This window comes from Flavobacterium sp. (assembly GCF_044377315.1).
Taxonomy (GTDB): domain Bacteria; phylum Bacteroidota; class Bacteroidia; order Flavobacteriales; family Flavobacteriaceae; genus Flavobacterium.
The window spans coordinates 57,672-115,342 of sequence record NZ_JBILJG010000003.1; the positions used below are offsets into that span (position 1 = coordinate 57,672).

Here is a 57,671-nt window from a genome sequence, read left to right on the forward strand (position 1 = left end):
TTTTCAAACTATGGAAAACAAAATGTTGATTTGTTCGCACCAGGAAGTGATATTTATACAGCTATACCTGAAAACCAATATGAAACAGGATCAGGAACATCTTTCTCAGCACCAATGGTTTCAGGTACGGCTGCATTAATTTGGTCATATTATCCAAATTTATCGGTTCAAGAAGTAAAGCAAATTATATTAAATTCAGGTAGCGAATATGATATTGAGGTATTAGTCCCAAATGGTGAAGGTAAAAAAGTTCCTTTTAAAGAATTATCTAAATCAGGCAGAGTTTTAAATGTGTATAATGCTATGAAAATGGCGAAAGAAATGAGTAAGAAAAAAAAGTAAGCATATATAAAGATAAGCCTTAAAATAATATAACTCTATGAAATCTTTTTACAAAACAATACCATTTTTACTTTTAATAGTTAGTTGCAGTATGTATAAAAGCAACGTTACTAATTTGCAAAAACAAGACAATAAAGCATGGTATAAAAAAGATTATATACAAGATGGTATTCCTGGCATATCTCTAAACAAATGGGAGTTAGACAATAAGGGTAAGAAAAACAATAACAATCTAATTGTTGCTGTGATAGATACCCAATTAGATACAAATCATGAAGATTTACAGGGTCAATTATGGACAAATCCAAAGGAGATTCCAAATAACAATGTAGATGATGATAAAAACGGTTATATAGATGACATTAATGGCTGGAATTATCTAACAACAAAAAGTAACAATTATACTGTTTGGTATAATTTTGAAAGTGTTAGAATCATAAGAAAATATAGAGGAAAATTTGAGGGTAAAAAAATAGAAGAAATAAATAAAGAAGATCATAATAATTTCAAAGAATACCTAAGAGCTGTTGATAGATATGAAGCCGATCGAAATTATCATAAAAATTGGTTAGAAGTTTTAAATTATAGCGCTAATTTATTTCCAAAAGTAAAAGACACATTAAAATACTTTTTCCCAAAAGAAGATTACACTTATCAACAATTAGACAGTTTATATACAAAATATAAAACTAATGATAAAACCTTTAGACAAAGAAGACTCGACAATGATAAAGACCTAGGGGCATTGATTGATTTTATGAAATTACAAATAGACTATGATCAAGGTAGTCTAGAAAAGATTATCGAAAACAGAGAACAAGTAGACTCCCTTTATAACAAAAGTTACAATATCAATTTTGACCACAGAAACTTCATAGGAGACGACCCAAATAAGTTAGAAAACAATTATGGAAGTAATAAGCTAAATCTAACCATAAAAGGGATTAGAAAATATAACACACATAATACTGAAGTATCAGGAATTATTGCCGCTAATCCAGATAACTCCACAGGTATAAGGGGGTTTTCCAAAAACATAAAAATAATGCCTTTGGTAACCTCCTGTTCTGGAGATGAAGAAGACAAAGACATTGCACTAGCCATAAGATATGCCGTAGATAATGGAGCAAAAGTAATCAACATGTCTTTTTACAAAGAATTTTCTTTGCACTTAGATTGGGTTCTTGAAGCCATAAAATACGCTGAAAAAAATAATGTGTTAGTTGTGGGTATTGCAGGAAATGATAGCCTCGACATTGACAGTAACCCAAAATATCCTAATGATAGTGATTATCAAAACCCAAGAGAAGTTAGTGATAATTTTATTAATGTGGGTTCAATAACCAATAAAGTTGACAGCACTATGGTTTCAAGTTTTTCAAATTACGGAAAACAAAATGTGGATTTATTTGCACCAGGAAGTGATGTTTACACCACTATTCCTGATAATCGATATCAGACAGATTCTGGTACTTCACTAGCGGCTCCTATGGTTTCTGGTACAGCCGCATTAATTTGGCTGTATTACCCAAATTTATCGGTTCAAGAAGTAAAGCAAATTATTTTGAATTCTGGCAGCGAATATGATATTGAAGTGTTGGTGCCAAATGGTGATGGAAAAAAAGTTCCTTTTAAAGAATTATCAAAATCAGGGAGAGTTTTAAATGTTTATAATGCTATGAAAATGGCGAAAGAAATGAATACGAAAAAATGAGAAAAATAATTATAGCATTTTTGCTAGTTTTAAGTCAATTAGCCTTAGCTCAAAAACCACCATTAGCTCCATCAATACCATCTATAGACGAATATCATGGCGTTAAGATAACTGATGAATATCGTAATTTAGAAAACCTAAATGATTCGACCAATATAAATTGGTTAAAAAAACAAGCTGAATACACCAGTCAAACTCTAAAGAGCAAATTCAATACTAGTTTTCATGACAGACTTATTGAAATGGATAAAAGAAATAAGTTTTACCACCATACTATTAGGGTAACTAAACATGACCGTTACTTTTACCTAAAAATGAAAACGGGAGATGACTATGAGAAACTTTATTATCGTGATGGCTTTATAGGCGAAGAAATACTAATATTTGATCCGATAACGTATAAAAATAGCACTACTACAAAGTATGTAATTAGCTATTATAAACCTTCTAATGATGGCGATAAAGTAGCTATAGCATTGACCGAAGGAGGAAAAGAAATTGCAGACATCTTAATATATGATATAGAACAAAAAAAATGTCTCCCAGAAATTATAACCCATACATGGCCTAGTGACCTTGGAGGAATCCAATGGTTAAAAGATGATTCTGGTTTTATTTATATTCACATCCCTGTAATAGATCATACATCCGATGACTTTATAAAAAATACCCAATCAGTTCTATACAAACTAGGAACAAATCCCGATACAATGGTAGATGTATTTTCAAGAAAAAACGATCCCGAAATAAAAATCAATCGTGAAGATTTTCCAATTGTTGCTTTTTCTTCGGAATATGATGACTATATTTTTTCTTATCTGGGAGGAGTCTCAAGATATAATAATTACTATTACTCTGAAATAGATCAAAGCTACACCGAAAAAATAAAATGGAAATTACTAATACCCAAAGAAGAGAGAGTAAGTCTTTTTCAAGTTAGTAATGATGAACTAATATACCTGTCAGAAGAAAACAATCTAACAAAACTTTGTAAAACACCCATAAAAGCTCCAGATTTCAAATCACCTCAAATCTTATGTGACGATTTAAAAAATGAAGTAATTGTTTCTTTTACCATAACAAAAGACGGGGTCTATTTTACAACCCAAAAAAATGGAGTTGAAAGTCAATTGTATTTATATAGTAACGGAAGCTACCGAAAAATAACACTTCCAGTAGTTGCTGGAAACATTACAATGAATACTTCCGATTTAAAAAAATCAGATATTTGGATTACATGCTCGGGTTGGACTCTGTCTAATAAAAGATATAAATATGATATAGATACAAACAATTTTAGCCTCGAAGAATTTGCAGAATCAGCACAATACCCTGAAATAGAAAATGTTGTAATAGAAGAAATTGAAATCAAAACACATGACGGCAAAGACCTTCCACTAACCCTAATGTATAAAAAGGGACTAAAGAAAAATAAAAAGAATAAGGTAATAATGGATGGCTATGGAAGTTATGGGATATCCAACGACCCTTATTTTTCCAGATCTTCTTTGTTATGGGTTTTAGACGGAGGAATGATTGTAAGAACTCATGTTAGAGGAGGAGGCGAAAAAGGGGATGCTTGGCACAAGGATGGTTTTAAGGAAACAAAACCCAATACTTGGAAAGATATGATAACAAGCGCAGAATATCTTATCAAAGAAAAATATACCGCACCTAACTACATCGGGATAAGAGGGGTAAGTGCAGGAGGTATATTAATAGGAAGAGCAATTACAGAACGCCCAGACCTATTCAAGGCTGCTTTAATCGAAGTCGGAATGTTAAATGCAATGAGAAGTGAAAACACACCTAATGGACCAAATAATGTAAAAGAGTTTGGAACAGTAGAAAAAGAAAATGAGTTTAAAGCACTACTTGAGATGGATGCCTACCACCATATAAAAAAAGGAGTCCACTATCCCGCAACAATGATAACCGCAGGACTAAACGATCCAAGAGTAATTGCATGGGAGCCAGCGAAGTTTGCGGCAAAGTTACAAGCCTACAATGGGAGTAATAATCCAATTTTTTTGAATGTAGATATGAATGGTGGTCATGGAGGAGATACTACTTATGAAAACATATACAAAAACGCTACTGAAAAGTTTTCTTTTTTTTACTGGCAATTAGGCAATCATAAAACCCAGTCTAAAAAAAAATAAGGTAGTTTAAATAATGCAACATACTGTAAAACCATTTAAAAACTATGTTTTAAGAACACCCTCATTTCCAATATCAAATTATAAGGATTTAGTAAGTAACTATTCATTTGATAAGTTACTGCAATTTTATAATAACAATTTCATCAAAGAAGCACTTACTATTGCATCACCTGATTTAATGGAAGCGATTGAGAGATATAAAAAAGACCCGTCATTATTCTCTACTGAAAAGCTAGAAGCATTAGAAATAACACTACTTAAATATTTAGCCAGAATAACTTCAAGATGTACTCCATTTGGTCTTTTTGCAGGATGTTCTGTTGGAAAAATTGACAATCAAACCAACATTGTCATCAGTGCAAAAGAAAAGCACAAAAGATCCACAAAGTTCGATATGTCATTTTGGTCAGAGTTTATCCAAAAAATAAACAAAAGAGAGGATGTTATACCCTATTTAGTTTATTCCCCAAACAATTCTTTATATGTTATTGCAGATTTTTACAGGTATATAGAATACGAAATGGTTGATAATAATAGAGAATATAAAATTAACTCTATCCGAAAATCAAGTTATTTAGATAAACTATTGTTAAAAGCCCAAAAAGGTCTTACAATAACAGAATTAATAGATGTTCTTACACAAGACCATTCTGAAAAAGATGAAGCAAAAGAGTTTATTTTAGAACTAATTGAATCTCAAATTCTAATAAGTAATCTTGAAACTACCATTACGGGCAGTGATGAACTGGCTACTTTTTTAAAAATTAGTAAAACAATTCCAACTTTAAAAAATGAATACAGTTCTTTATTAAAAATTAAAGAAAAATTGCAACTAATTGACGAACATCTCATTCCAAATAAAACCAACTACAAAGAAATTAGAAAAGTAGTTGATAAACTAAAAGTTAATTATCAGGAAAAGCATCTCTTTCAAACAGATATGAATTGCAGTGATCTTGCTAATGTAATGGACAAGAAAATCATTAGTAAAACTCAACAAGCAATCAATTTTCTCAATGGAATAACTGAGTATGAAACTTCTGTTTCAATAACTAACTTTAGTAAAACATTTCAGAAAAGATATGAAGATAGAGAAATTCCATTAACGCTGGCTTTAGATACAGAACTAGGAATAGGCTATTTGAGTGACGACATGAAAGATTCTCATCCTATTCTCGATCAATTTTCTTTTAATGGGAAAACGAGCAGTTTGACTCAAGAAAAATGGACTAAAAAAGAGTACATTCTTCAGAAGAAATTGCTTGAATCAATTCATAATGATTCTCATATACTACTAGATGAAAGTGATTTTCCTGATTTCAAATCAAACTGGGTTAATACTCCTGCTACCTTTTCTGTTATGATTGAATTACTAAAAAATGACGATAATGAGCAAATAGTAATAGATTCTGCTGGAGGAATGAGCGCTGCTAAATTATTGGGTAGGTTTTGCAATTCAAACAAGTCTATTTATGATTTAACAACTGAAATCATAAATAGAGAAAATGAATTCTATGATGATAAAATTTTAGCCGAAGTCGTTCATATTCCCCAAGCTAGAACAGGCAATATTCTAAGAAGACCTATTTTAAGAAAATATGAAATACCTTATCTAACTAAATCAAATGTTCCAAGTAAAAATCAAATTGCTATTACAGACTTACTGATTAGTATAAAAGACAACGGTATTGTTTTACGTTCTAAAAGATTGAATAAAGAAGTAATTCCATGTTTATCAAATGCCCACAATTATGGTAAAAACACATTACCGATTTATCATTTTCTTTGTGATTTACAATCACAAAATAAAAAACCAATTTATAGTTTCAATTGGGGAACGTTAGAAACGCATTACAACTTTTTCCCAAGAGTATATTATAAAGATGTGATTATTTCTAAAGCTAAATGGAGTATTAGTAGTGAAGAAATTAAAGTATTTTACTCATTAAAAGAACATGAGCTATCTCATGCTTTTTCAATATGGAAAACACAAAAAAGAATTCCAAGATATGTAAACTGGGTGCAATCTGACAACTTATTATTGTTAGATTTAGAAGTTGAAATTGGTATTAAATTATTTCTTAAGTCTGTAAAAAATAGCAACCAAATAATTTTAGAAGAGTTTCTTTTTTCTAATGATACCGTTGTTAAAAATACGCTTGGAGAAAATTTCACCAATCAAATAATACTATCATTTTTCAACGAAAAGGCATAAATAATGATTAAGAGAAGTTTTTGTTTGGGCAGTGAATGGTTGTATTACAAAATATACACAGGAGTTAAAACAGCCGATGTTATTTTAACCGAAAAATTATATCCTATTATTAGTTTACTTCAAGAAAATAAAACGATAACAAAATGGTTTTTTATAAGATACAATGATCCCGATGACCACATTAGAATAAGATTTAATTGTGACTCAATCGAAAAAGTAGAAATTGTAATTCGTGCATTATATCCAATTTTTGATGAACTAATTCAGCAAGATTTAGTTTGGAAACTACAAACTGACACCTATCAAAGAGAAATAGAACGATATGGAACTAGCACCATTGAAGCATCTGAATCCATGTTTCACTTTGATAGTGAAATGATAATTCAATATAGTACTATAAAACCCTATCTTGAAGATGAAAAAACGCAATTGCTTTTTAGTTTTTTGGCAATTGATAGTTTATTGAATTCTTTTTCTCTACATGTGTCTGAAAAGTTAGAAATGATGAATAATTTGCAAGAATCTTTTAAGAATGAATTTGAAGCTAGTAAGCAATTAAGAAAAGAGTTTGATAAAAACTATAGAGAATTAGGTAAAGATATAGAACTTTTTCTATCTCATGAGAGACAAAAGGAATATGAGGAAATCTATTCTATTGCACTAGGAAAAAAAAGTAAAATAGAAGATATAAAATCTATAATAATTAATAATTTACAAATCTCAAAATACTCTTTTTTAAGCAGCCATATCCACATGATGCTCAACCGTCAATACACATCTAGGCAGAGAACTTATGAATGCTTAATTTATGATCATTTGTTTAGATATTATAAAAAATTAACATATTTTCAAGAAGTAACATAATCTAACATTAGTGATAAACTTTAATAAATTTCTAAAATAACTAAAAATACTACTTTGCAAAACTTCTCGTTAAGAATAGTTAGTAATCTTTAATTCTTAGCATTATGGTAACAATTTCAGAAGTAGGTCATGCAAAAAACATTGCAAAGGCAGTATCCCATAAAGTTAAAATTAGCAATGGCAGTTATAATATTAGGAACTTCGTTTATATTGCTAGCGACTTCATTTATACTTTTAGCGTCTGTGATTTATATTTTAGTTACTGCAAAAGTAAATCTCCAATAAGCTTTTATGTTTTTTGTAACTTCAAATACTACTCGATATTCACTAGTAAGACATTTGCGATAACATAGAAGTTTTATAAAACAAAAAAGGATATTTGAAAAATCAAACATCCTTTTTTTATCTAGTCTTTAGAAATATTATCCTAAAGCAGCTCTTCTAAAACCAGTAACTACAAGACTTTTATCTAAAGATTGTACGTATTGAGCAACACTCAATTTACCATCTTTAATATAATCTTGGTTTACTAATGTATTGTCTTTGAAGAAACGTTGTAATTTTCCTTTAGCGATACTATCAAGCATTGCTTCTGGTTTTCCTTCTTGACGTAATAAATCTTTAGCTATTTCAATTTCTTTAGCAACAGTTTCAGAATCAACACCTTCTTCGTTTAATGCGATTGGAGACATTGCTGCCGCTTGCATTGCTACGTTTCTGGCTACCTCATCACCACCTGCTACATTAGCAGAAAGCGAAACTAAAGTTGCGATTTTGTTACCAGCGTGGATGTAAGAACCAACAAAAGTTCCTTCTAATCTTTCAAAAGAACCGATTTCGATTTTTTCTCCAATTACACCTGTTTGCTCAATTAATTTTTCAGCAACAGTAATTCCTTTGAAATCAGCTGCTAAGAAAGATTCCTTATCTTTAAAGTTCAAAGCAAGATTAGCTAAATCTGTAGCTAATTTTACAAACCCTTCATTTTTACCTACGAAGTCAGTTTCACAGTTAAGAGAAACTACAACACCTTCGGTTTTTGCATCATTCACAACAGCGATAACAGCACCTTCAGTAGATTCTCTATCAGATCTGTTAGCGGCTACTTTTTGCCCTTTTTTACGAAGGTTTTCGATTGCTAAATCAAAATCTCCATCAGCTTCAACAAGTGCTTTTTTGCAGTCCATCATTCCTGCACCTGTAGCTGTTCTTAATTTATTTACGTCTGCAGCAGTAATTGTTGCCATATTGTTTTATATTAAATGTTTTAATTTTTTGTAAAAAAAGAAATTCCAATTTACAAATCCCAAATTCCAATTTTACTAAATCATCAAATTATTGACAACTTTTTGGAATTTGGAATTTATAGTTTGGAATTTACTATGTTTTTATTCTTCAGTTTTAGTTTCTTCAGTAACTTCAGCTTCAGTAGTTTTTGCCTCAGCAACCACTTCTGCAACTTCCGTTTCTTCGCTAACTTCAGCAACTTCTTCTGGAGCTGCATCAGAGTTTCTGTTTGCAAGACCATCAATAACAGCAGCTGTTACTAAAGATAAAATTTTATCAATTGATTTAGAAGCATCATCATTTGCAGGAATTACATAATCAACCTCACGTGGGTCAGAGTTTGTATCAACCATTGCAAAAACTGGAATGTTTAATTTTTGAGCTTCTTTAATAGCAATGTGTTCTGCTTTAATATCTACTACGAATAAAGCAGCAGGAAGACGTGACATATCAGCGATAGAACCTAAGTTTTTCTCTAATTTAGCACGAAGACGATCTACTTGTAAACGTTCTTTTTTAGATAAAGTCATGAAAGTACCATCTTTCTTCATTTTATCAATAGAAGACATTTTTTTAACCGCTTTTCTGATAGTAACAAAGTTAGTTAACATTCCACCAGGCCATCTTTCAGTGATGTATGGCATGTTAGCTGCTTTTGCTTTTTCAGCAACGATATCTTTAGCTTGTTTTTTGGTAGCAACGAATAATATTTTTCTACCAGATGCAGCAATTTTTTTCATAGCTTCGTTAGCTTCTTCAATTTTTGCTGCAGTTTTATATAGATTGATAATGTGAATACCATTACGTTCCATATAAATATAAGGAGCCATGTTTGGATCCCATTTTCTAGTCATGTGTCCGAAATGAACACCTGCTTCTAGTAATTCTTTTACTTCTACTTTGTTTGACATTTTTTTCTTAGTTTACGTTCTGTTGAATTAGCAATGCTTTTTAGACTTTAAGATGTTAACTTTAAGACTTTAGACGCATTTAGATGCTAAACTAATTTTCGCCGCGGCGAACAACAATAACATTGTTTTTAAATATGATTTTATAGTAATCCTTCGCAACAAGCTCAGGAAAAGAAATATTAACGTTTAGAGAATTGGAATCTCTTACGAGCTTTTTTCTGACCGAATTTTTTACGTTCAACCATTCTTGGGTCTCTTGTTAACAAACCTTCTGGTTTAAGTATAGCTCTGTTTCCTTCGCCTACTTCACACATTACTCTTGCTAATGCCATACGTACCGCTTCAGCTTGACCAGTTGAACCACCACCATAAACATTTACTTTTACATCATAGTTGGTTACATTTTCAGTCATTGTCATTGGCTGTAACACTTTATATTGTAAAGTTGCTGTTGGGAAATATGTTGCGAATGGTTTTTTATTTACAACGATTACTCCAGTACCTTCAGACACATATACACGTGCAACTGCGGTTTTTCTTCTACCTATTTTGTGAATAACTCCCATTACTTAAGATCATTAAGGTTAACTGTTCTAGGTTTTTGAGCTCCTTGTTTGTGCTCAGAACCTACAACAACATTTAAATTTCTGAAAAGTTCAGCTCCTAATTTGTTTTTAGGCAACATTCCTTTTACTGCTTTTTCTACTAAAGCTGCTGGGTTTTTTGATTGCAAAACTTTAGCAGTTAAAGTTCTTTGTCCTCCTGGATACCCTGTATGACGCATGTAAATTTTGTCATCCATTTTAGTACCTGTAAGGTTGATTTTTTCTGAATTGATAACAATTACGTTATCTCCACAATCTACGTGTGGTGTGTAACTTGGCTTGTACTTACCTCTCAAAATCATAGCGACTTTGGAAGCCAAACGGCCCAAGTTGTGTCCGTCAGCGTCTACCACAATCCATTCTTTGGATACGGTTGCTTTGCTTGCTGATACTGTTTTGTAGCTTAATGCGTTCACAATAAATTATTTTTAATTAAACATTCCATCCCATAATAGGGGTTGCAAAAGTACAAATTATATTTATAAATCCAAATAGCTGGAAAAGATTATTTTACAAGTCTTTTTTTATCGATTTTTTTGAGTGAAAATTGAATCGTAAAAGCAACTAACAATTTAAAAAAAAGACCATCAAAAATGACAGCCTTTCTATTGAAGAATAAAATTTTAGGGTTTATTGAAAGTCACTATCTTGAACACCTTCATTGATTTTTATATCAGTTGTGGCAAATTCAAGTTCTTGACCTTGCATATCCATTTTTATGGTGTAAGGAAATTTTAAACCTTTAATATCTATATAATTATCGTAAAAAATAACTTGCGTGTTTTTTTGTCCATTTACTTCGCTTTCCATTTTGGCGCAAACTCTATAACCTGATTTTACATCATAATATAAGGTAGTTCTTTCTACTTGAACTGCGTAAGCATCATTTCCGTTAATAGATTCGACTGCTACAAGTTTTGCATTTGGGTTTTTCATTAAATTTAATTCAAAAAACGGATGCGCTTGACTTTGCATTTCTTTTAAGTCTTGTCCTTCGATTGGTTTTTTCTGACCTTGAACCGTCATGTAACCTTCTTTTTCGCTTATAACTTGTTTCATAAAGGTCATTCCCATTCCTTTCAGTTCGGTTGAAAATTTATTAGATGAAGTTGCTTTAGTAATCATTTCTAGTTCGGTTCCTTGAATACTTCCTTTGGCTAATGTGAAAACCGTTTTTACTTTGGCAATTGCTTTTTCGCCACCAACAGCTTTTATATAATTTTCAAAAATCATTTTAGGCGTTACACCTTCTGGAATTGGTTTTGACACAACCGGTTTTTCGACTGGATTTCCGTATTTATCAAAAAAGAACATCGGAATTTTCAAACTTTCAAGACCAATAAGCGTTTCAGATGCTTTACCAGTAATTACAACGCGTAAATTATCGGCTTGAATATATTTGTTTGCTACTCGCAATACATCTTCAGCCGAAACAGCATTGATGTTTTTTATATAATTTTCATAGAAATCGGCTGGCAAACCTTCTTTTTGAATATTCAATGCATATTGAGCGATAGTTTGCGGTTTTTCTATTTGCATTACAAATTTTCCAACGTAACCTGCTTTTACATTTTTCAAATTTTCGGCATCGACCAATTCAGTTCTAATTCGTTTGATTTCTTTCAAAAATTCAACTACTGCGCTATCCGTTACAGCATTTCTTACTTGAGAATTCGCTTTGAATTTGACCGCGCTATATTTATTTGCACCAATACCTGAACGCGCACCATAAGTCCAGCCATGTGCTTCACGCAGATTCATATTAAGGTAACTATTAAAATCGCCACCTAAAACCTGATTCATTACAATAACTGGAAAATAATCGGCGTCTGATAATTTCAAATTGGTAGTATTTACAACCGAAATTTCAGATTGCACCGCATTTGGCATATCCACAAAATTGATTTGAGTGAATTGTACATTCTTAGGATCAGAATAGGTTAATTTTGGTGCGGTTGCTTTTGGCCATGAACTGAATAAATTTTCAACTAAAGTTTTAATTTCTTTGAATTTTACATCACCAATAATAACCAAATAAGCATTTTCTGGAACGAAATACGAATTGTAGTTAAGCTTGACGTCTTCTAAAGTTACATTTTTGATGGTTTGTTCAGAAATATATTCACCATTAGGATGATTTAGACCAAATGCCAACAGATTTTCTACTCTACTAGCAACAGCAGCAACACTTTTCTCTTCTGTTTTTAGACCTTCAATCAGTTTTTCTTTTTCTTTATCAAGTTCTTCTTGTGTAAAATTTGGACTCAAAGAACCCTCTGCCATCAACTCTAAAATTCGTTTAGCGTATTTAGACAATCCACTTGCCGATGCTCCAGAAGAATAAAAACTAATTTCGGCACCCAAAAAATCAATTTCTTCGTTGAATTTGTCTTTTGGTGTTTTCAATGTTCCGTTACCAACAAGCGAACTGGTTAGGTTATCAACTCCTTTTTTAGTTCCTTCGGCATACGGTGTGTTATCGATAGAAAGGCTAAAGGAAACTCTTGGCAATTTATGATTTTCGACAACCATAACAGTTAAGCCATTTTGTAACTTAAAGGTTTCTGGTTTGTTAATATTGATTTTTGGAGCTGGTCCTGGTATTGGCTGGGTTCTATCTTGTGCTTGCATAATAAGTGTAAAAAACAAGCTTGTAACTATAATTACTGCTTTTTTCATGATGTTATATTTCTAGTTTTTAGCTTTTTCTTTTGTTGGAACGTAATTTAGTATCAATCTCTGATTTGGATTAAGGTACTTTTTGGCAACCTCACGAATTTCTTCACGGGTTATAGAACGATACATTTCTATTTCGGTATTAATAAGATTTACATCGCCATACAATAAATAATAGGTAGCTAAATTTCCGGCAACACCTTCAATTGAAGCATTATTATTAACGTAGTTGTTTTCGTTTTTGTTTTGCAATTTTTGAAAATCGGTTTCCGAAATCAAATCGGTTTGCAGTTTTACTATTTCTTCATCTATCTCGCGAACCAAATCATTTGCCGTATTTTCACCTTGAGGTAAACCATATAAAATGTACATTCCGTAATCTTCTAAACTATAATTGAATGCCCCAATTTGAAGTGCCATTTTCTTATCATCTACAATTTTTTTATACAATTTAGAACTTTTACCATCACTTAAATACGTTGAAATCACATCTAAAACTCTAGCTTCACGAGTTTTCATTGATGGCGTTCTGTAGGAAGCCACGACCATTTCTTTTTGAATATTTGGATCTTCGTAACTAGCCGTTATTGTTTTGGTAATCGGTTGCTCAACAAATGTTTTCTTGGTCAACTTTTCACCTCTTGGAATTGGTCCAAAATATTTTTTAACCCAAGCTTTCGTTTGAGCGATGTCAATTTGTCCTGCTACCACTAAAACTGCATTATTTGGACTATAGAATTTTTTGTTAAAAGCTTGAAACTCTTCTAAAGTTGCCGCATCTAAGTGAGCCATTTCACCAATAGTAGTCCAACGATACGGATGATTTACGAACATGTTTTTCTTAACTTCCGCAATCAAACTACCATAAGGTTGATTGTCAACACGAAGGCGTTTTTCTTCTTTTACAACTTCATTTTGAGTATCCACTCCTATTTGGTTGATTACTGGATGCATCAATCGTTCGGATTCCATCCAAAGACCTAATTCAAGATTATTTGAAGGAAAAACTTCGTAGTAATACGTTCTATCGTCAGAAGTATTAGCATTGTTTGTTCCGCCGTTAGAAGTTACAATTTTGAACCATTCACCACGTTTTATATTGGCGGTTCCTTCAAAAAGTAGGTGTTCGAAAAAGTGAGCAAAGCCTGTTCTTTCAGGATTTTCATCTTTAGAACCTACATGATACATTACCGAAGTTATGACTACTGGAGCAGAACTATCATTGTGTAAAATAACATGCAAACCATTTTCTAAATCATATTCTTCAAAAACTACTTTTTGAGCTGTCATTGTTCCTCCTGTCATAAGCATTGTACTTAAAGCCATTATTATTTTATTCATATGTAGAAATTATTTGTTTTTCGGTCATATGGAATCGCTATTTTTAATATGTGTTTGAAAGCAAACGAGTATTTAAGGCGATTTCATACTATTATATTAATGTTTAGTAATAACAACATTGGTGTTTATATAAATTGTTTTGTTACATCAAAAATACTTTTTTTTGATTAGAGAAAAAGCAATTGTCAATTTTTAACAAAGTTATGTGATTTTCTTATTAAAAAATAACTTCTAAAACCAATAATAAAGCCTGATTTTCTTTAACTTATCATTTTTTTTTCTAATGTGTTGCACCATTACAAATTAGTTGTATATTTGCAAACTTAAAAATTAATAAAAACATTTGTTATGTACGCAATCGTAGAGATAGCAGGGCAACAATTTAAAGTAAGCAAAGACTTAAAGGTTTATGTTCACCGTTTGGCTAATGAAGAAGGTTCAAAAGTTTCTTTTGACAAAGTTCTTTTATTAGACGATAATGGAAGCGTAACTTTAGGCGCCCCAGCTATAGAAGGTGCTTCAGTAGAAGCAAAAGTGTTACAACACTTAAAAGGAGACAAAGTTATTATCTTCAAAAAGAAAAGAAGAAAAGGTTACAAAAAGAGAAATGGTCACAGACAATACCTTACTCAAATTGTAATTGAATCTATTTCTGCAACTGGAGGTAAAAAAGCGGCTCCTAAAAAAGAAGAAGCTCCAAAAGCTGAAAAAACAGTAGCTCCTAAAACTGAGAAAGCAGCTCCAAAAGCTGAAAAATTAGTAGAAGCTGTTGAAGAAAAAGCACCAAAAGCTAAAGCTTCTAAAAAAGGAGATGATTTAGTAATCATTGAAGGAATTGGCCCTAAAGCTGCAGAAGCATTAGTTGCTGCAGGAATTGACACATTCGCTAAATTGGCTGCTGCATCTGCTGAAGAAGTAAAAGCAATTTTAGACGCTTCAACTTCTAAAGTACAACATTTAGATCCAACTACTTGGGCTCAACAAGCACAATTAGCTGCTGATGGAAAAATGGATGAATTAAAAAAATTACAAGATGAATTAAATGGCGGAAAAGCTGTTTAATTAATATTAACTCATAAAACCAAAACGTCATGGCTCATAAGAAAGGTGTCGGTAGTTCGAAGAATGGTAGAGAATCAGAATCAAAACGTCTAGGCGTTAAGATTTATGGTGGTCAAGCTGCAATAGCTGGAAATATCATTGTAAGACAAAGAGGTTCAAAACACAATCCAGGTGAAAATGTTTACATCAGTAAAGATCACACACTACACGCAAGAGTAGATGGTATTGTTAAGTTCCAAAAGAAAAAAGACAATAAATCATTCGTTTCAATTCTTCCATTCGAAGCATAAGAAACTTATAATTTTTCAAAATAAAACCCCGATTTCAATTGAAGTCGGGGTTTTTGATTATGTGGGCACGGATTGAAAATTCTTGCTTTCAGGTTCACAAAACAATCATTTATTTAAAACCTTCATATTATCCTTAATTGAATTAATTGTATTTAAATGATTGTTTATATTTTTAATTGTATTTTCAATGAATCCTAATTCCGTTTCACAATACTTTTCATGATTTGGATCATTTTTTTTCTCTTCAAAATGAGATTCTGACTTTTCTAAGTAATCGCTATAAACGTTATAAGGAGAATGCATTTTAAGAAATTCTATTGACTTATATATTTCAACTAGAGTAAACATTTTAGATTTGAAAATTGAATAAAGTTCATTTTTAAATACGCTATTATATATATCAAGTTGAAGTGTTTGAAAAACACTTGATGTGAAATAATCAGTATCTCTTCTTTCTAATTTATCTTTTAATTCAATATATTTATCTCTAACATTATTGAGGACTTCTAATTGATTTTTTAAATCATTTATAATCATCTCTTTCTTTCTTCTTAAATCAATCTCTCTTTTAATCCAAGCAATTAATAGTATAATACATTGACCTATTAAAGATCCAATAAATGCAATAATTAAAGTGTTTTGAAATGGAAAAAACTCAATGTTTAAAATAGTCATTTTGAAAATTATATATATTAATACTTCCTACAACGTCTCCTTCAACCATTTATAAAATTCACTTTGCCATACTTGAGCGTTTTGAGGTTTTAAAACCCAATGGTTTTCATCTGGAAATAACAAAAATCTACTTTTAATTCCGCGTAATTGTGCTGCTTGGAAGGCTTCTTGCCCTTGTCCGATTGGCACACGGTAGTCTTTTCCTCCTTGTATGATTAAAATAGGTGTATTCCATTTATCTACCATATTGATTGGGTTGAATTTAGCATAAGTTTTTTGCACTACAGCGTTGTCTTTTTCCCAATAAGCGCCTCCATTTTCCCAATCGGTAAAAAACATTTCTTCGGTTGTGCCGTACATACTTTCTAAATTGAAAACGCCACAATGTGAGATAAATGTTTTAAATCTATTATTGTGAATTCCTGCTAATTGAAAAACAGAATAACCACCATAACTTGCTCCAACGGCTCCTATTTTATCTTTAGCAACATAACCTTCTTTAGCCACATCATCAATAGCTGATAGGTAATCGTCCATAACTTGTCCGCCCCAATCTTTAGAGATTTGTTCGTTCCATTCTTGTCCGTGACCATACATTCCTCGACGGTTTGGAGCAACCACCACATAACCTTGTGAAGCCATCAAAGAGAAGTTCCATCGGAAAGAATAACTTTGCGTTAATGGAGATTGTGGTCCACCTTGGCAATATAAAAGTGTTGGATATTTTTTAGTTTTATCAAAATTTGGAGGCAAAATTACCCAAACCAACATTTTCTTTCCGTCAGTTGTGGTAACGTATCTTCTTTCGTATTTTGGTAAAGCTAGTTTGCTGTAGTTTTCATAATTGATTTTGGTCAATTGTAACCAATTTTTTTTCTTCAAATTATACGAATATACCTCAGCGGCGTGATTCATATCGGTTCTTGTAACGATAACATTGTCGCCAGAGAACGCAACAATATCCGACACATCGAAATCACCATTAGTAACTTGAGTAACCATAACAGCGATTTTTGTTAATCCTGGAAAATTAACTTCAAATAATTGTTTGGTTCCGTCAACTGCAGCAACAAAATATACTTTTTTACCATCGGCGCTCCATGCGTAATTATCTACACTTCCGTCCCAATTGGCAGTAAGATTAATATCTATTCCTTTAAAACGAACGATTATGTCATTTTTATCGGCTTCATAACCGTCGCGTTTCATTTGCAACCAAGTTAAATTACCTGTTGGAGAAAACGTTGGATTGGTATCATATCCTTTGTTTTCTTCTGTTAGATTTTTTGTGATTTTTGTTTCTAAATTGTACTCAAACAAATCGGTGTTAGTAGAAATAGCGTATTCTGTTCCGAATTTCTTTTTAGAAACATAGATAATGCTTTTAGAATCTGGAGACCAAATATAATCTTCTTCACCACCAAAAGGCTTTTGAGGTGAATCAAACGGTTCGTTTGGCATAATATCAATTGGAGTTGTTTTATCTTTATTTTCTGCATAAAACACATGGTTGTGACTTCCATCGTTGTAAGTATCCCAATGACGGTAATCTAATGAGTTGTATACTTGTGCATTTGATTTATCAAGGTTTGGATAAATATCTTTACCTAAAACTTTGTTGATTTTTACTTCTTGAGAAGACAAAATGTATTTCCCATCTGGAGAAATATTTTTATCGGCCACTAAATCTTTAGTGTCTTTTATTTCGATTGCATTGCCACCATTTACTGGAATGGTGTAAAATTTAGAATTCGATTTGTTTTCTTCTATTGATGGAATGGCTACTTTATAAACCACTGATTTTCCATCTTTTGAAATTCCTAATACAGAAACTCTTCCTAATTTCCAAAGTAATTCTGGAGATAAAACTTGTTGCGCTGATGCTGATAAACTCATTGTGCTAACGATTATAAGAAATATTTTTTTCATTTTATTCTGAATTTAGATTTCTCTGAATTTATTTCAGAGTTCAGCGTCTTTCGATTCTGAAATAGGTTATTTAATGATTCGTTAAAAGTAATTATTAATTTTATGAGAAAGAATATTTGTTTAAAAAAAATGTTATTTTTATAGAAATTTTAGGAAATGAAATTAAGTTATTGGGAAATAAAAAATTGGTTTACAAATATTGATTATGCTATTGTTGGAAGCGGTATTGTAGGTTTACATTGCGCATTAAATCTACGTGAACGATTTCCAAAAAGTAAAATTTTAATTCTTGAAAAAGGAATTCTTCCTCAGGGTGCAAGCACAAAAAATGCTGGATTTGCTTGTTTTGGAAGTCTCTCAGAAATAATTGACGATTTAAAAACCCATACCGAAGAAGAGGTAATTCAACTAATTGAAAAGCGATGGAACGGATTGCAATTGCTACGAAAAAATCTTGGTGATTATGCAATTGATTTCAAGCCTTACGGCGGATATGAATTATTTTTAAAAGAGGACGAATCAACTTACAACGAATGCTTACAAAAACTTCCATTTGTAAACGAAATCATTAAACCATTATTCAAAACAGCTGTTTTTGCAAAAGAAGTTGACCGTTTTGATTTCAAAAACATACACGAATATTTGATTTTCAATCCTTTTGAAGGACAAGTAGATACCGGAAATATGATGCAGGCTTTATTAAAAAAAGCTATTTCTGAAAATATAATGGTGCTAAATCATGCTAACGTTTCTTCCTTTTCAGATAAAAATTTGAGCGTTGAAATTGTGGTAAATGATTATTCGTTTGAAGCCAAAAAACTACTTTTTGCAACCAACGGATTTGCCTCACACCTAACCAACAATGCAGTAAAACCAGCTCGTGCGCAAGTATTAATTACTGAACCTATTCCTAATTTAGATATAAAAGGAACTTTTCATTTAGACAAAGGCTATTATTATTTCAGAAATATTGACAATAGAATTTTACTTGGTGGCGGACGAAACCTTGATTTTGATGGAGAAACCACCACCGATTTGTCTCAAACAGAAAAAATTCAAAATAAATTGGAAGCGTTGTTAAAAAATGTAATTTTACCCAATCAAGATTTTCAAATTGCACATCGTTGGAGCGGCATAATGGGGATTGGAAATAGCAAAAACCCAATAGTCTCGCAATTATCAGAAAATGTATATTGCGGTGTTAGACTAGGCGGAATGGGTGTTGCTATTGGAAGCTTGGTTGGAAAAGAATTAGCAGAATTAATTTAAGTACATGTTTAGAAAAATTTTTCTTTTTATAAAAAAAGTAATGATATGGTTCTTTGCCATATCAATTGCGATAGTTATCCTTTTAAAATGGATTCCTATTCCTTATACACCTTTAATGGCCATAAGAGCTATCGAAAACAAATCAGCTGGAAAAGAAATGATATTGAGTCACGATTGGGTTCCGATAGAAGAAATTTCGCCAAACATTCAGAAGGCAGTTATTGCTAGCGAAGATGGAACATTCTTAACGCATCACGGGTTTGATTTTAGCGCCATTCAAAAAGCAGTTAAAAACAATAGTAAAGGAAAACGATTAAAAGGCGGAAGCACGATTTCGCAACAAACCGCAAAAAATATTTTTTTATGGCAAGGAAGAAGTTATTTGCGCAAAGGATTAGAAGCTTATTTTACTATATTAATAGAGATTTTTTGGAGTAAAGAACGCATTATGGAGGTCTATCTCAATTCGATAGAAATGGGTGATGGTGTTTATGGTATTGAAGCTGCTTCAAAACATTGGTACAGAAAAAGCGCCAATAATTTGACTAAATTTGAAGCAGCTGGAATAGCGGCTATTCTTCCAAATCCAAGAAAATATAAGGCTACTAATTCATCTTCATATATTGAAAGACGAAAAGGAAGAATAGTAAAACACATGCGATATGTGAAATTAGAATACTAATAACAAAATATAAATTTCTTATAGTATCTTTGTAGGTATGAATGAAAATTTAGATCCAACTAATACTAATTATAATCCTGAAGAACTTGATCTCGAAAAAAGATTGAGACCATTATCTTTTGACGATTTTGCAGGTCAAGATCAAATTTTAGATAATTTAAAAGTTTTTGTTGAAGCCGCCAATCAAAGAAATGAAGCGCTTGACCACGCTTTATTTCACGGCCCGCCGGGATTAGGAAAAACAACATTGGCTAATATTTTAGCAAATGAATTAGGTGTTGGAATCAAAATTACATCTGGACCAGTACTTGATAAACCTGGCGATTTAGCTGGATTACTTACAAATTTAGAAGAAAGAGACGTTTTATTTATAGATGAAATTCATAGATTGAGCCCTGTTGTTGAAGAATATCTGTATTCAGCCATGGAGGATTTCAAAATTGATATAATGATTGAATCGGGTCCAAATGCTAGAACGGTTCAAATTAACTTAAATCCTTTTACGCTTGTTGGTGCAACTACACGTTCAGGTTTATTAACCGCTCCAATGAGAGCACGTTTCGGAATTCAAAGTCGTTTGCAATACTACAATACCGAACTTTTGACCACTATTGTACAAAGAAGTTCTTCTATTTTAAAAATGCCAATTACTATGGAAGCTGCTATTGAAATTGCCGGTAGAAGTCGTGGCACACCTCGAATTGCTAATGCAATGTTGCGCCGTGTTAGAGATTTTGCTCAAATAAAAGGAAACGGAAAAATTGATATTGAAATTGCCAAATATTCATTAAAAGCGTTAAATGTTGACGCTCATGGTCTAGATGAAATGGACAACAAAATTCTAAACACCATTATTGATAAATTTAAAGGCGGACCAGTTGGATTATCAACACTAGCGACAGCAGTTTCCGAAAGTAGCGAAACCATAGAAGAAGTTTACGAGCCGTTTCTTATTCAAGAAGGCTTTATAATGCGAACACCTCGCGGACGAGAAGTTACCGAGAAAGCATATAAACATTTAGGTAAAATTAAATTGAATGTTCAAGGAGGACTTTTTTAAAAAAGGTTGGGAGATGGAAGATGGAAGTGGGAAGATTTTTAATTTTATAAATTAAATTATGCGTTTTAAATTTGAAAAATTAATTATTTGGCAGAGAGCAATGGATTTTGGTGATGAGATCTATAAAATTTCGCAAAGTTTTCCAAAAAGTGAGGTGTTTAACTTAACTTCTCAAATAAATAGAGCGGTTGATTCAATAGCTTTAAATATATCTGAAGGTTCAATCGAGCAAAGTAATCCTGAATTTAAAAAATCTTTAGGTTATTCAATACGTTCTTTAGCAGAAGTAGTCACATATTTACATAAAACAAAACGTAGAGAATATATAAGTTTAATTGATTTTGAAAAATATTATCAAGAATCATTCAATCTTATTAATATGATGATTGCTTTCAAAAACCAACTCAAGTAGTATGTCTTCCAGCTTACAGCTTACAGCTTCCAATTACTCAAAACTAATCAAATCTGAAGCCACTCGTCTCGGCTTTCTTTCTTGTGGAATATCCAAAGCAGAATTTTTGGAACAAGAAGCACCACGATTAGAGAATTGGCTGAATAATAACTATCATGGTCAAATGAGTTATATGGAAAATCATTTTGACAAACGATTAAATCCTACTTTATTAGTTGATGATGCCAAAAGTGTTATTTCGTTATTGCTAAATTATTATCCATCAGAAATTCAAAACGAAGAGAGTTATAAAATTTCTAAATATGCATATGGTCAAGATTACCATTTTGTCATAAAAGAAAAATTAAAAGAACTGCTATATTTTATTCAAACTGAAATTGGCGATGTTACAGGAAGAGCATTTGTAGATTCAGCACCTGTTATGGACAAAGCTTGGGCTGCCAAAAGCGGCTTGGGTTGGATAGGTAAAAACAGTAATTTAATTACCAAAAAAGCGGGCTCTTTCTACTTTATTGCCGAATTAATTATTGATTTAGATTTAGAATATGACCATGCAACAACCGACCATTGTGGCACATGTACAGCTTGTATAGATGCATGCCCGACAGAAGCAATTGTAGCACCTTATCAAGTAGATGGAAGTAAATGTATTTCTTATTTTACTATTGAACTTAAAGATAATTTGCCACAAGAAATGAAAGGAAAATTTGATGATTGGATGTTTGGTTGCGATGTTTGCCAAGATGTTTGTCCGTGGAATCGTTTTTCACAATCGCATAACGAACCGTTGTTCAATACTAATCCCGAATTACTCTCTTTTTCCAAAAAAGATTGGGAGGAAATAACCAAAGAAACATTTGATAAAGTTTTCAAAAATTCGGCCGTAAAAAGAACCAAGCTACAAGGGTTAAAAAGGAATATTGATTTTTTGAAAAACACCTAGTAATCAAAATACCAATTAAAAATATCACTTCTAATTCCTACTGAAAACCAAGTTGTATTTTCTTTAAAAACACCAGCAGTTTCAACCGTTGGATTAAAATTTCTATAAATCAGACTTCCAAATAATTTCAAGTTTGATGATGGATTGATGAGATAACCCGCCTGAATATCAGCAATAAAAACTGTTGTTTTGTTTCCTTGACCTATTTTAACTCCTGTGTCTGCAGATCTATCTTGGTCATAATCTCTGTAAATATCACTTCCATAGTTAGAATTTGCTCCAGAGTTTGCAAAATCAAAACCTCTTATTCCAGTTGTTAATTTAGCATCGGCGAAAATTCTTCCTTTATGATAACGTGCAATTACTATAAATTCGCTAAAATTTGCTCCCCATTGATGCCCTAAACTTTGGTTAACACTTGCGTAATTTGTCAAAGGATCGCTGTGAGAATAAACATAAGGGCGCACACGATTGTACTCTGCTTGCAACAATAAATTTTCGATACCAAAAGCATTATAATATTTTACTCCTAACTGATAGGCAAATTTGTTTCTCCAACTTTTATCTTGTTTTTTAACATCCCCAAGTGCAAATTCATCAAGCAAAAACTGAGCATATAAATTGATTTTATTATTACATTTATATTTTGAAGTAATTCCTAGAAGAGCATTTCCGCTTTTTGAAGAAGAAGCAAATTCAACCGAACGATAAAAAACAATAGGGTTCACAAAACTCATATCAAACCCTCTATTATTTTGATTGCCCCAAACAACCGATTCAAAAAATCCGATATTCAATCTTTTAGTTGCATTCCAACTTAAGTAATGATTTGCCATGAATTTTCTAGAATAAGTTCCATCAACTGTTACGTCTGTACGAACATCTTTTAACCAAGTATAAGTATTAGTGTATTTTATTTTCCAAAAACTAGTGTTTATTTTGAAGTACGGATTCGGACTAACCCCATCTGTTGTAATCAGTGAACGGTAACCATCACCAATAAAATTTCTTCCATAACCCAACTGAAGGTTAATCATTTTACTTGGCGTATATGTCAAATTTGCTTCTGCTAATGGCATATCGTAAGCATCTGTTTTGAATTCTTTGGCAATTCCAATACCTGGAATTACAGCCGGATTACCACCAGAAGGTTTTATAGATTGAGAATAACGATTGAAATAATCGGCAAACCTTCCTTGACTTTCGTAAATGGTTGTTGTAAAATTCAATTCTTTACCTAAACCTCCTTGTACTTGAATTCCTCTTGTATTTATAAAAGTGCTTTTATCGTTTTTTCCTGACGCTTTTCCCATTTGTAAATCTAGAATTGGATTGAGTGTAAACCAATAATCATCACTTTGAATTTCGACTGTATTTTCGTTCCACAATTTTCTTGACCACCAACCTGAAGCATCGACTAAAATTTTTTTATTATTTTCTGCAAAATTGTAGTATTTTGAAACTTCGGCATACGAATATGGTTTTGAAGCTGTATGATTATTTGTACCAACTTGATTCATTTCGTCATCAAATTGTGCATAATAACTGTGTGAAAACGGAATATTTAAGCGACTTTCAAATTGGGGATTATTGAATTTTTTGTAAACAATCTGATCATATTCGGGAAATTCTTTTTCTTTTATTTTTTCGGAAGTATTATTTTTTGCTTGATTTTCGAGAGGAATTTTCGCTATAATTTCGGCTGGATTTATTAATGGAATTCCAATTCTAACCGTATATTTAGAATAAGTTGGTTTTCCGTTGAATGTTGGTGGCTGAACTGTTGGAAACAAACCAAAAACACGCTTTGCTTCTTCAATCAAATCTGCTTCGTTAGAATCGACATATTGAACTTTAAAAACACCTTTTTCATTGACTTCAAAAAGAACAATAATAATGCCTTGATAGTTGTTTTGCGTCAAATTATCAGCAACTTTAAAATTGCTATACACATGTTGTTGCACTTGATTATAAAAACAAGCCTCAAGTTCATTTCCGTTTAGGTTTTCACATTCTGAAAAAACTGGAAGTTGTTCTACACTTTTGTTTTCTTGAGCAAATAAAGTAAACTGAAAAGTAAGCAAAATCAATAAAAGGTATTTTTTCATCAAAAAATTAGTTCAGAAATTAATAATCGCTTTTAGAAACTTCGCCATTGGCAATTGCTATTGCAGACGAAGTTCCAATACGTTTTACACCAAGCCTTATCATTTCAACAGCTTCTTCATAATTACGAACACCACCAGCCGCTTTTATAGATAATGGAGAAGCGTTTTCGAGCATTAAAACAATAGATTCTTTTGTAGCTCCATTTGGTAAATTATTTTCAGTTTTATAAAAACCCGTTGACGATTTTACGAAAACATTTTGATAATTGTCTTCTTTAAAATTAGCCATTACTACATTTTTGATTAGTGCTGAAAGTTGGATGATTTGTGTATCGTTTAGAGCTGCTACTTCAATAATCCATTTTACGATTTTATGATGGTCTAACCCTAGTTTTGTTCCAAGTAGGATTTCATTTTTCACTAAATCAATTTCACCATTTTTGAAAGCGGTATAATTGCAAACGTAATCTAAATCGTCCACACCATTATGAATTGCTATAGTAGCTTCTTCCAATTTTTCTATAATGCTTGTTGCTCCTTGATGAAATCCAATTACTGTTCCAATGGTAACTTTAGAATTGGCTTCGGTAATCATTTTTTTTGCCAAAGCAACTCTATCAGGACGAATCATGATTAACTTGAAATTTTCATCGATGGCTTCTTGAATAAAACCTTTAGCTATGTTTTCGTTTTCTTGTTCAGACAATCCTGCTTGCTCGTTTGTTTTTAGATACGTTGAATCTAAATAATTTTTAATATTCATAGTTGGATATTTACATTGTAAAAATAAAAAAATCTCCCGACTTATGAGAGATTTAAGTATGTTAGTTTTTATTTGATAGCGCTTTAAACAAAATAAATCCAGAAAAAGCTCCGACAGTATTAACTATTGCATCAAAAACATCGGCTTCTCTGTTGGCAGTAAAAACACCTTGACAAATTTCAATCAATATTCCATAACATATAGTCATAAATAAAACTTTTATATAACTATTTTTGGAAGTAGTTCTGTTATAATAATTGAGCCAAAGAATAACCATTACAAAATAGAAAATAAAATGTACAATTTTATCTTTATAAGCAATGTTTATATTTGCTATACTCACGAAACTTCCAGTGCTAATTAGGCTTAAAACAGTTACTAAAAGTGTCCAAGAAGAAGCAACAAAAAGAGTTTGTTTTTTATTAAGCACCAATTAATTTTCCGTAAGCTTCGCTATCTAATAATTCGGAAATTTGAGAATCGTCAGAAATTTTCACTTTTATCATCCATCCTTTACCGTAAGGATCAGAATTTACAACTTCAGGATTTCTTTCTAAATCTTCATTAAATTCAATAATTTCACCAGCAAGAGGTAAGAATAAATCTGAAACGGTTTTAACTGCTTCAACAGTTCCAAAAACTTCGTCTTTTTCTAATGTTTGGTCTAGAGTTTCAACTTCAACATATACAATATCTCCCAATTCGCTTTGTGCAAAATCAGTAATTCCTACAGTTGCAATATCGCCATCAATTGAAATCCATTCGTGGTCTTTAGTGTATTTTAAATTAGTTGGTGTGTTCATTTTATTTTATGTGTTTATGTTCTGACAAAGGTATAGATTTATCTTAATTTCCAAAATTATATCTCAAAGTAAATCCAGATCGAATATTAGTGATTGGAAATGAAGTTGAAATAACAGCTTTAGAAAAAGAATGATCATAAAAGAAGATTGCTGTAAAGTTTTTACTAAACGAATAATCGGCAGTAAACTTAGCTGACCAAAGATTTTGACCTCCTGATAATTGGTTATTATTGTAATCTAAATTACGAACTATTGTTTGACTATTTCTATAGGTAAAATCGGCTTTTAGATTAATATCGCTTTTGATAATTCCTGTTGGATTGTCGGCTAATTTAGTAGAAATGGTTACATCTTTTATCCTATAACCAAGACCAACCGTGTAATCGACTCCTTTTACTTCGGTTAATAAATTATTATCAAAACTCATTGATAATGCTCTATCACGTTTCATTTCGGCAAGGATTTTGACAGAGCTCTTCAACTCCATATCAACTCGCATTAAAGGGCTAAATTGTTCAACAAGATTTATGTTTCCAATAATTGTTTTGTTTAAAAAATTTCCACCAGTATCTCTTCCATCAGAATCTATTCCGAATTGTAAATTAGATCTAAATGAATTGATTGTATAAGATGCTTTGTAAGCACTTTGCAATGAAAATCTTTTGAACTTTTCTTTAAACATCTTGTAGCGCATTAGTCCACTATATTTCATTGTCCAATTAGGAATAGGAATATCTCTAAATGAACCCAGGGAAATTTTATTGGCAGATTCGCCTTGTTTCCCGCTAATAAGACCCGTATAGGCAGCCAAAAATGAAGGTATTAAGACTGCCTGACTATTTTTGCCAAAACCATCAGGGTAGCCATCAGAATCAAGCGGATATGCATTGCTTCCATAATAATTTTCGGCTAAACGTTTGGCGATTATGATTCGATTATTTCTAAAATCGTCAAAAGGCGAAGAGTTTACACCATCACTTGTTTTGAAAGAAGTTTTTAGCATCGTTGTAGAAATGGCAAAGTTTCCTGTTGTATAGGGAGAACGCGAATTATATTGCCCTCCTTTAGTATCAAACTGTTCAGAAAAATTATCAGCATAAGTTCTATCTGCTGTAAAATCTATTTTGAAATCTGGAAATAAATCCATGTTGGCTGTAAGATTCAACGTTTTACTAGTTACTTGTGTAAAGTTTTGATTAAAATCTGGATAATTAGTTAAATAACCCATCTTTGCAGCTTCGTAACGAATATCAGACTGTGAACCGAGAACAAACCCAATAGTTGGTTTAGTCGAACCAAAGAAACCTAACCCTTGAGTAAAACCTGGTAAAACAGTCGATTTATTTTCTATATAATTTACCTGAATGTTTTTTATACTAGTTAATAATCCTATCATTCCATCTTTGAAAACAGAATTTGAACTTGTTGCAGGAAGATTTGTATTTACAATTTTTTCTCCCGGTTTTGGTGCTTTTGTTGGTTGTTTAGTTGAGCCTTTTTTGGTTGATTTTGTAAGACCTATATATTTGTAAAAATTATCCATTGCAAAACTGGTATTCAACTTATGCGAACCAGCATTTTGAATAGTATTTCCTAGGTTATATTTTATTCCGCCCAATTCAATTTCTGCTAACGCTTGCGAAGCTTTTTGCCAGCTATAATCTCCTGTATAAGTATAATTTGATTTTACAAAACTCAAGAAAGGAATTTTATTTATTGGCAAATCATAATTTACAACTATCTGTTTATTGTGTTGATTAGGTGCTCCAACATTCCAATAATCGTCCCAAATTTCAACTGAATTATCAGGTACATTATTCGCATCGAGATAATTTCTAACAATATTACTTGAAGAAGCATTAAAGTTAACTTTTAATGATTTAGTAATATTATAATTGAAACCATATTGATAATTAAAAAGGAAATTTCTTCTGTAAAGTGCATCAAGGGGAATTCCTTCAACATCAACCTGACGGAATTGCTGACGGTTATACTGTCTAATAATATTTGAACTAAAAGATATATTGGAAGGCAAATAATTAAAATTGAAATCACTTAATAATTTCCAGTAGGAGCTTTTCTTTAAGAATTTAGATTTTTTAAATGGCTCAACCGCTTTCGATTGAAAATTATAGGCATAATCAACCGTTGTATTTACTCGTTGATCTATATAATCTTCAATTTCATAGTTATGACGTTGTTCTTTATTATAGGAGTAAGACAATGTTAGATTTTCTGGATCATAAATATGTGGTTTTTGCTTTTCGCCTCGTTCTTTTTTAACCCCAATAAAATTGATACTTTGACGTTTTGTATAATCGATAGCTCTATTTTTGATATTCTCTTTCTCCGCTTGATTATCGGTAATATCAATTAATTGTTTTAATCGAATATCTTGACTAAACGGATCATATTCTGGCGTAATGGTTTCCTCTCCAATAGAATAATTGAAAGGTAAATTTATGCCCCATTTTTTAGGAAGTAATTTTCCAAGACTCAAGTTGGTTACAATATTATATTGTTGCACATCTTCTCTACTTCTTTCATTTGGTCCTTGTTCTAGTGCGCCAAAACCAATGGTGCTCATTTTTCCAGTTGCTGAAAGAGTTGCGAAATCGGCAATATTGGCATCAACATTCATAACAGCTGCCATTCCACCTTCGTTATCTTGGTCGGCTAGTCGAAGTTCATTGAACCAAACTTCACCTTTTATTAGTTTACCTGGCGCTAACACTTCTTTTGAATTGTTTTTTACACCAACCATCAAAGTTCTAACTAAACCGAAATTTGGATTTCCGCGAACTCCAATTTTTAGTTTACCCAAACCCTGAAATCCCTCGCTTGTATTGTTTTTATAAAAAATTTCGTTTGGATCTAAAATTAGATTGGCATTTTTAAACTCAATTTTTAATTGCGTTAAAAGTTCTGTTGCTAAATCAATTTCATTTTCTTCTGGCCAAATTTCTTCTGCTGATTTTGCTCCAGTTGAAGTAACCTTTAACGGAATTTCAACTTGATAAAAATTTTCAGTAAAGTCGTTACCAAAACGAATAAATCCTACCATTTCATTATCTTCTAATGCGGTTTCAGATGGCAGTGATTGTGCGTGCAAGAACATTTTTAGTTTTTTAAACTGACGCATATCAACGCTAACATTTTTGAAAACGGCTCGAGAATCATCAACCTCCAAGCCTGTTCCTTTAACTCTTACTAATAGAGATTGTTCATTTTGATTGATTACTGTATTTTGGTTAAATAATTGCTCTCTAACAACACCTGGAGGCGATACGTAAATATTGCCGTTTTCTTGAATATTTACAGCTTCAACATCAAAATCTGTTGTATCTTGATTATTTTCTACTGTAGTTTCATTTGGATCTAGTGAAGCATCATATCTTCTCCATTCGCCTCTAACTAAATCTAATGCGCCAAAACGAACGGTTACTTCTTCTTTAAATCCTGTCATAAACATTCTCATAAAACGAATGGATCTATAATCAGAAATACCTCCAATTATACTTTCAGGTTTAGAAACTGGAATTTTAAACTGTATCCATCTTGCTTTGGTTTCAATTCCATTAGGAACTTGTGATCCTCCAATAGTTTTTTCAACAATGTCTGTAACATAATTTGAACCCGGCAACATATTTGGCTTCATTTCAATGCTGTATTCATAATACGCATTAATTTCGTCCATTGTGTTGTCGCGGTTTATATCTTCAACATCAGGTAGCGTTGCATTTCCTCGATTAGCATCGGTAACGTTTACAGGTGAATTTCCTTGTGTCCCGTTGTGGTTTTTATATTTTTCTAATACATTTCCCTGTGCTGCCAAATAAAACTGATAATTATCACCTGCCGGATCAGGATTTCCTGCAAAGTTGGTATATTTAGCTGCTTCTTCATCGTCTGAAAGTCCATCCAAACCAGCATCTTGAATGGCTCTATTACCTTCATTTGTATCAAAAGCATAAACTAACGATTGCGATTGAGGTACTTTCCCCCAAGTAGTTGAATGTGTTAACTGATTACCGCCAGCTTCTGGCAATCCGTTTTCAAATTGTTTTTTACCGTCTTTAAGTATGTCTTCAGAAATAGCACCTAAATTAAAATAGATTTTACCCGTATTAGATGGGTCTGCTTGAGATAAAGGATTGGCAGTATCATAATAAGGATCTAAAATCCAAAACTGAATATATTCAACGTTTTGTTGTTCGAAATTAGTTGAGTTTAATGCTCTTGTGATTCCTCCGAAATTTTGTTCAGGAACTATTGGATCTGGATTATTATTGTAGGGTCCTCTTTCTGTTGGATAATAAGTTAAGTCTAATGTATTTACAACTTGTGATTGTCCAACAGCAATATCTACATTAGGATATAACTCACTACTAAATATTCTTCTTGTTCTATTAGTAGATAAATCATCTTCAGAAACTCCATCAGGTCTATCGGCATAAAATATTGGGTCTATTGTGTACCAGCTTAATTTTGAACGTTTAAAACCATAACTTAAATCATTTGAATCGCTTCCAAAATTCAGATATGTACTTACATTATTTATAGAATTTGGTTCTTTCTTTGGAGTAGAAGCTAAGGTCCATGATTGAACTGAACGTAAATCGATAGTTGATTGTGAGCCTTCAAAATCATCAACATAAATAGTTGCTTCGCCTTCAAACTGATCTGCTTTGGGAGTTCCAGGCTTTAGAAAAGCAACTTCACCTCTAACAGAAACATTTGAAGGAACATCTGTATCAATATTTGGAAGTTTGTTAGCAAACCTTGTTAAAAACGGAACTTCTGTAGAGAAATTAGTGTTCACTCCAAATATGCTATTGTTTACAGATTCTTGCCCATAACTAGACTTTTGAGTTAATGGTCTTTCAGACATTTTTAAGTAGGTAGCACCTAGAACAAATTTATCAGAAAATTTATGTTCGATATTAACTCCCATAAAACGTCTTGTTTGCTGACCAAAAACCGAATTATTTTCGACAGATACTTGAATTGGAGTATTAGATGCTTGCAATGACGGATCCAAGATTTGAACTCTACCTGCTTGGTAGTTTACACTATAATCGATTCCTTCTTGCAACATTCTTCCGCCAGCAGTAACAACTACTGAACCTTTTGGCACATTAAAAGCTCCAAGAGGAATTCCATCGCCTCCAGAAGATTTGAATTTACCTTTTAGTTGAAACTTATTTTTCTCACTTTCCTGAAGAGCTAATGCTTGTGATTTTCTATATAAATTTCTAAAAACGTATTTCTTTTGATTTTCGTTGAAAGTTGCCGTTAAATCACCTGCTTCTTTATAATCTTCTGTAGGGCTTGTTCTCAATTTTTCAAATAATAAACTCCCAAAAGGTTCTACTGTTGTAAAAATCAATCTACCGTTTTGAGTATCAACCGTTAGTCCTTGAAGGAAATCAAAAAAACCATCACCGCCAGCTTGTGGGTCATTGTTATAATTTAATTTATCAATATTAAAAACTTTTAACAATGGTGTTTCTGCAACACCAGCAGGAAGTGGATTTGCAGAAGCAGGTTCAGCAGGAGAAATATAGTTTAACGGAGACGGATCGGTATAAAGAATATTAAATCTAAAATCCTCTTGTTGTAGTTGGTAAGCACCCGGAATTTGATATATATTTTTCATCATCAAGTTCCAAACTGGAGCATTTATATTTGTTAAACTACTTTTAAGCATTTTAACAATAAGTGTTTGATTAGAAACTGTTTCTGGCTGACCACTTGCATCAGTTGTGACCGCTGTAGCATTCACGCCATCGTTTCCAAACTCTCCTACTTGGTAAACTTTATCACCAATAGTATATTGATAGGAAACTCCTAAAACCTCATCGTTTACTAATTTTTGCTGTAAGGAAATATAGCCAAGCTGAGGATGAAAAGTATATTCGTTAGGTAGTAATTTTCTAGCATTTTCAAGTTTTGAATAGTCTTGACCTTCACTAGCAGGAAAATTAAAACCTGATAAGGCCGTTGAAATTTCTCGAATATTAGCATTCAATAATCCTGTCTCAGCTTCAATTGTTTCGGGATTATAGTTGTTATTTCTATTATCAACTGGAGAATCTATAGCATTTAAGAAATCTACATTTGCAGTATTAGAAATAACTTCAGAATCATTTAATCCCGTTATTTGTGATTCACCTAAATCTTGCAAAGCCACAATATTTCTAACATTATTATTGGTTGTATTTACACGATTTTGACGGTTAGTTATCCAAACCTCCATTCTAGTAATTTGAACTCTACTATCAATAAATGGATACTGTTTTAAAGCATTGTCATATTTATTTCTGAAATATTGTGATAAGAAAAAATGTCTATCGGCATCATAGTCTAAAGCAAATAACTCAAAATCTTGAACGGTTCCGCCACCTTGAGCCGTTACTGTTTTGGTTTGTGATTTTTGTTCGGAGAAAATCCCAGTTACCGTTGTTTTACCAAATTGCAATTGTGCTTTTACACCAAATAAACTCTGTGCACCACGAATTAACGAGCTATTCAATGGCATACTTACATTTCCAACTTCAATTTTTTGAATAATATCATCTTCGGTTGGAGCGTATTCTAGTTTGATAAGATTTTGAAAAGCAAATGTTGACTCGGTATCATAATTGGCATTTACATTTAATCGTGTACCGACTTTACCTTGTAAACCCATACTAATTCTTTGATCAAAATCGAATGTTGTGGTGGAGCGATTTCGAGGAGAAAAAGCTGGATTGTCTTGCTTAGTATGCCGCATTCCTAAGTCAATCTCGACAGAACCAGTTGGTTTTACATCGATTGTATTGCTTCCAAAAATACTTTCAAACAAGCCAGACCTTACATAATATCTTGGTAATAAATCTTTTTTTGCATCTTCACTTCCTTCTTTTTTACCATCAATGGCATCTGATTTTTTCTTGAAATAGTCGCGCATTGATTCACGCATTACTAATTCCTGATATTCCTTAGGCGTTAAAATAATAGGGTAATTGATATTAAATCCATCAACAGAATTGGTGTAAACATAACGATCAGTTACTGGATCATACGTATAAGCTTCCAAAATACTCGGTGGATTGTTTAATTGAATTGCACCTTGAGAATATCCTTTTACAGTATCTTGAGCCTCTTCATCTACTTGCGCTTGCAAAGAAAAACTGAAAAAGAAAATAAGGATAAAAGCAATGACTTTCAATTGAGTAGAAAAGATTTTTATATGATTTGTTTTCAAGTATTATAAATTTTTTAATGCTTGTTTTATTAGTGTTTCTACAGTTGCGGTAGGATCTTGCATAACAACTTTATCAATTACCTTTTCAGCTAATTTTTTGTTAAAACCTAAAACCTCCAGAGCAGATAACGCTTCATCTTTATTTGTATTGTTTAAAGACATAGAAACTTCATCTAAATCATAAACTTTTAACACTTTATCCTTCAAATCTAAGATAGCTCTTTGTGCTGTTTTATTCCCAATTCCTTTTATCGATTGAATAGCTGCAATATCTCCAATGGCTAATGCTTGAATAATTTGCTTCGGTTCTAACGAAGAAAGCATTGTTCTAGCGATACTAGCCCCAATTCCAGAAACGGAAAGTAACATTTTGAAAATTTCTCTTTCAGATTTTTCAACAAAACCAAATAAAGTGTGCGCATCTTCTTTTATTTGAAGATACGTAAACAACTTAATTGTTTCAGTAGCTGGCAATAATGAATAGGTATGTAAAGAAATATTTATGTGATAACCAACACCATTACAATCGATTACAACATCGGTTGGTGTTTTTTCAATTAATTTTCCTTGAATATGTGCTATCATAAATCATTTAAAATGTGATTCAAATATAGTAAAAAAGTCGAATTGACAATTTTACCGCTTCAAAATCATTGGATTACTTTCTTCTTTTTTGTTTTTCTTGAGCATCTACTACTGCAACGGCTGCCATATTTACCATCTCTTCTACACTTGCTCCTAATTGGAAAATGTGAACTGGTTTATCCATTCCCATTACTATTGGACCAATAGAATCAACCTTGTATAACTCTTTCAATAGTTTATAGGTAATATTTGCTGATTCTAAATTTGGAAAAATCAAAGTGTTTACTTTTTTTCCTGCTAATTTAGAAAATGGAAACTTCTTTTGAAGCATTTCAGGATTTAAAGCAAAGTCTGTTTGAATTTCACCATCTACAATTAAATCTGGATAATATTTATGCAAATAAGCTACTGCTTCTCTTACTTTATTAGCGCTTTCATAGTTTGAAGATCCAAAATTAGAAAACGAAACCATTGCCATAACAGGCTCAATACCAAACATTCTAACTGTTTTTTCAGTCATTAATGCAATTTTAGCCAAATCATCAGCTGAAGGATTAGGATTGATGGCGGTATCCGACAAAAACATTGGTCCGCGATTGGTCATCATCATGTTGGTTGAAGCAATAAGTGAAATTCCAGGTGCTTTTCCAATTAGTTGAATTAATGGTTTTACAACTGATGGATAACTTCTTGAAAAACCAGAAACCATGGCATCGGCATCGCCTTCGTTTACCATCATTGCGGCGAAATAATTACGCTCTCGCATCCATTTTTGAGCATCTAAAAGAGAAATTCCTTTGCGTTGTCTATCTTTCCAGAAAATATCGGCATATCTGAATCTTCGTTTATCTTCTTCTTTAGTTTTTGGATCAAAAATTGGAATATCGGCATCAAAACCAATTTCTTCTTTAAGTTCCAAAATATCTTCTTTTCTTCCTAACAAAATTGGATGTCCTATTCCTTCTTCGTAAACAATTTGAGCCGCTTTTAGAACATCAAGTTGATCAGCTTCAGCAAAAACAATTGTTTTAGGATCGGTTTTAGCTCTGTTAGTTAGTAAACGAACCATTTTATTATCAGAACCCATTCGATCTAATAATTCTTCTTCATATTTTGCCCAATCGGTAATTGGATTTAAAGCTACACCGCTTTCCATAGCTGCTTTTGCAACTGCTGGCGCAACAGTAGTAATTAGTCTTGGGTCGAAAGGTTTTGGGATAATATATTCTCTACCAAAATTCAATTTGGTTTCGCCATAAGCAATATTTACTTGTTCAGGAACCGATTCTTTTGCTAAAGCTGCCAAAGCTCTAACAGCTGCCATTTTCATAGCTTCGTTAATCTTAGTTGCTCTAACATCTAAAGCGCCACGAAAAATATAAGGAAATCCTAAAACATTATTCACCTGATTAGGATGGTCAGAACGGCCCGTTGCCATTATAATATCTTTTCTTGTTTTTATAGCAAGATCATATTTTATTTCTGGATCAGGATTTGCCATTGCAAAAACGATTGGATTTTTAGACATTGCTAACAACATTTCTGGCGTAACAATATCGCCAGATGATAATCCGACAAAAGCATCGGCATCTTTCATTGCATCAATCAACGAATCATATTTTTTATCAGTAGCGTATTTTCGTTGTAAATCAGAAATTTTTGGATCATCTTTTCTTAGTGCACCTTTACTATTGAACATTACAATATTTTCGGTTTTTACACCAAAAGCCACATAAAGATTTGCACAAGCAATAGCTGCCGAGCCAGCTCCAGAAATAACCATTCTGATTTTTTCCATTTTTTTGCCCGCTAATTCTACTGCGTTTAATAATGCAGCTGCCGAAATTATAGCGGTTCCATGTTGATCATCATGCATTACTGGAATATTTAACTCCTCAACCAATCTTCTTTCAATTTCAAAAGATTCTGGTGCTTTGATGTCTTCAAGGTTTATTCCTCCAAAAGTTGGAGCGATATTTTTTACAGTTGCAATAAACTCTTCAATATCTTTTGTCCCAACTTCAATATCAAAAACATCTATACCAGCAAAGATTTTGAAAAGCAATCCTTTTCCTTCCATAACGGGTTTTGATGCTTCAGGACCAATATCTCCAAGACCTAAAACTGCTGTTCCGTTAGAAATTACAGCAACCAAATTTCCTTTGGCAGTATATTTATAAACATTATCAATGTCTTTTGCTATTTCCAAACAAGGTTCGGCAACTCCTGGGGAATAAGCCAACGACAAATCTCTTTGCGTTGCATATTTTTTAGTTGGAACAACTTCGATTTTACCAGGTTTTGGTTTGGCGTGATATAATAGAGCTTCTCTGCGTTTGCTATCTTTATGCATTTTTTTTAATTTCAATTCTGACCTGCAAATGTACGAGTATGCTTTTTAAATGGAAACTTTTTGCATCATTCTTTTACTTTTTTTACATAAAAAAAGAGGAATATTGCTACTCCTCTTTTTCAAAATAATTAAGTCCCTTAACTTTTATTGTATCACAAGATCATTGAAAGTAGCTTGGGCATCAGTACTTCCTCCAGCGTTTGTTATATCTCCAGAAGCTACTCCTGCGGCGGTTTTGATTGGCAAATGCCTTAACGTAATTGTAAAACTTCCAGTTGAAGCGGCACCTGTAGTGTAACTAAAATTAAGTCCAATAGGATTACCATTACTATCAAAATCTGAATAAACTGTAGATCCTGTTAAACCCGTTAAGTTATAAAAGAACTGATGCTCTCTTTTTTCTTCTTCCGATTCTTCAATTTCTTCTGAAACAATATCAACTGGATTTTTGGTTTCATCAAGTAGCTCAACAACTCCGTCATAAGTTGTATTTGCAATTAAAGTACCAACAACAGTTAAAACTGGTTGATTAGGGCCGTCTAAATCTTTAGAAGTCAGAGTAACAACATTTGTGCCATTTGTTAAGGTTACTTTTACAGTTGTAATCAATTCTTCTTCATTTACCGGTGGAGCAATTGGATTGTCGTCCTTATCACAAGCTATAAAGCTGATTGAAAAAAGAGTTGCTAATAAGATAGATTTACTTGCTGAAACATTAGTTGCTTTTGTGAATTTGTTTATTATTGTTTTCATAATTTTACTTTTTAATAATTTATTTTTAATTGAACTTGGAAATTTCTCCCTAACTCATCAGCAAAGAAACGTTGACGGTTGAGATAATCTCGATAAGACGTGTTCAATATATTTTGAACTGAAAATGCGAGAACTGAATGAATTTTTGGAAAAACTTTAAACTTTATTTCTGAATAAAAATTCAGTAATCCAAAAGTTGGTGGCGGTGAACTTATATCGACAACAACAGGAAAACTTTCATTATTTTGAAAAATATTAGTTTCAAAATTATTGTTTGGAAACCTATTTTGTCGCATCACTACTTCACTATCTAGCTCTAAAACCAAACTATTCCATTCTTTTTTTGAAAATTGAATTTTGTTTTTGATAGTAAATGGCTGAATATCGATAAGTGGTTCTTTTTGAGATAAATTTTCACCATTTACATAAGACAAAGAAAAAGTATGTTGCCAGTTGGTAGCCATTTTTAGAGTCGTTTGAAAATCTATTCCTGCCAATCTTGCATTATCTTGTTGGTATTCCCAAACAGGAAATGCGCCTCTAATTGTTGTTTCAAAACCTATAGGTCTCAAAAAAATAAAATCTTGAATGAAATTGACATAAGGATTTAATTCAACCGAAAAAGTTTTCCATTTTTTTTGAAATGTTGTGGCAACTTTTACTGATTTCTCTTTTTCTAATGCTAAATCGCCCAACTCAATTACGCCTGTTGAATGGTGCAAACCATCACTAAAAAACTCAGATGGATTTGGGTTTCTTGTCGCCAAACTTACATTAGCAAACCAATCGAACTCTTTTTCAAACTTTTTATGAAAGCCTAAACTTGCACTTATGTTGTGAAAAGTAAATGTTGGTTTAGTCAACCATTGCGATGTATAGTCTGCAAGAATAAAATGACTAAATTGATTGGAATAATTCCGTTCATCCCAACGAGATTTAAAATAATACTTGGCTGCTTCAATTTTGAAAAAATCATACCTTACACCAGATTCAATAGTAAAACTATCTGAAAAACCATAACTCGCCACACCATAACTACCTAAAGTAGTTTTGTCATAATTTGGTATTAATGGACGAATTCCAGTTGAAGGATTTGCAAAATTATCTTGCAATGAGCCATTAACCCCCGTTTTAATTGTCCAATCATGAGTGCTTTTCTTAAAATCTACATTGAAAGAATGGGTTTTTAAATCCAAATCTAATGCTGCGGTGTTCTTAAATATACCTCGTCTAATATCAAATTCTTTTCTTTTATTGAATTGATAAGCATATTGAACCGATAAAAAAGCAGTTTCATTGAAATAGTAATTAAAATTAGCTTTAGCTAAATGATGTTGAACTTCTTGACGCGGTGATTTGATAGTATAAGTAAAATCATTAATTACAGAAGGTATTTGATTATTAATTGAATTGTATAAATCATTTACGTTTCCTGTATGTGATGCACTTAATATTCCAATAGTAGCATTGTAATAGCTGTAAAAAACTGAAATATCATATCTTTTTGCACTAAATTTGACATCACCAGTAAAATTACTTTCACGATTTCCGGTATTTGATAAAACATAATTGGCCGCATTTCTATCGCCTAGATATTTAAAAGTTGCTAAAGTATTATAGCTCCATCCTAGCACATTACCTCTATGAATACTTGTTGAAGCTGTACCGCCATTTCCATTTGAATCATAACTAAGAACTGTTTTTCCAAATAAAGTATCTTTTTTCACCGAGTTTGGTTCGATTATAACCAATCCGCCAACTGCATCTCCACCATATTGTAAGCCAGAAGCCCCTTTTATCACCGTTATTTTTCCGGCTGCATTGATATCAAAACTTGGAGCGTGTTCAACCCCCCATTCTTGATCTTCTAACCTCACATTATTGCTTATTACAGGAATTCGACTGCCAAACAAACCATTTATAACAGGTTTTACGACAGTGCTGCCTGTTTTTAAACTTGAAACACCTACAACTTCACGCAACGCATCACCTAGGGATTTTGCGCTGTACTTTTCGATGGTTTCAGTTTTAATTTTTTGTTCAAAAACGGTTTTATTTACAGTATTTCGTTCTTGTTTAACCACAATTTCATTAAGATTAGAAATGCTTTTTTTTAAAACAAAATTGACAACTTCATTTTTGGCAATAACCATAGTAGTATCAATAGATTTGTATCCGACAAAAGAAACATGTATCTTGGTTAAACCGTTTGGTAATTTTTTTACACTATAATTCCCTTCAGAATCGCTTGAAACTGTTTTATTTCCGATATGAATATGGCTTCCTTCAAGAGCTTGATTGTCTTGATTGGTAATATTTCCGCTTAGGGTATTTTGTGAAAACAAGTTAACACAAAACAGCAAAAGGCAAAAAATTAGATAACTTTTCTTCTGCATTTTTTTGTTCAAAATATATAAACACTGATTTCACTTTTGGAATATCCAAAAATGATTTTTGTTTAGAAAATTTTAAACAATGGGTGGTCCACGGAGTGAAAAAAGACTTCCAGAGAAGAATTGTATATTTCCTACATAATCAGAAAAAAGAGCTATTGATTTAGGCTCAACTTTTTCTAATTTGAATGAAAAAAAAGAAGTAGAAAAAACACCACTGAAAGTAAATTCGCAAACAAAACAATCATCAAAATCGTGATGTGCGTGAGAAATTTCAGTTTTATACTTATCGTATTTATGATGGCATTGTTTTTCGGCAAAAAGTTCTTCTAAGTGATGTCCGGCATGAAATGATTGTAAAAGTAACGCTACTAATACAATCAATCCTATAGAAAAACCAAATATGCATGCCTTTTTATTCATAACATGCAAATGTAATACTCTAAAAAAGAAACCCAATTGATTTTAACAAAACATTTAGTCAATTGGGATTTACTATTTAATTTTAGTAACGAGGCAATCTTTCAACACCCATGTTAAACAAGGTAAATGCTTGTATATCTGCATTTTCCTGAATAGTTGCTGAAGTAGATTTTCCTGCTCCATGACCAGACTTTACATCAATTCGTATTAGAGTTGGAAAATCACCTTTTTGAGCTTCTTGTAATAGAGCGGCGAATTTAAAACTATGTGCTGGCACTACTCTATCATCGTGATCTCCTGTTGTGATTAATGTTGCAGGATATTGAACATCGTTTTTTACATTGTGAACTGGAGAATATTTTAGTAAATACTGAAACATTTCTTTTGATTCTTCTGCAGTTCCATAGTCGTAAGCCCAGCCAGCTCCAGCTGTAAATGTATGGTAACGCAACATATCTAACACCCCAACTGCTGGCAATGCTACCCTTGCTAAATTTGGTCTTTGTGTCATGACTGCCCCAACTAGTAACCCGCCGTTTGAACCACCTTTTAGTGCTAAATAATCAGATGAAGTGTATTTGTTATCAAATAAATATTCGGCTGCTGCTATAAAATCATCAAATACATTTTGCTTTTGCATTTTAGTTCCCATAATATGCCATTTTTTTCCATATTCGCCGCCTCCACGGATATTTGCCACCGCAAGAACACCATTATTTTGAAGCCAAACTGCATTTGCTACTCCAAAACTTGGTGTAATACTTATATTAAAACCACCATAACCGTAAAGAATTGTTGGGTTTTTACCGTTTAAATCTAGCCCTTTTTTGTAGGTAATTATCATTGGAACTTTTGTTCCATCTTTAGAAGCATAAAAAACTTGTTTGCTTTCATATTCATCACTATTGAAAGCTACTTTTGGTTGTTTATATAGTTTAGAATCTCCAGATTTTGGATAAAACTGATAAATACTTCCAGGGGTTATATAATTGGTGAAATAGAAATAAAGTTTTTCATCTTTCTTTTTACCGCTAAATCCAGAGACTGTTCCTAGTCCTGGCAATTTTATCTTATTAACAATATTTCCTTTATAATCATATTGAAGTACAGAAGAAACTGCATCAACTAGGTATTCTGCAAAAATATAACCCGAACCAGTTGTGACTGACAAAACATTGTCGGTTTCAGGAATAATTTCTTTCCAATTTTTTTCGATTGGATTAGAAGCGTCAACCGCTACCACTCTTTTATTTGGAGCATTTACATTAGTAATTAAGTAAATAGTCGTAGCATCATTATCTACTACATCTACATCATTATCAAAACCCTCATTAACTTTAATTAATTTAGATTTTGGATTGCTCAAATCTTGTAAATAAAGCTCGTTTCCTGAAGTGGAAACCGCAACAGAAATAAACAAATATTTATCATCTTCTGAGATAAAACCACTTACATAGCGGTACTTTTCTTTATCCCCAAAAATAACTTTATCTGCCTTTTGATTAGTTCCTAATTTATGAAAATACAATTTATGCTGATCTGTTTTGGCACTCAGTTCACTTCCTTTTGGTTTATCATAACTTGAGTAATAAACCCCTTCATTTCCTTTCCAAGATAATCCGCTGAATTTTACATCAACTAATTTGTCGGTTAAGATTTTTTTAGTTTTTGCATCAATAAATACAACTTTTCTCCAATCGCTTCCAGATTCAGAAATTGAATAAGCTGCAATTGAACCATCTTTTGAAAAACTAACTTGATCTAGTGACGTTGTTCCATCTTTTGAAAAAGTATTTGGATCTAAAAAAACTTCCTCTTTTCCAGTTTTATCTTGTCTATATAAAACAGATTGGTTTAGAAGACCATCATTTTTGTAAAAATAAGTAAAATCCCCTTCTACAAAAGGAGCACTTATTTTCTCATAATCCCACATCTTTTTCATTTGATTCACCAAATCATTTCTGAAAGGGATTTTATCTAAATATGCGTTCGTAACTTCGTTTTGAGATTTTACCCAAGCTTCCGTTTCTTTAGATTTATCATCCTCTAACCAATGATACGGATCGCTTATTTTTGTCTCAAAATAAGTATCAATGTGTTCTATTTGATTTGTTTTAGGATATTTTAAATTATCTTTATTAGCTTTACTAGCGTCAACTAAAGTTTGTGCATTACTATTTGCCATAAAAAATAATGAAGTTATTAGTGCTATTTTTTTCATTTTTATAAAATTAGATTATACCAAATTATTTGTAACCAAATATTCGGCAATTTGAATTGTATTGGTTGCTGCTCCTTTTCTTAAGTTATCGGCAACAATCCACATATTTAATGAGTTGGGTTGACTTTCATCTCTACGGATTCTTCCAACAAAAACATCGTCTTTTCCATGGGCGAATAAAGGCATTGGGTACGAAAAAGTATCTAAATTATCTTGAACAGTAACACCATCAGTGTGATGAAGAATTTCTCTAACTTCACTTACGTTAAAATCGTTTGCAAATTCTACATTTACTGCTTCGCTATGACCACCAACTATTGGCACACGAACAGCAGTTGCCGTAACAGTTATTGTTTTATCGCCAATGATTTTTTGGGTTTCGCGAACTAATTTCATTTCTTCCTTAGTGTATCCGTTTTCTTCAAAACTATCGCAATGCGGAATTGCATTTCGGTGAATTGGATATTTATAAGCCATTTCGCCTTGAATTCCAGCGTATTCGTTTTCCAATTGTTGCACTGCTTTTACACCAGTTCCGGTAATAGATTGATAGGTTGAAACAACAACTCTTTTGATTTTATATTTTTTATGCAATGGTGCTAAAACCATAACCATCTGTATTGTTGAACAATTTGGATTGGCTATAATTTTATCATCTTTTGTCAATTCAGAAGCATTGATTTCAGGAACAATTAGTTTTTTTGTTTGATCCATTCTCCATGCAGAAGAATTGTCTATTACAGTTGTTCCAACTTCGGCAAACTTTGGTGCCCAGGCTAATGATGTTTCACCACCCGCTGAGAACAATGCAATATCTGGGCGCATTTCGACAGCAGTTTGCAAACCAACTACTTTATATTTTGTTCCTTTGAACTCAATTTCTTTTCCAACAGACTTTTCGGAAGCCACCGGAATTAATTCGGTTACAGGAAAATTTCTTTCTGCTAAAACTTGAAGCATTACTTCGCCAACCATACCGGTTGCGCCCACTACAGCAACTTTCATATTAACTATATTTAGATTTTTAATAAAATTTAGAAACACAAAAGTAGATAGAATTTCAATTAGTTCAACAACAGTTTAAAAAAAGAAAAACCGCCTCAAGTTAAGAAGCGGTTAAGTTAGAATATATAATGTAGCGGAATTATTTTTTTAATAAATCTCTAATTTCAGCTAACAATTGTTCTTGCGTTGGTCCTGCTAGAGCTGGAGCTTCTACTGGTTTTTTCATTTTGTTGTAAGCTTTTACGATCATGAACATTACAAAGCCTACGGTAATTAAGCTAATGATAGAATTTATCCAACTTCCATAAGCAATTACTGCTCCACCCGCTTCCTTAGCCGCGTCTAGCGTTAAATATTTTTTCCCATCAAGCGCAACAAATTTGTTAGCAAAATCCATTCCTCCAGAGAAATGTCCAACAAGTGGCATCATAATATCAGAGACAAAACCATTTACAACCGCACCTACGGCACCTGCCATAATTACTGCAACAGCAAACTCAATAACATTTCCTGTCATAATAAAATTCTTAAATTCTTTTAACATACAATACAATTTTAAGTTATTTTTTGGTTTTTGAAAATCAAAGGTACTTATTTTTTGTAAGATAAAATTAATTGCTGTAAAAATTGAGATTTAATTTTATGAATTTTCTATATTTGTGTTTTAATTTTGAAGTCATGGCAGAAATAACATTAAGGTTTGATGCAAGAAATCCAATTGCAAAAAAAACAATTGAATTTGTACTATCATTAGGTGTTTTCAAAAAAATATCGGGTGTTGAACAAGCATTAGAGGAAGAAAAAAACAATAAACTAAATCACTATAAAGACAGTAAAGAATTGTTTAAACCAATGACCATTGATGCGTTTCAAGAAAGAATAAATAAGTCATCAGAAGATTCAAAAAACGGAAAAGTAACCGAAGTTGATGATTTACTATCTGAAATTGAAAAATGGAGTTGAGAATTAAATGGACTGATTTCTCTAAAAAAGAATTAAAGAAAATTTTTGAATATTACAAAGAAAACGCAAGTATTACTGTTGCTAGAAAACTTGTTTCTGGTATTGCTAAAGAAACAGTAAAACTGAAGAAACAGCCAACTATTGGTCAAGAAGAAGATTTATTAAAATCGGATTCAAGAGAATTTAGATATTTGGTTTATAAAAATTACAAAATAATCTACTTAGTTAGTATCGAAAACAATAGCATTGAAATTTTTGATGTTTTCGACACAAGACAAAATCCAATTAAAATCAAAAGAGGAAATTAATTTTTGCTATTTGTTATAAATCCTAAGGTTCTCTATACTTTTTGCTCCGTTACACTACACAAAAAAACTCGAACTGATGCTTGTGAACTATTCCCTATAAAAAACCCTTTTCACACGTTGCGAAATGCTGGTCAACACTTCATAAGGAATGGTGCCTAAAAGTTTTGCAATGGCTATTACAGTTGGGTTTTCGCCAAAAATGATGACTTCGTTTCCTTCTTTGCAGTCTATGTGCGTTATGTCAACCATTAGCATATCCATGCAAACGCTTCCTACAATAGGTGCTTTTTGGTGGTTAATCATCACATAGCCAACGCCATTGCCCAAATGTCGCGAAATTCCGTCGGCGTAACCTATTGGGATTGTAGCAATTTTGGTGGTTTTGTCTGCCATAAAGCGTCTTCCGTAGCCAACACTTTCGCCTTTTTGAATGGTTCGTATTTGGGAAATAACCGATTTTAGCGTTCCGACATTTTCAAGGTATTTTTGTTCTTCTTCATCGTTAGAAATTCCGTAAAGGCCTATTCCTAATCGCACCATATCGTATTGCGCTAGCGGATAATTGGAAATTCCTGAAGTATTCAAAATATGTCGAATTGGATTGATTTTCAATTCTTTTTGTAAAGTTGAAGACAGTTTTTCAAACAAACTAATTTGCAAAAGCGTAAACTCGTTGTGCGTCAAATCATCGCTAGTTGCCAAATGTGACAAAATAGATTTAACTTCCACTACTTTCGTTTCTTTGAGTTTAGCGATTAATTCGGGTAAATTGGCTTCTTGAAAACCCAAACGATGCATTCCGGTATCTAATTTTATATGAATTGGAAAGTTTTTCAAACCGCGTTGTTTGGCAATTTGCAAAAAAGCATTCAATCCTTTTATCGAATAAATTTCGGGTTCTAATTGATGCTGAATAATAGCCGAAAAACTCGTCGTTTCAGGATTTAAAACCATAATTGGCAATTTAATTCCAGCATTTTTTAGCGAAATTCCTTCGTCGGCAAAAGCCACGCCCAAATAATCTACTTTGTGATGTTCGAGTAATTTGGCAATTTCAAAACCTCCGTTTCCGTAACCAAACGCTTTAACCATTACCATCATTTTGGTTTCCGGTTTCAATTTAGATTTGAAGAAATTCAGGTTATGACTTATGGCGTTCAGATTAATTTCGAGAACGGTTTCATGCGTTTTTTCTTCTAGAAGCGAAACGATTTTTTCAAATTCAAACGTTCGTGCGCCTTTTATCAAAATGGTTTCGTTGCCAAAAGTCAGATTATCAAAATCTTTTATAAATTCGTCTGTATTTTTATAAGTTACAGCATTTAGAAATTTGTTTTTAAAACTAGAAATAGTTTCGCCAATACCAATAATTCGGTTGATTTTATTAGAAATAATCAACTGAGATACACTCGAGTACAATTCTTCGTTAGACAAGCCACTTTGAAAAATATCTGATAAAATAAGTGTTTTCTTTTTGAATTGTTTTTGATTCTCCAAAAAATCCAATGCAATTTTTAAAGACTGAAAATCAGAACTATAACTATCATCAATTAAGGTTGAATTGTTCATACCATTTTTTAGTTTCAAACGCATTTCTACTGGATAAAGCAATTGCATTCGGTCTTGAATTACTATGTAATCGTAACCAAAATAAAGCAACACCATCAAGCACTGAATTGCATTTTCGATAGAAGCATCATCCTGAAACGGAATTTTGATTTCAAACTTAGCAGTTGTAGTTTTAACTCCAAGAATTGTTTTGTCCAGAATCGATTTTTTTGAAATAAAAACATCGACATTTACTTCTTTACAACTCCAAGTAAACTTTTTGATTTCGGGTTTTATAAATGCGTCAATCGTTTTATTTTTGTTATAAATTAAAACGGATACATCTGAAAAAAGCTTTAGTTTTTCTTTAATTTTTTCGCCAATATTTGCAAAACCTTCATCGTGTGCCGAACCAATATTAGACAAAATCCCTATCGTTGGCTGGATAATAGCTTGCAGTTTTTGCATTTCGTTTACAGTCGAAATTCCGGCTTCAAAAATACCAAAATTATGTTTTTCGTTAATTCCCAAAACCGAAAGCGGCACTCCAACTTGCGAATTGTAACTTTTTGGACTTCTAATAATATTGTAATCAGGACTTAGCAAGAAATTCAACCATTCTTTGATGATGGTTTTTCCGTTGCTACCTGTAATTCCGATAACTGGAAATTGAAATAAACTACGATAGTAAGCAGCAATTTTTTGAAGTGCTTCAAGCGTATTTTCAACTTGAAGAAAAACAGCTTTGTCTTTTACATTTTCAGGAATATAATGAACCAAAAAAGTTTTTACGCCTTTGTTTATCAACTCTTCAATATAAATATGTCCGTCGTGATTAGGACCAACTAATGCAAAAAAAAGTGTTTCGCCATCATTTTGCAACGAACGACTATCGATAGAAATGGTTTCTATAACTTCATTAGTAATTTTGCCAATTACTTGAGCGTTTACTAGAGAAATTATATTTTGGAGAGAAATGGTCAATTATTGTTATTTAGGACAAATTATCAATTCTGTTTTTCCTTCAACTAAATCTTTCAAATAAGCTTCAAACATTTTAGATAAACTAGTATTTTTTTTACGAGCTAATTTTTTTGCCGTAATAATAGTTTGCTTATCAGTTTTAATAACAACTCTTACATCCATTTTTTACTTATTTTCTTTCTGTTTGCTTAAAATTTCAACGTTTTTTACTTCAATATTTTCTCGCATTGCTTTATAATAAGCAGCTCGACTTAATGGCTCATATTCTTCGGTTTCACCTAAAAGCACTAAATTATCATTGTCGGCTTTTCTAAAACTGTAATGTGCTAAATTTCCTGTTCGAGTACAAACGGCGTGCACTTTGGTAACATATTCGGCAGTTGCCATAAGTGCCGGCATTGGTCCAAAAGGATTTCCTTTAAAATCCATATCCAAACCTGCTACGATTACTCGAATTCCAGAATTGGCCAAATCGTTACAAATTTTAACAATTTCATCATCAAAAAACTGCGCTTCGTCAATACCCACAACATCGCAACCTTGTGCTAAAATAGAAATATTAGCTGCTGCAGGAACCGGTGTCGAACGAATTTCGTTTTTATTGTGAGAAACAACCATTTCCTCATCATAGCGAGTATCAATAGCTGGTTTGAAAATTTCAACTTTTTGTTTGGCAAACTGAGCTCTTCTTAGTCGTCTGATAAGTTCTTCTGTTTTGCCCGAAAACATCGAACCGCAGATAACTTCTATCCAACCAAATTGCTCTTCGTGATTTACTGTATTTTCAAGAAACATTTTGTACTTTTATACCTTTAATTAGGATTCGTTTTTTTTCTTTGTTATCGAAACAAAACGACGTAAATATTTTTTACATTTACATCGATTCAAATGTAGAAAATATTTAGTATAACTAAGATAAGCAATTTACTATAATTTAAGAAAGTTATGAAAAAAAGATTGGAAGCCGATTTAATCAGTATTGCGCATAGAGTTTTGAAGCTGAAAAACAAATCAGAAGTAGATCAATTGTATCTTGAAACTCGAAAATTATATGAAGCATTGACTGTTTTGAAATTTTACGGCGACAATTACGAACAAGTAAAAGCCGAAATTTCAGAAGAAGATATCGCCGAAAAATTAGTCGTTGCATTAGAAGAAAAAGAAGTTGCGGCCGAAATCCTTACCGAATTGAGCGATAGCGAACAGAAGAAGCAATTAAAAGCTGAAAAAAAATCTAAAAAAGTGGTTGACGAACCGATAGAAGAATCAATTGCCGAAGAAAAGATTGAAGCTGAAATAGAAATTCCGGAAGAAGAAATTATCCCGGAAGAAGATGTTCTTACAGAAGAAACTATGGTTGAAGAAATCGTTTCGGAAGAAGAAGATCTTACAGAAGAAACTACGGTTGAAGAAATCGTTTCGGAAGAAAAACCAATTTTAGAAGAAAAAGAAGAAGTTGTAACAGAAACAATTGAAGAAAATACTACGAAAGAAAAAGTTGCAAACGAAGAAAATGTTGAAAGCGAAAAATCGGAAATTGACACAAAAATTGAACCGTTAAACGAATTGCTTGAAATGCTATCAACTACTAAAGAAGAAACAGTAGCTGCTACAAAACCCGAATTTGAATTCACTTTTGATTCTAAAATAAACGAAAAACCAGAAGATATTAAAATAGAAAAAAACGAAAACCCTTCAAAAATTCTTTTTGACGATTTTCTTGGAACTAATTATTCCGAACCCGTTTTTGTAAAGCCAGAAGAATTAGAAGCTGAGAAAAAAGCTAAAGAAGAAACTACAAACTTGGCTGATTATGTGGCAAAAACATCATTAAACGATAAAATTTCGCGCGGACTTACCATTGGCTTGAACGACCGTGTGGCATTTATGAAACATCTTTTTGATGACAATAGTGAAGATTACAACCGCGTTTTGTCACAATTAATCACTTTCGATTCGTTGCAAGAAGCTACAGATTTCATAGATAACTTTGTTAAGCCAGATTATAACGATTGGAATGGCAAAGAAGAATATGCCGAACGTTTTATGGAAATTATTGAGAAAAAATTCTCCTAAATGGGAAAATTATACATCGTTCCCACACCAATTGGCAATCTTGAAGACATGACTTTTAGAGCCATTAAAGTGCTCAAAGAAGCCGATTTGATATTGGCAGAAGACACGCGAACAAGCGGAAAATTGCTAAAGCATTTCGAGATTTCTACGCACATGCACAGCCATCACATGCACAACGAACACAAAACCGTTGAAAATTTGATAGCTCGACTAAAAAGTGGCGAAACCATTGCCTTAATTTCCGATGCAGGAACACCAGCCATTTCTGATCCTGGATTTTTATTGACACGCGCTTGCGTTGAAAATAATATTGAAGTCGATTGTTTGCCGGGCGCAACTGCTTTTGTACCAGCATTAGTAAATAGTGGTTTACCAAACGACCGATTTATATTTGAAGGCTTTCTACCCGAAAAAAAAGGAAGACAAACAAGATATTTAGCTTTAGCAGAAGAAACCCGAACCATGATTTTCTATGTTTCGCCACATAAATTGGTGAAAACTTTAGCCGAATTTGTGCACTATTTTGGAGCAGAACGCCTAGTTTCTATTTCAAGAGAATTATCAAAACTACATGAAGAAACCATTCGCGGAACAGCCGAAGAAGTATTAAAACACTTTGAAGCCAAAGCTCCGAAAGGTGAAATTGTGGCGGTTGTTGGCGGGAAAAAATAGTTTTCAATGTTCAGTTTTCAGTTAGTTATAACATAATTAAATTTAGTTATGAAAAAACATTTTGCTCTTTTATTATTATCTGTTGTCTTTTTTTCATGTAAAAAAGAAGAGAAAGATGATAGTTACAAATATTTATATGATAAACTTGTTGAATTATCAAAGAGAGATCATAATATTGCAGATGGAAAATATCTAGAAAATTAAAAATGATTTTCCTAAAAAAGAAAGATTTGATAGCTTATATAAGATATCTTTAGATATTGAAAAAAGTTTAAAAGATTAGATTTTTCCAATCGTGAAAAAGCAATAAATTTTAGAGACTCTACTATTAAAAGTCAAAATTTGCCGTCAGGAATAAATGATAAAGACGATTTTAAAAACCTAAATGATAGTGTCTTTAAAATTAGGATGGAATTAGAAATCTTAAATTTAAGAGAATCTTTTCATTACTTGAGAATTTATGATAGAAAAGAACCATTATAATTTGAATGTTAGAATTATGCAACACTTAATAAATCAAAAATCGTTTCATGCAACCATTGCTTATATCGATGAAAAATATGATTTTACACCAACAGCTTTTAAAAACGGAAATCAATTTAACAACGCAAACGAAAATAATGGCTCTTGCAAAATTTTCGCTTTCGCCAAAATAAATAATTTAGAAAAAGACGAAACTTTATCGCTTTTTGGAAGTTATTATTTTAATGATGTTTTAAAAAATCTTGATGCGACTGACCATCAAAACATTCGAAATTTTATAACCTTTGGCTGGGATGGAATTTCATTTGATGGTGAAGCTTTGGAAACGAAGTAATCGTTAATTACATTTAACAATTACTAAGGTTAATTGTTAAACATAGTCAACAATTTTAATTATTAATTGTTGTTTCTACTTAACAATTTCTAATATTTGATAAAATGAATTTCTTAAAATACTGCTATTCAATTAAATAATATTTTTCATATCTTTGCAAAACATTTACACGCCATAAAATCATAATTCATAATTTTTAATTCATAATTAAACTATGCGTTGGACATTAAAATCGAAGCCAGAAAAAGAGAAAGTTCAAAAACTACAAAACGAACTTCAAGTAGACGAAATTATTGCTACATTACTAATTCAACGTGGTGTTGAAACGTACGAACAAGCCAAAACATTTTTCAGACCAACTTTAGACGATTTGCACAATCCGTATCTTATGAAAGACATGGACAAAGCAGTTTCTCGTATTGAAAAAGCCATTGAATATGAAGAAAATATTCTGATTTTTGGCGATTATGATGTAGATGGAACAACAGCTGTTTCGCTAGTTTCTTCTTATTTAAAAAGTTATTATCCTAATATTGCGACTTATATTCCAGACCGTTACGATGAAGGTTACGGCATATCGTACAAAGGAATTGATTACGCCGATGACAACGGAATTTCGCTAATAATCGCGCTAGATTGTGGCATAAAATCTATTGATCATATTGCTTATGCCAATGCAAAAAATATCGATTTTATCATTTGCGACCATCATAGACCAGGCAACGAATTGCCCAATGCAGTTGCGGTTTTAGACCCAAAACAAGAAGATTGTTTTTATCCTTATGACGAACTTTGCGGTTGTGGTGTTGGTTTTAAACTCATTCAAGCATTAGCACAAAACAGAAACCAAACTATTGAAGATTTAATTCCTTATTTAGATTTGGTTGCCACTGCGATTGCTGCCGATATTGTTCCAATTACAGGAGAAAATCGAGTTTTGGCAAAATTTGGTTTGGAAGTTATTAATTCAAATCCGCGACCAGGCATAAAAGCTTTGGTTCAAAATGTGAAGAAAAAGGTACTGACCATTACCGACGTAGTTTTTATAATCGCACCAAGAATCAATGCAGCTGGAAGAATCAAACATGGAAATGAAGCCGTTGCTCTTTTGACCGAATATGATTTAGAACAAGCCGAATTTTTTGCTTCCGAAATTGAACAACATAATTCCGACAGAAAAGATTTAGATAAAAAAATAACCATTGAAGCACTTTCGCAAATTGAAACTAATAGCGAAAAAGAAAAATTTACAACTGTAGTTTACCAAGAAGATTGGCACAAAGGAGTCATCGGAATTGTAGCATCCAGATTGATAGAAACTCATTATCGCCCGACAATTGTTTTTACCAAAAGTGGTGATAAATTAGCCGCTTCGGCTCGTTCTGTAAAAGATTTTGATGTTTATAATGCGTTAGAAGCTTGTGCAGAACATTTGGAACAATTTGGTGGTCACATGTACGCAGCAGGCATGACTTTGAAAGAAGAAAATTACGCAGCATTCAAAAAAGCATTTGAAAAAACAGTTCAAGAAACCATACATCCCGATTTGCTAATTCCAGAGATTTCAGTTGACGTCGAAATTAATTTTTCAGATATAAATCCGAAGTTAATTCGATTATTGAATCAGTTTGAACCTTTTGGCCCACAGAATATGACCCCTGTTTTTATGACCAAAAACATTAAAGACACTGGCTACGCCAAACCACTTGGAAAAAATGAAGAACATTTAAAACTTTTTGTAAAACAAAATAATTCAGAAGGTTTTGGCGCAATTGGTTTTGGATTAGGAAGCAAAATTGAACTAACCAAAAATCAAAAACCATTTGAAACCGTTTATTGTATTGATGAAAATGAGTATAATGGCACCGTAACAGTTCAATTACGATTGAAAGATATGAAATAAGACAAACAAAAAACCCGACTTCAATTGAAATCGGGGTTTGAGATTCTTCCTTCGTCAGAATGACAAAAGGTTGATTAGTATCTGTAATATTCTGGTTTGAATGGTCCAGCAACTTCAACACCAATATAAGCAGCTTGATCGTCACGTAACGTTTCTAATTCAACACCTAATTTAGCTAAGTGTAAAGCAGCTACTTTTTCATCTAAATGTTTTGGTAACATGTACACTTCATTTTTGTATGCTGCGCTGTTAGTCCATAACTCAATTTGAGCTAAAGTTTGGTTTGTAAAGGAGTTACTCATTACAAAACTTGGGTGACCAGTTGCACAACCTAAGTTTACTAAACGACCTTCAGCCAAGATAAGAATGTCTTTTCCAGCGATAGTATATTTATCAACTTGTGGTTTGATTTCAACTTTAGATGCACCGTGGTTTTTGTTCAACCAAGCCATATCAATTTCGTTATCAAAGTGACCTATGTTACAAACGATAGTTTTGTCTTTCATTTGCTCAAAGTGAGAACCAAGAACAATATCTTTATTTCCTGTTGTAGTAATAATAATATCAGCATTTGCAACAACAGTGTTTAATTTTTTAACTTCAAATCCGTCCATTGCAGCTTGTAAAGCACAAATTGGATCAATTTCAGTAACGGTTACAATTGAACCCGCACCTCTAAATGAAGCAGCAGTTCCTTTTCCAACGTCACCATATCCACAAACAACAACTCTTTTTCCAGCTAACATAATATCTGTTGCTCTTCTCACAGCATCAACAGCCGATTCTTTACAACCATATTTATTGTCAAATTTAGATTTAGTAACCGAATCATTTACGTTAATTGCAGGCATGAATAAAGTTCCGTTTTTCATTCTTTCATACAAACGGTGAACACCAGTTGTAGTTTCTTCTGATAAACCTTTAATTCCAGGAATTAATTCTGGGTAACGGTCAAAAACCATATTTGTTAAATCACCACCATCATCAAGAATCATGTTCAACGGTTGTCTGTCTTCACCAAAGAATAATGTTTGCTCAATACACCAGTCAAAAGACTCTTCGTCTAGACCTTTCCATGCGTAAACTTGAATTCCAGCAGCAGCAATAGCAGCAGCAGCTTGATCTTGAGTTGAGAAAATGTTACAAGATGACCAAGTAACTTCTGCTCCAAGAGCAATTAAAGTTTCAATTAAAACAGCAGTTTGAATAGTCATGTGAAGACATCCTGCAATTCTTGCACCTTTTAATGGTTGAGTTGCTCCGTATTCAGCTCTCAACGCCATTAATCCGGGCATTTCAGCTTCAGCCAATTCAATTTCTTTTCTTCCCCAAGCTGCAAGGTTAATGTCCTTAACTTTGTAAGCTACAAATGGTAATGTTTGTGTACTCATCAATTATGTATATTTGTATTTTTAAAATTTGGTGCAAAATTACAACATAGGTTTTGATTTTAATAATTTATTTTCAAATTTGTGAAATGTATAAATGTTTAATCTTTTGAAAAACAACAAAATACTAAATGCCATTATTTAAAATCATTTATTTATCAAAAAACGCTAAACTGTATCTTTGGAAGATTACAGAAGATTTTGATACGCTTTTCAATCGAGTAAATCTAAAAGATTCGTCTTTGGCACGATTGGAAACAATGAAATCTGAAAGTCATAGAAAGGGTTTTTTAGCAGTTCGAATGTTATTGCAACACAATGATTATAATGATTTTGACTTGTATTATGATAAATTTGGAAAACCACATATAAAATCACAAGGTTGTAGTATCAAAGATGTTCATATTTCAATTTCCCATTCCAATGATTTTTCTGCAGTTGTAATAAGTGATGAGAATATTGGTTTGGATATTGAAATTCTCAAAGAAAAGACTTTAAAAATAGCACCAAGATTTATGGGTATTTCTCATTTAGAAAATTTGAATAAAGAAGAAAAAATTAAAAAAGCAACGGTAGTTTGGGGAATAAAAGAAAGTATTTTCAAAATTAAAAATGAAAAAGGAATCAGTTTTCCTGACCATATATTTGAAGACGATTTCAATTTTGAAGATAAAAAAGCATCCGCAACTTTAAAATTCAACGATAAAGAAGAAAAGTTCCAAATTCAATTTGATTCAATAGAAGATTATATCTTTGTATGCGCTTTTGAAAATATAAAATAAATTTCTTAAATCTGTTTTTCCAAAAAAATGTCAATATACCAACATTTAGTAAATTCAAAAGCCAAAGGCCAAAAACTTCTTGCCATTCTTCTCGATCCCGATAAATTGGCGTTAGAAAACCTTTCGGATATAATACAAAAAATAAACAAATCACCAGCAACGCATATTTTTGTTGGTGGAAGTTCATTTAACGGAACATATTTAGACGAATTGATTATTGAGTTAAAATCAAAAATTAACTTACCATTTCTACTGTTTCCTGGAAATCCTTCTCAAATTTCTGATAAAGCTAACGGGATTTTATTTTTAACATTACTTTCAGGAAGAAACCCAGATTATTTAATAGAACATCAAGTAAACGCAGTACCAATCATAAAAAAAACTAATTTAGAAGTCATTTCAACAGGATATATTTTAATAGAAAGCGGGAACGAAACCGCTGTTGAAAGAGTAAGTCAAACCAAACCTTTAGATAGAAATAATCACGAATACGCTTTACAAACCGCACAAGCTGGAGAATTTATTGGCAACAAATTAATTTATTTAGAAGCTGGAAGTGGCGCAAAATTATCAGTGCCAACTGAAATGATTTCTTTAGTTTCGCAAAACATAAAAATTCCATTAATTGTTGGTGGCGGCATTCGTTCCAAACAAGAAATTGAAAATGCTTATAATGCAGGCGCCGATTTAGTTGTTATTGGTACTGCTTTTGAAAATGATATCAATTTTTTCAATTCATAAATCAAAATTCATAAATTGACAATCGTTAAACTAATGCTAGAATACCTTTTTGCTCAATATAAAAATTATCCAACCTATGAAATTGTCCTAGAAATTACAGCAATAATTTTTGGACTATTTAGCGTTTGGTTTGCCAAAAAAGACAATATTTTAGTTTTTCCAACAGGATTAATCAACACTTCTATTTATGTTTTCTTACTTTGGAAATGGTCACTACTAGGCGACATGATGATAAATGCCTACTATTTTGTAATGAGTATTTATGGCTGGTATCATTGGACGAGAAAAAAAGGTGATGAAGTTGCTTATCCAATTGCAAGAATTACTAAGAAAGAAATTAAATTTTCTTTAATCCTATTTATAGCAACAATTCTATTTGTTGTTGCTGTTTATCATATTTTTAATAAATTTACAAATTGGATGGCATATGTTGACACACTGATTACAGGGATTTTCTTTGTTGGTATGTGGCTCATGGCTAAAAGAAAAATAGAGAATTGGATTTTTTGGATAGTTGGTAATTTACTTTCAATTCCATTATTTTTTGCAAAGGGATATACCTTTACTAGCATACAATACATAATATTTACAATTATTGCCGTTTTTGGCTTTACAGAATGGAAGAAAATCTTAAACAATTACAATCTGAAATAATCAAGATTGCAATGTATGGGCCAGAATCTACTGGAAAAACGACATTAGCAAGTCAACTAGCAAATGCATTCAATACAATTTGGATACCCGAATTTGCACGCGATTATTTGCAAGACAAATGGGATATAAAGCAAGAAATTTGTTCCCAAGAAGATTTAATTCCTATCGCGATTGGGCAAACAAAACTTGAAAATGAAGCACTTTCTCAAGCTACTAAATTTCTTTTTTGCGATACAAATTCTTTAGTTACCAAAGTTTTCTCTGATATTTATTATACTAATTGTGACTCAATTCTTGAACAAGCGGCTCGTGAACATAATTATGATTTAATTTTTTTGACAGATATTGATGTAGCTTGGCAACCAGATGATTTGAGAGATAAACCATATGATAGAGAAACAACTTTTGCCACTTTTGAAAAAACAATCAAAGAACTTAAAAAACCTTATATAAAATTATCAGGAAACAAGGAAGAACGATTAGAAAGAGCAACAAAAATTATAACTGATTTAGCCAAAGCAAAACAATTAGGCTTCAATTCGTTCGATTTTGTCGAAATTTATAAAAGAAAAATAAAGTTAGATACTATTAAATTTCAATTTAATATTCTAAAACATGGAATTCCAAAGATAAATCTTGACAGAACAGCTACTATAAATGATGGGATTAGTAAAATAACAAAAGAGGAAGCCACTTATTTTTCTAATTATTTTGATCAAAAAAAAGAAAATCTAAAACTCAAAAAATTTGTTCCCGCTTCGGGTGCTGCCAGCAGAATGTTTAAATTTTTAAACGAATTTTTGAATGATTTTAAGCACGAAGAAGAAAGTATAAATGCCTACATCAATAGAAAAAATGAAAAAAATCTACCCGTTTTTTTAGTAGCAAAAGAAAAATTTCCTTTTTATAAAGAAGTTCTAGAAACTGCCAAAAAAGCCATTCCAGATTTCAGTTCATCCGAAAAAGACATCAGAGATTATTGGTTTATTAAGACAATGTTATCATCCAATTTCGATTATGCAAATAAACCAAAAGGAATTTTACCTTTCCATCAATATGAATCACAAATAGCAACTGCAATTGAAGAACATTTGAAAGAATGTCTTTATTACGCAACATCCAATACTAAATCACATCTTCATTTTACCGTTTCAGAAGAACATCAACCAAGTTTTGAATCAATAATTGATGCAGTTAAGCCAACGCTTGAAAATGATTCAAATGTTTCAATAGATGTTAAGTACTCTTATCAAAATAAATCAACCGATGTTATTGCTGTTGACATTGAAGGAAACCCATTTAGAGATGAAAACAACCAAATTCTTTTTCGACCAGGCGGTCATGGAGCTTTGATTGAGAATTTAAATAATCTAAATGCAGATATTATTTTTATAAAAAACATCGACAATGTAATTCAAAATCATGCAGATGAAATTGCACTATACAAAAAAGCTTTGGCGGGTATTTTAATTTTATATCAAGATCAGATTTTCAAGTTTATGAAAGCCTTAACTTCAGATGCTATTTCAAATGAAAAAATTGCTGAAATTGCCGATTATATAAAATCAAAATTGAATATTTCAATTAAACCAGACTTTGTAAAATATACTAAAGAAAGCAAAGTAGAACATCTTCAAACTATTTTGAGCAGACCAATTCGTGTGTGCGGAATGGTAAAAAACGAAGGCGAACCTGGCGGCGGACCATTTTGGGTAATAGATAAAAAAGGAAAAACATTTT

Annotated in this window: 47 protein-coding genes (2 of these 47 cut by a window edge); 22 read left to right on the forward strand and 25 right to left on the reverse strand. The window is 32.2% G+C overall.

Annotation, left to right across the window (positions count from 1 at the left end):
- From ACIQ66_RS01595 to ACIQ66_RS01615, 5 genes are all read left to right on the forward strand, one after another.
- On the forward strand, positions 1 to 342 hold the final stretch of the coding sequence (locus ACIQ66_RS01595; RefSeq protein WP_396211065.1) for a S8 family peptidase. Its footprint begins 1,347 nt before the window's first position; the window shows 342 of its 1,689 coding nt (coding positions 1,348-1,689); its start codon lies beyond the left edge, outside the window; its stop codon occupies positions 340 to 342.
- A 91-nt stretch (positions 343 to 433) separates the two neighbouring features.
- Positions 434 to 2,056 (forward strand): S8 family serine peptidase, encoded by a 1,623-nt coding sequence (locus ACIQ66_RS01600; RefSeq protein ID WP_396211066.1) that lies wholly within the window; start codon positions 434 to 436, stop codon positions 2,054 to 2,056.
- Positions 2,053 to 4,218, forward strand: coding sequence for a prolyl oligopeptidase family serine peptidase (locus tag ACIQ66_RS01605; RefSeq protein WP_396211067.1), 2,166 nt, complete (start codon positions 2,053 to 2,055; stop codon positions 4,216 to 4,218). The genes ACIQ66_RS01600 and ACIQ66_RS01605 overlap by 4 nt, the downstream gene beginning before the upstream one ends.
- A gap of 13 nt (positions 4,219 to 4,231) precedes the next feature.
- Positions 4,232 to 6,433, forward strand: coding sequence for a lantibiotic dehydratase family protein (locus tag ACIQ66_RS01610; RefSeq protein ID WP_396211068.1), 2,202 nt, complete (start codon positions 4,232 to 4,234; stop codon positions 6,431 to 6,433).
- Between the two features lie 3 nt (positions 6,434 to 6,436).
- Entirely contained in the window at positions 6,437 to 7,297 is an 861-nt protein-coding gene (locus ACIQ66_RS01615; protein WP_396211069.1) for a thiopeptide-type bacteriocin biosynthesis protein, read from the forward strand.
- 422 nt (positions 7,298 to 7,719) lie between these two features.
- On the opposite strand, the gene tsf is transcribed toward ACIQ66_RS01615, so the two are convergent.
- The 6 genes from tsf to ACIQ66_RS01645 form a co-directional block, all read right to left on the reverse strand.
- Positions 7,720 to 8,544 (reverse strand): translation elongation factor Ts, encoded by an 825-nt coding sequence (gene tsf, locus ACIQ66_RS01620; protein ID WP_396211070.1) that lies wholly within the window; start codon positions 8,542 to 8,544, stop codon positions 7,720 to 7,722.
- A gap of 141 nt (positions 8,545 to 8,685) precedes the next feature.
- On the reverse strand, positions 8,686 to 9,495 hold the full coding sequence (rpsB, locus tag ACIQ66_RS01625) for a 30S ribosomal protein S2 (protein WP_396211071.1): 810 nt from the start codon (positions 9,493 to 9,495) through the stop codon (positions 8,686 to 8,688).
- Between the two features lie 179 nt (positions 9,496 to 9,674).
- Entirely contained in the window at positions 9,675 to 10,061 is a 387-nt protein-coding gene (rpsI, locus tag ACIQ66_RS01630) for a 30S ribosomal protein S9 (protein WP_298178303.1), read from the reverse strand.
- On the reverse strand, positions 10,061 to 10,516 hold the full coding sequence (gene rplM / locus ACIQ66_RS01635; protein ID WP_298178302.1) for a 50S ribosomal protein L13: 456 nt from the start codon (positions 10,514 to 10,516) through the stop codon (positions 10,061 to 10,063). The genes rpsI and rplM overlap by 1 nt, the downstream gene beginning before the upstream one ends.
- A 214-nt stretch (positions 10,517 to 10,730) precedes the next feature.
- Entirely contained in the window at positions 10,731 to 12,779 is a 2,049-nt protein-coding gene (locus ACIQ66_RS01640; RefSeq protein ID WP_396211072.1) for a M16 family metallopeptidase, read from the reverse strand.
- A gap of 12 nt (positions 12,780 to 12,791) precedes the next feature.
- Positions 12,792 to 14,117, reverse strand: coding sequence for a M16 family metallopeptidase (locus ACIQ66_RS01645; protein ID WP_396211073.1), 1,326 nt, complete (start codon positions 14,115 to 14,117; stop codon positions 12,792 to 12,794).
- A gap of 348 nt (positions 14,118 to 14,465) precedes the next feature.
- Here ACIQ66_RS01645 and rplU point away from each other — a divergent pair, with 348 nt between their 5' ends.
- Complete coding sequence (gene rplU, locus ACIQ66_RS01650) at positions 14,466 to 15,179, forward strand: 50S ribosomal protein L21 (protein ID WP_396211074.1); 714 nt, start codon at positions 14,466 to 14,468, stop codon at positions 15,177 to 15,179.
- 29 nt (positions 15,180 to 15,208) lie between these two features.
- A complete protein-coding gene (gene rpmA / locus ACIQ66_RS01655) occupies positions 15,209 to 15,469 on the forward strand; it encodes a 50S ribosomal protein L27 (protein WP_298178297.1) in 261 nt (86 codons plus the stop codon).
- A 105-nt stretch (positions 15,470 to 15,574) separates the two neighbouring features.
- Here the strand turns inward: rpmA and ACIQ66_RS01660 are convergent, their stop codons facing one another.
- Positions 15,575 to 16,144 carry a hypothetical protein gene (locus tag ACIQ66_RS01660; RefSeq protein WP_396211075.1) on the reverse strand — a complete coding sequence of 190 codons (570 nt, stop codon included), beginning with the start codon at positions 16,142 to 16,144 and terminating at the stop codon, positions 15,575 to 15,577.
- A gap of 27 nt (positions 16,145 to 16,171) precedes the next feature.
- A complete protein-coding gene (locus ACIQ66_RS01665; RefSeq protein ID WP_396211076.1) occupies positions 16,172 to 18,073 on the reverse strand; it encodes an alpha/beta fold hydrolase in 1,902 nt (633 codons plus the stop codon).
- Between the two features lie 156 nt (positions 18,074 to 18,229).
- Here ACIQ66_RS01665 and ACIQ66_RS01670 point away from each other — a divergent pair, with 156 nt between their 5' ends.
- From ACIQ66_RS01670 to queG, 5 genes are read left to right on the forward strand one after another with little or no spacing between them, the layout of a single operon-like run.
- The gene (locus ACIQ66_RS01670; protein WP_396211077.1) at positions 18,230 to 19,342 is read left to right on the forward strand and encodes an NAD(P)/FAD-dependent oxidoreductase; all 1,113 of its coding nucleotides are present in this window, start codon (positions 18,230 to 18,232) and stop codon (positions 19,340 to 19,342) included.
- 4 nt (positions 19,343 to 19,346) lie between these two features.
- Positions 19,347 to 20,024 carry a monofunctional biosynthetic peptidoglycan transglycosylase gene (mtgA, locus tag ACIQ66_RS01675; RefSeq protein WP_396211078.1) on the forward strand — a complete coding sequence of 226 codons (678 nt, stop codon included), beginning with the start codon at positions 19,347 to 19,349 and terminating at the stop codon, positions 20,022 to 20,024.
- A gap of 37 nt (positions 20,025 to 20,061) precedes the next feature.
- Positions 20,062 to 21,084: a Holliday junction branch migration DNA helicase RuvB gene (gene ruvB, locus ACIQ66_RS01680; RefSeq protein ID WP_396211079.1), complete on the forward strand. Its 1,023-nt coding sequence runs from the start codon at positions 20,062 to 20,064 to the stop codon at positions 21,082 to 21,084.
- Positions 21,085 to 21,142: 58 nt separating this feature from the next.
- Positions 21,143 to 21,496 (forward strand): four helix bundle protein, encoded by a 354-nt coding sequence (locus ACIQ66_RS01685; protein WP_396211080.1) that lies wholly within the window; start codon positions 21,143 to 21,145, stop codon positions 21,494 to 21,496.
- Position 21,497: 1 nt separating this feature from the next.
- Entirely contained in the window at positions 21,498 to 22,439 is a 942-nt protein-coding gene (queG, locus tag ACIQ66_RS01690) for a tRNA epoxyqueuosine(34) reductase QueG (RefSeq protein ID WP_396211081.1), read from the forward strand.
- Here queG and ACIQ66_RS01695 read toward each other — a convergent pair.
- The 13 genes from ACIQ66_RS01695 to mscL all read right to left on the reverse strand — a co-directional run bounded on the left by ACIQ66_RS01695 (position 22,436) and on the right by mscL (position 43,639).
- Positions 22,436 to 24,547 (reverse strand): gliding motility protein RemB, encoded by a 2,112-nt coding sequence (locus tag ACIQ66_RS01695; RefSeq protein ID WP_396211082.1) that lies wholly within the window; start codon positions 24,545 to 24,547, stop codon positions 22,436 to 22,438. The two genes, queG and ACIQ66_RS01695, sit on opposite strands and share 4 nt — an antisense overlap.
- A gap of 19 nt (positions 24,548 to 24,566) precedes the next feature.
- Positions 24,567 to 25,310 carry a deoxyribose-phosphate aldolase gene (gene deoC / locus ACIQ66_RS01700; protein WP_396211083.1) on the reverse strand — a complete coding sequence of 248 codons (744 nt, stop codon included), beginning with the start codon at positions 25,308 to 25,310 and terminating at the stop codon, positions 24,567 to 24,569.
- Positions 25,311 to 25,371: 61 nt separating this feature from the next.
- The gene (locus ACIQ66_RS01705) at positions 25,372 to 25,740 is read right to left on the reverse strand and encodes a VanZ family protein (protein ID WP_396211084.1); all 369 of its coding nucleotides are present in this window, start codon (positions 25,738 to 25,740) and stop codon (positions 25,372 to 25,374) included.
- Positions 25,733 to 26,113, reverse strand: a complete 381-nt coding sequence (gene gcvH / locus ACIQ66_RS01710) for a glycine cleavage system protein GcvH (protein WP_396211085.1) — start codon at positions 26,111 to 26,113, stop codon at positions 25,733 to 25,735. The genes ACIQ66_RS01705 and gcvH overlap by 8 nt, the downstream gene beginning before the upstream one ends.
- A 43-nt stretch (positions 26,114 to 26,156) precedes the next feature.
- The gene (sprA, locus tag ACIQ66_RS01715; RefSeq protein ID WP_396211086.1) at positions 26,157 to 33,362 is read right to left on the reverse strand and encodes a cell surface protein SprA; all 7,206 of its coding nucleotides are present in this window, start codon (positions 33,360 to 33,362) and stop codon (positions 26,157 to 26,159) included.
- A 3-nt stretch (positions 33,363 to 33,365) separates the two neighbouring features.
- Positions 33,366 to 33,947, reverse strand: a complete 582-nt coding sequence (gene ruvA / locus ACIQ66_RS01720; RefSeq protein ID WP_396211087.1) for a Holliday junction branch migration protein RuvA — start codon at positions 33,945 to 33,947, stop codon at positions 33,366 to 33,368.
- A 73-nt stretch (positions 33,948 to 34,020) separates the two neighbouring features.
- Positions 34,021 to 36,300 carry an NADP-dependent malic enzyme gene (locus ACIQ66_RS01725; RefSeq protein WP_396211088.1) on the reverse strand — a complete coding sequence of 760 codons (2,280 nt, stop codon included), beginning with the start codon at positions 36,298 to 36,300 and terminating at the stop codon, positions 34,021 to 34,023.
- 144 nt (positions 36,301 to 36,444) lie between these two features.
- Positions 36,445 to 37,053 (reverse strand): type 1 periplasmic binding fold superfamily protein, encoded by a 609-nt coding sequence (locus ACIQ66_RS01730; protein WP_396211089.1) that lies wholly within the window; start codon positions 37,051 to 37,053, stop codon positions 36,445 to 36,447.
- Between the two features lie 11 nt (positions 37,054 to 37,064).
- A complete protein-coding gene (locus ACIQ66_RS01735) occupies positions 37,065 to 39,449 on the reverse strand; it encodes a TonB-dependent receptor domain-containing protein (RefSeq protein ID WP_396211090.1) in 2,385 nt (794 codons plus the stop codon).
- Positions 39,450 to 39,521: 72 nt separating this feature from the next.
- A complete protein-coding gene (locus tag ACIQ66_RS01740; RefSeq protein ID WP_396211091.1) occupies positions 39,522 to 39,869 on the reverse strand; it encodes a hypothetical protein in 348 nt (115 codons plus the stop codon).
- An 82-nt stretch (positions 39,870 to 39,951) separates the two neighbouring features.
- Positions 39,952 to 42,090, reverse strand: coding sequence for a prolyl oligopeptidase family protein (locus ACIQ66_RS01745; protein WP_396211092.1), 2,139 nt, complete (start codon positions 42,088 to 42,090; stop codon positions 39,952 to 39,954).
- 15 nt (positions 42,091 to 42,105) lie between these two features.
- Complete coding sequence (locus ACIQ66_RS01750) at positions 42,106 to 43,095, reverse strand: aspartate-semialdehyde dehydrogenase (RefSeq protein ID WP_396211093.1); 990 nt, start codon at positions 43,093 to 43,095, stop codon at positions 42,106 to 42,108.
- A gap of 139 nt (positions 43,096 to 43,234) precedes the next feature.
- Entirely contained in the window at positions 43,235 to 43,639 is a 405-nt protein-coding gene (gene mscL, locus ACIQ66_RS01755) for a large conductance mechanosensitive channel protein MscL (RefSeq protein WP_396211094.1), read from the reverse strand.
- Between the two features lie 134 nt (positions 43,640 to 43,773).
- Here mscL and ACIQ66_RS01760 point away from each other — a divergent pair, with 134 nt between their 5' ends.
- Complete coding sequence (locus tag ACIQ66_RS01760; protein WP_396211095.1) at positions 43,774 to 44,058, forward strand: hypothetical protein; 285 nt, start codon at positions 43,774 to 43,776, stop codon at positions 44,056 to 44,058.
- Entirely contained in the window at positions 44,049 to 44,366 is a 318-nt protein-coding gene (locus ACIQ66_RS01765; protein WP_396211096.1) for a type II toxin-antitoxin system RelE/ParE family toxin, read from the forward strand. Before ACIQ66_RS01760 ends, ACIQ66_RS01765 begins: the two co-directional genes overlap by 10 nt.
- Before the next feature lie 87 nt (positions 44,367 to 44,453).
- On the opposite strand, the gene ACIQ66_RS01770 is transcribed toward ACIQ66_RS01765, so the two are convergent.
- From ACIQ66_RS01770 to ACIQ66_RS01780, 3 genes are read right to left on the reverse strand one after another with little or no spacing between them, the layout of a single operon-like run.
- Positions 44,454 to 46,898: a bifunctional UDP-N-acetylmuramoyl-tripeptide:D-alanyl-D-alanine ligase/alanine racemase gene (locus tag ACIQ66_RS01770; RefSeq protein ID WP_396211097.1), complete on the reverse strand. Its 2,445-nt coding sequence runs from the start codon at positions 46,896 to 46,898 to the stop codon at positions 44,454 to 44,456.
- 6 nt (positions 46,899 to 46,904) lie between these two features.
- Positions 46,905 to 47,060 (reverse strand): DUF6364 family protein, encoded by a 156-nt coding sequence (locus ACIQ66_RS01775; protein WP_396211098.1) that lies wholly within the window; start codon positions 47,058 to 47,060, stop codon positions 46,905 to 46,907.
- A gap of 3 nt (positions 47,061 to 47,063) precedes the next feature.
- Positions 47,064 to 47,693, reverse strand: coding sequence for a thymidine kinase (locus tag ACIQ66_RS01780; protein ID WP_396211099.1), 630 nt, complete (start codon positions 47,691 to 47,693; stop codon positions 47,064 to 47,066).
- Positions 47,694 to 47,843: 150 nt separating this feature from the next.
- On the opposite strand from ACIQ66_RS01780, the gene ACIQ66_RS01785 reads away from it, so the two are divergent.
- The 4 genes from ACIQ66_RS01785 to recJ all read left to right on the forward strand — a co-directional run bounded on the left by ACIQ66_RS01785 (position 47,844) and on the right by recJ (position 52,366).
- Positions 47,844 to 48,974: a hypothetical protein gene (locus ACIQ66_RS01785; RefSeq protein WP_396211100.1), complete on the forward strand. Its 1,131-nt coding sequence runs from the start codon at positions 47,844 to 47,846 to the stop codon at positions 48,972 to 48,974.
- Positions 48,975 to 49,646, forward strand: coding sequence for a 16S rRNA (cytidine(1402)-2'-O)-methyltransferase (gene rsmI / locus ACIQ66_RS01790; RefSeq protein ID WP_396211101.1), 672 nt, complete (start codon positions 48,975 to 48,977; stop codon positions 49,644 to 49,646).
- 499 nt (positions 49,647 to 50,145) lie between these two features.
- Positions 50,146 to 50,463 carry a HopJ type III effector protein gene (locus ACIQ66_RS01795; protein WP_396211120.1) on the forward strand — a complete coding sequence of 106 codons (318 nt, stop codon included), beginning with the start codon at positions 50,146 to 50,148 and terminating at the stop codon, positions 50,461 to 50,463.
- A gap of 214 nt (positions 50,464 to 50,677) precedes the next feature.
- On the forward strand, positions 50,678 to 52,366 hold the full coding sequence (recJ, locus tag ACIQ66_RS01800; RefSeq protein WP_396211102.1) for a single-stranded-DNA-specific exonuclease RecJ: 1,689 nt from the start codon (positions 50,678 to 50,680) through the stop codon (positions 52,364 to 52,366).
- Positions 52,367 to 52,440: 74 nt separating this feature from the next.
- Here the strand turns inward: recJ and ahcY are convergent, their stop codons facing one another.
- Positions 52,441 to 53,757: an adenosylhomocysteinase gene (ahcY, locus tag ACIQ66_RS01805; RefSeq protein WP_396211103.1), complete on the reverse strand. Its 1,317-nt coding sequence runs from the start codon at positions 53,755 to 53,757 to the stop codon at positions 52,441 to 52,443.
- 128 nt (positions 53,758 to 53,885) lie between these two features.
- On the opposite strand from ahcY, the gene ACIQ66_RS01810 reads away from it, so the two are divergent.
- The 4 genes in view from ACIQ66_RS01810 to ACIQ66_RS01825 are tightly spaced (at most 33 nt apart) and all read left to right on the forward strand, a layout consistent with a single transcriptional unit that may run on beyond the window.
- Positions 53,886 to 54,536, forward strand: coding sequence for a 4'-phosphopantetheinyl transferase family protein (locus tag ACIQ66_RS01810; RefSeq protein WP_396211104.1), 651 nt, complete (start codon positions 53,886 to 53,888; stop codon positions 54,534 to 54,536).
- 27 nt (positions 54,537 to 54,563) lie between these two features.
- Positions 54,564 to 55,277 (forward strand): geranylgeranylglyceryl/heptaprenylglyceryl phosphate synthase, encoded by a 714-nt coding sequence (locus ACIQ66_RS01815; protein ID WP_396211105.1) that lies wholly within the window; start codon positions 54,564 to 54,566, stop codon positions 55,275 to 55,277.
- 33 nt (positions 55,278 to 55,310) lie between these two features.
- The gene (gene pnuC / locus ACIQ66_RS01820) at positions 55,311 to 55,931 is read left to right on the forward strand and encodes a nicotinamide riboside transporter PnuC (protein WP_396211106.1); all 621 of its coding nucleotides are present in this window, start codon (positions 55,311 to 55,313) and stop codon (positions 55,929 to 55,931) included.
- Positions 55,895 to 57,671: the 5' portion of a DUF4301 family protein gene (locus tag ACIQ66_RS01825; RefSeq protein WP_396211107.1), read on the forward strand. The gene runs 341 nt beyond the window's last position; only the first 1,777 of its 2,118 coding nucleotides appear in the window; the start codon lies at positions 55,895 to 55,897; its stop codon lies beyond the right edge, outside the window. Before pnuC ends, ACIQ66_RS01825 begins: the two co-directional genes overlap by 37 nt.

What these genes read in the sequence shown, in the direction of transcription:
- rpsB (WP_396211071.1), bottom strand. Translation starts at nt 9,495, where the DNA reads ATGTCAAACAAAGTAGAAGTAAAAGAATTACTAGAAGCAGGTGTTCAT.
- ACIQ66_RS01605 (WP_396211067.1), top strand. Translation starts at nt 2,053, where the DNA reads ATGAGAAAAATAATTATAGCATTTTTGCTAGTTTTAAGTCAATTAGCC.
- ACIQ66_RS01660 (WP_396211075.1), bottom strand. Translation starts at nt 16,144, where the DNA reads ATGACTATTTTAAACATTGAGTTTTTTCCATTTCAAAACACTTTAATT.
- rpmA (WP_298178297.1), top strand. Translation starts at nt 15,209, where the DNA reads ATGGCTCATAAGAAAGGTGTCGGTAGTTCGAAGAATGGTAGAGAATCA.
- ACIQ66_RS01765 (WP_396211096.1), top strand. Translation starts at nt 44,049, where the DNA reads ATGGAGTTGAGAATTAAATGGACTGATTTCTCTAAAAAAGAATTAAAG.
- ACIQ66_RS01810 (WP_396211104.1), top strand. Translation starts at nt 53,886, where the DNA reads ATGCCATTATTTAAAATCATTTATTTATCAAAAAACGCTAAACTGTAT.
- ACIQ66_RS01615 (WP_396211069.1), top strand. Translation starts at nt 6,437, where the DNA reads ATGATTAAGAGAAGTTTTTGTTTGGGCAGTGAATGGTTGTATTACAAA.
- ACIQ66_RS01610 (WP_396211068.1), top strand. Translation starts at nt 4,232, where the DNA reads ATGCAACATACTGTAAAACCATTTAAAAACTATGTTTTAAGAACACCC.
- deoC (WP_396211083.1), bottom strand. Translation starts at nt 25,310, where the DNA reads ATGAATATTAAAAATTATTTAGATTCAACGTATCTAAAAACAAACGAG.
- ruvB (WP_396211079.1), top strand. Translation starts at nt 20,062, where the DNA reads ATGAATGAAAATTTAGATCCAACTAATACTAATTATAATCCTGAAGAA.
- ACIQ66_RS01665 (WP_396211076.1), bottom strand. Translation starts at nt 18,073, where the DNA reads ATGAAAAAAATATTTCTTATAATCGTTAGCACAATGAGTTTATCAGCA.
- queG (WP_396211081.1), top strand. Translation starts at nt 21,498, where the DNA reads ATGTCTTCCAGCTTACAGCTTACAGCTTCCAATTACTCAAAACTAATC.
- mtgA (WP_396211078.1), top strand. Translation starts at nt 19,347, where the DNA reads ATGTTTAGAAAAATTTTTCTTTTTATAAAAAAAGTAATGATATGGTTC.
- ACIQ66_RS01795 (WP_396211120.1), top strand. Translation starts at nt 50,146, where the DNA reads ATGCAACACTTAATAAATCAAAAATCGTTTCATGCAACCATTGCTTAT.
- recJ (WP_396211102.1), top strand. Translation starts at nt 50,678, where the DNA reads ATGCGTTGGACATTAAAATCGAAGCCAGAAAAAGAGAAAGTTCAAAAA.
- ACIQ66_RS01725 (WP_396211088.1), bottom strand. Translation starts at nt 36,300, where the DNA reads ATGCATAAAGATAGCAAACGCAGAGAAGCTCTATTATATCACGCCAAA.
- ACIQ66_RS01780 (WP_396211099.1), bottom strand. Translation starts at nt 47,693, where the DNA reads ATGTTTCTTGAAAATACAGTAAATCACGAAGAGCAATTTGGTTGGATA.
- ACIQ66_RS01760 (WP_396211095.1), top strand. Translation starts at nt 43,774, where the DNA reads ATGGCAGAAATAACATTAAGGTTTGATGCAAGAAATCCAATTGCAAAA.
- rpsI (WP_298178303.1), bottom strand. Translation starts at nt 10,061, where the DNA reads ATGGGAGTTATTCACAAAATAGGTAGAAGAAAAACCGCAGTTGCACGT.
- ACIQ66_RS01740 (WP_396211091.1), bottom strand. Translation starts at nt 39,869, where the DNA reads ATGAATAAAAAGGCATGCATATTTGGTTTTTCTATAGGATTGATTGTA.
- ACIQ66_RS01730 (WP_396211089.1), bottom strand. Translation starts at nt 37,053, where the DNA reads ATGAAAACAATAATAAACAAATTCACAAAAGCAACTAATGTTTCAGCA.
- tsf (WP_396211070.1), bottom strand. Translation starts at nt 8,544, where the DNA reads ATGGCAACAATTACTGCTGCAGACGTAAATAAATTAAGAACAGCTACA.
- rplU (WP_396211074.1), top strand. Translation starts at nt 14,466, where the DNA reads ATGTACGCAATCGTAGAGATAGCAGGGCAACAATTTAAAGTAAGCAAA.
- ACIQ66_RS01735 (WP_396211090.1), bottom strand. Translation starts at nt 39,449, where the DNA reads ATGCAGAAGAAAAGTTATCTAATTTTTTGCCTTTTGCTGTTTTGTGTT.
- ACIQ66_RS01745 (WP_396211092.1), bottom strand. Translation starts at nt 42,090, where the DNA reads ATGAAAAAAATAGCACTAATAACTTCATTATTTTTTATGGCAAATAGT.
- ACIQ66_RS01640 (WP_396211072.1), bottom strand. Translation starts at nt 12,779, where the DNA reads ATGAAAAAAGCAGTAATTATAGTTACAAGCTTGTTTTTTACACTTATT.
- mscL (WP_396211094.1), bottom strand. Translation starts at nt 43,639, where the DNA reads ATGTTAAAAGAATTTAAGAATTTTATTATGACAGGAAATGTTATTGAG.
- ACIQ66_RS01670 (WP_396211077.1), top strand. Translation starts at nt 18,230, where the DNA reads ATGAAATTAAGTTATTGGGAAATAAAAAATTGGTTTACAAATATTGAT.
- ACIQ66_RS01815 (WP_396211105.1), top strand. Translation starts at nt 54,564, where the DNA reads ATGTCAATATACCAACATTTAGTAAATTCAAAAGCCAAAGGCCAAAAA.
- gcvH (WP_396211085.1), bottom strand. Translation starts at nt 26,113, where the DNA reads ATGAACACACCAACTAATTTAAAATACACTAAAGACCACGAATGGATT.
- ahcY (WP_396211103.1), bottom strand. Translation starts at nt 53,757, where the DNA reads ATGAGTACACAAACATTACCATTTGTAGCTTACAAAGTTAAGGACATT.
- ACIQ66_RS01645 (WP_396211073.1), bottom strand. Translation starts at nt 14,117, where the DNA reads ATGAATAAAATAATAATGGCTTTAAGTACAATGCTTATGACAGGAGGA.
- ACIQ66_RS01775 (WP_396211098.1), bottom strand. Translation starts at nt 47,060, where the DNA reads ATGGATGTAAGAGTTGTTATTAAAACTGATAAGCAAACTATTATTACG.
- ruvA (WP_396211087.1), bottom strand. Translation starts at nt 33,947, where the DNA reads ATGATAGCACATATTCAAGGAAAATTAATTGAAAAAACACCAACCGAT.
- pnuC (WP_396211106.1), top strand. Translation starts at nt 55,311, where the DNA reads ATGCTAGAATACCTTTTTGCTCAATATAAAAATTATCCAACCTATGAA.
- ACIQ66_RS01750 (WP_396211093.1), bottom strand. Translation starts at nt 43,095, where the DNA reads ATGAAAGTTGCTGTAGTGGGCGCAACCGGTATGGTTGGCGAAGTAATG.
- ACIQ66_RS01600 (WP_396211066.1), top strand. Translation starts at nt 434, where the DNA reads ATGTATAAAAGCAACGTTACTAATTTGCAAAAACAAGACAATAAAGCA.
- ACIQ66_RS01695 (WP_396211082.1), bottom strand. Translation starts at nt 24,547, where the DNA reads ATGAAAAAATACCTTTTATTGATTTTGCTTACTTTTCAGTTTACTTTA.
- ACIQ66_RS01685 (WP_396211080.1), top strand. Translation starts at nt 21,143, where the DNA reads ATGCGTTTTAAATTTGAAAAATTAATTATTTGGCAGAGAGCAATGGAT.
- ACIQ66_RS01785 (WP_396211100.1), top strand. Translation starts at nt 47,844, where the DNA reads ATGAAAAAAAGATTGGAAGCCGATTTAATCAGTATTGCGCATAGAGTT.
- rsmI (WP_396211101.1), top strand. Translation starts at nt 48,975, where the DNA reads ATGGGAAAATTATACATCGTTCCCACACCAATTGGCAATCTTGAAGAC.